This is a genomic window from Streptococcus sp. AS20 (assembly GCF_000524255.1).
In the GTDB taxonomy this organism is placed as follows: domain Bacteria; phylum Bacillota; class Bacilli; order Lactobacillales; family Streptococcaceae; genus Streptococcus; species Streptococcus constellatus.
On record NZ_JANS01000011.1, the window covers coordinates 115,343 to 173,013 of the forward strand.

Sequence of the window (57,671 nt, forward strand, 5' to 3'; positions counted from 1 at the left end):
GCCGCAAAGTACTAAATACACGACCGCATTGGTTCTCCTTGATTTTCACGACGGTGCATAGTAACGAGAATGAGACGACGATTTGGTGCTATTTGTGCTAAAATATCATGATGATAATGCTCTTGAACAGTTAATTTCAAAGCATCAATCGCTGTATTCCCTGTAACAAATATGTTTTTCTCATCATGGTTTTCCTTAATGAGATTGACTTTACTTTGCATCGTTGGAGCAAAATAAAGATCTATTACTGCATCTGTCATTTGGCGATTCATTTCTTCTGGAAATGGAGAATACTTCTCCCAAATCCTCAAACCAGCTTCTACATGCCCAATTCGAACTTGGTTATAAAAGGCTGCCAAGCTTGCAGCAAATGTTGTCGTTGTATCGCCATGAACCAAAATGATGTCCGGCTTCATTTCTTTTAAAAGTTTATCCAACTTAGCCAAAATTTTTACAGTAATATCCGTTAATGTTTGCTGCCTTCTCATGATATTCAAATCAATATCTGGTTCAATATTAAATGTTTGTAATACTTGATCTAACATTTGTTGATGTTGTGCAGTCACAACTGTCATAGTTTCAAATTTCTCTAATTGTTTTTTCAATTGAAGAATAAGTGGAGACATCTTGATAGCTTCAGGTCTTGTACCAAAAACGACCATTACCTTTATTTTTTCACGTTTTCCTCCTTATAACAGAATGACACAAATAAAAACGCCTAGCTAAAATAAGACAGCCACCCCTACTATACACTAATATTGTACCGCTTTAAATTTATACCGTCAATATTTTAGCATATAGTTTTTATGATTTTAATCTATTCTCCATGTAAAATATCACATAGCTATTAAGATTTTCATAACAGTAAAATGCTCATAAGCTAAAAATTGCACATTTGCTATTACATCATAATTAAACTATTTTATCAATCTTTTTGCTTAGCTTTTACGACATCATTTATAAATATCAACTATCTTTCACATTGTATAAGCAGATATTAAATATTTTGATTTTGTATTTATTAAATGCTATAAAATTATTCCAACAATTCCACAGTTTTTTATTGAAATCTTTTTCTATTTTCTTTATACTAAAAAAGAAATAAGAGGTATTTTCATATGGTGAAAGGTAATAAACAAAAAATTTTAGACGCCTTCTACGATTTAGCGATGCTAAATCCTGATGAAACTAATCTTTCGATGAGCGAGCTCGCCAAGAAAGCTGGTATTTCACGTCAAGCAATCTACAAACATCATTTTCACAATATTGATGATATCATTGCATTTATTCATGATAGTATCGATAAACCTGTTTACGAGACATTTTTAGAATATAGTACATTGACAAATAAAGACCCCTTTCTTTTCATTGCAGATAAAATTTTTCCTATCCTTTATGAAAATAGAAAATGGCTAAAGATGCTGTATTCTAGCTCAATGGACCCTCATTGGACCAATTATTTAAAAAAGATTTATACAAAATGGGCGCTTGAAAATATCAAACCGAATCAATCACTTATTGATTTACCAGATGACTTTATCATCTCCCTACTGGTTCATTATGTGATTGCCAACATTGAAGTGTGGATAACCCAAGAAAATCCACTCCCACCACAAATCTTCAAAGAAAAATTTTTAACCCTCGTTCACACCTCAATTGATCAATACATATCGTCAGAGAAAACTGAGAACTAGCTATCACAAAAGAGACTGAGCAAACAGTTCAGTCTCTTCATTTTAGACTAACTCTAATACATTAAAATAATAGTTGAGGTGAGTTTTTCAAAAAATGCACTAAAAAACACCCAATGAGGTAAACATTGGGTGTTTGTAATCGTTGCTGTAAAGCTGTTTTTAACGTTTTGAGAATTGTGATGCTTTACGAGCTTTCTTAAGACCTGGTTTGAACAGAGTTAGTTTTAATAAATTTCAAAACCCTTTAAAATCAGCGCTTTCCCCTATTTACAGAAAGCGAATTTTCATCTAATTTTAACTAATTTGATTTGAATGGTGTGAATTTTACCCCACAAATACACGAATTGAGCTGCTAAATACCAAAATTCACACCATTATTGTTTAAAAAACAAAGCAAGTGACTTTCTAACAGTCACTTGCTTTTTGTATCAATGATTTTCTACAAAATCTAAAATATCTTCATAGGTTAATAAGGAAACAATCTATTCAACAGTTAAATGAAGTGTTTTTTATTTTTGATATACGATAAATCATGTTTTCTAAATATCATAGGGTTTGTTATTTAAAATATATTTGTGATAAGGTTTATGTAATGCAGGATGGAGTTTTAATTAGTGATGATAAATTTGTAGTTAGGGGTGAAAATATTGCTTTTCAAAAAAGAAACTTTTGCCTAAAATTCAAATGAAACATTGGAATTTCTAAATCTTAGTTATTATATAAAGACGCTTAACCTTTCTTTATGGGGAAATATTATATTAGAGCTTGCCTATTTGAGATATTGACAATTTTGGTTAGTTAATGTTAAGATATACCTACCGACATATATATCGGTAAGGAGGATAAATGAAAAGAGAACGGCTAACAGCAAATGAAAGAAAATTAGAAATACAGAATATTGCATTGGAAGTTTTTACAATAAAGGGATATAAAAACACAAGTATGCATGATTTAGTACAAGCTACCGGACTATCCGCAGGAGGATTGTATCATCATTATAAAAGTACATCTGAAATTCTTTACGACATGATGATCCGAGGTTGTAAATATAGGGAAGATATTATTAAAAAAAAGATATCTGAAATTCCAAAACCTTTAGGTATAGAGGTGTTAGCTGAACTAATTGTTGATAAGGCACTTTCCAGCAATACATTTGTTCCAATATATGTTATGTTCTTGCAGTCGATGCAGGAAGATGAAACCTTACAACAACTTTATAAAGATATAAGGGATAGTAATATAAGGGATTTTGAGCAAATGTTAGAGGAAAACGGATGTTTGAAGATTTCTAAAGAATCTTGGAGTCTACTCAATGATTTGGTTAATACTTTCATTTTAGGTTGTGAGACATTAGGAATCAGGGAACATTTAATTTCACAACGTCACATTCTTAAAAAAATGATAATTGACATTCTAATAGAAAACAGAGAAGAGGTGTAATTGTATGAATAAAAATAGTAAAGAGCTGTTAACAGAGCAGCCATTACAAATATTAATTAAGCTATCATTACCTGCGATATTAGGAATGATTGTTATTGGCTTATATCCGCTAATGGATGGTATTTTTGCGGGTCAAATACTTGGTGAAAAAGCCATGACGGCAGTAGGCATTGCTACCCCATTTACCTACATCAATACTGGGATTGCTACTTTGATTGGTGTAGGGTCGGCATCTCTACTTTCCAGAGCAATTGGAGAAGGAAATCAAAGAACCATTGACAAAGTTATGGGGAATCTTTGCTTTTGGGTTTTGTTATTGTCAACAATAGTTACAATATTAGGTATTTTATTTTGCGGACAGCTTCTTATGGTATTTGGAGCTAAGGGAGAACTTTTAGATCTTTCTACTCGTTATTTACGAATTATTTTTCTTGGATCCCTATTTGTGAATTTTGCACAGGCAGCTAATATGGTAATGCGTGGTGAAGGGTTAATGAAACGAGCCATGTTAATTATGTCATTGGGAGCAGGAATAAATATAGTATTAGATCCGGTTTTAATGATAATGTTTAAAGAACATGGAGTCGAGGGAGCTGCTATTGCTACAATAACAGCACAATTTATTCAAGCAGTATTTACGCTTTGGTATTTTAAGAAAAAAAGTGAAACTGTAAAAATTGGTTTGATGAGAAAAGAAAAGGAAATAACAGGAGAGATGTTTTCGGTAGGAGTTTCTGCTATGCTTATGCAGGTGCTTACTATTATTCAACAGAGCTTTCTTTATAGTCAGGCATTTCGATATGGAGGAGAAACATCAGCAGCCATTATGGCAGTATCATTAAGAATACAAGCTTTTTCTTTCATTCCGCTATGGGGAATGAGTCAAGGATTACAACCCGCTATTGGTGCCAATTTCGGAGCGAAGCAATATAATAGGGTGAAAAAAATATTTAATGTTTTTACTATTAGTTCAATCGTATTGGCAGCTTGTTTTTGGATACCAGCAGAAGGATTTGCTAAACAGATTCTTAATTTATTTGGATTGTCTGATGAAACACTACTTTTAGCGGTTCCAAACTTTCGTATAATGTATAGTATTTTCATTGTTTATGGGGTAATGATTATGATTATGACATTTTTCCAAGCGATTGGAGATGGTAAAACAGCTGGTATTCTAGTTATGTTAAGGCAAGTGATTTTATTTATTCCAACTATGATTTTCCTTCCGCACATATTTGGAGCACAAAGTATTTGGTATGTTATACCTATAGTTGATGGCATTGTTATATTATTGGGATTGCAGAGATATTTTACAACAGTTAAGAAAATGAAATAGCTAATAAATTATGTAGAAGAGCAGCAAATCGAAAGGTTTACTGTTTTTTCTTGTTTATTATAAAAAGAAAGGAATCTCTATTCCTTAATGTGAGCATACCGAATTTATGATATAATAATAGTAGCACTATACAAGGAGGTTTACCGTGACTCTTGATGTAAATAAAGATAAATTAACAATTTTAGGGATTCCCTTTGATAACTTTTCAGATTTTGATACCGTCTGGTATGCTATTGGGTCATCAATGATTGAAAATTATGAACCTACCGTTCAAGATGTGATTGATTTAAAAACTTATGTTATCAACAGACGAAAGGAATTGAACATTGGTTAAAAATCAATACGAAGGCTACGAGTACATTGACCCTAATCACCAGTATACCTATCCAAATTCTACAGTCTTAATCAACAAACAAAATATTACAAATATTGAAGAAGCTTACCGGAATGAGCATTTATTCGTTACTAGAAGGCTTGCAGACTTACGCTTGAAAACCATTGAAGTCTATTCTATTAGTGATATTTTAGCCATTCATAAATATTTATTTCAAGATGTCTATGCTTGGGCGGGACAATATCGCGAGGTGAATATCTCAAAAAGTGGGAATCCTTTTATGCCAATACAATCTTTCAGTACTGCCCAAGCATATATAAACCGCCTTATTCATACCTATTATCAAACTGCTAATTCAAAAGATGAGATTATTAAACAATTAGCACAAATTCTTGATAATCTTAATTACTTCCATCCTTTTCGAGAAGGGAATGGACGAACTCAACGAGAAGTTATTCGTTCCTTAGCACTATCAAAAGGGTATTCTGCACAAATACGAGTGGAACAAGATGATGAAGTTTACAACCTTTATATGGATGGAACAGTCTATGGAGATTTAAGAAAATTAGAAGAACTACTTTGTAAAATATTGATAGAAATTTAAGAAATAATTGTTTAACATCATAGGCTACAATGATATATTAAAGATTCTCAACTGCACAAAAATGAATGCGGGCAATTTTTAGTTATTACCATGTAGTTCTGTGGCAACTTCAAAATTTAAAAAAGCAAGAATCAATGACGATTCTTGCTTTTTATCTAGTCTACTTCAACTCCTTTTGTATTAGGAGAGTCCATAACAATAGGATTAGTAGTTCTTGTAATTAAATATCCTCCCAATGTACCACGGTTAGAGTCATATGTATAAAAAGTAGTATATTGGCTATCAAAGATAGTTGCCTTTCCAACACTATTAAAGCTAGTATAATCATATAAAGGTCTTTGGGGTGAAGCATTCCGTCCTTCAAATACTAAATAATTAAATCTTTCACCAATAGTCTCATTACCAGAGGCATCAGTCTTAATGTTTACTTTCAAATCTTGACTCATTACATCTTTACCAACAGATTTCTGCAAGTGCTCAAGTGAAGCTTTCTCTTCAGGATAAGTAGCTTCCTTTAAATATGTAATCCAATCTTGTTTGACTTGCTCATACCATTTTGAAAGCTGTTTTATGATTTCTTTGTCAGACATTTTGCTGATATCTCCAAGCTTTAAACTATCTGGTACAGAGTAAATTTTAACCTTACCTTTATTCACCAACCAAATATCAGATATTTCTTTATTTTTATCTACTTCTGAAACTCTATACCATAATTCATTTTTAGCTGTCTTAAAATGTTCATAAATACCAACTGGTTTTTTAAATTCATTTGTTGCTGATTTTTCTGTCTTTTGAGCAGTTTCTGATTGCTTTTGTATCGTGGAGCAAGCACTCAATATCGTTACTACAGATAAAGCTAAACAGATTACTTTTACAATTTTTTTCATATACTCCTTTATCCGTTTCTTCTCTGTTTTCTACGTACACCAAAGCTAAGACTTGCTAAGATTCCCATACCTATCAATGCCAGCCATGAACCTTTTTCTCCAGTTTGTGGGAGTTGTTTGTCAGCTCGGCTATAAATATAGCCTGAGTGAATGGTTGGGCGAATCTTTTTGCTTGTGGTCATTGGTTTGGCAGCTTGACGCATTGAAAGAGCTTGTGCTTTTTCTTCTGCTGCTTTCTTAGAAGCAACCCACTCCTCATAAGCCTTTTTCACCGCCTCATACTGGCTATTTGCATCCTTTTGGTCTTTTAACAGTTCCGCCAGTTTACTACGCGCTTCTAACGTCTTGGCAACGGCTTCCTTATGTTTCGCACTTGCTTCCAATTGTTTTGATACCGCTTCACCAAGCAACTTATCCGCATTCTTATACATGGCCAGCAAGTTTTGTTGATCGTTCAACTTACTTTCAAGCGCCCTCGCTTCCGCAGCCAATTTAGCTTCCATGTTCTTCGCAGCTGCCACCGCTTGTTCAGCGGCTACCAATTTGGCATCTTCACTCGCTTTGCTTGCTTTCAGGGTTGCTAAGTTGTTTTCAGCTGCCGTCAAGGCTTGTTCTGCGGTACGAAGTGCTGCTTGTTTTTCCTTGATAGATGCGTTCAAGTTGGCAACCGCTTTGTCTGCCGCATCTTTACGAGCTTGTGCATCCTTGCGAGCAGTCGTTGCTTTTTCAAGGGCTTCATTAGCCGCTGGTGTAGCGTCTTTCACCCCGGTGAGTGCTGCCAATTTGGCTTTGGTAGCGTTGAGCATCTGTTGCGCTTCCATTGCTTTGCTTTCTGCTTCACGAAGGGCGGTCGCAGCCTTTTGAGCCGCTTCTTCTTTAGCAGCTAAGACCGCTTGCGCTTTTTGCAATGCAATTTGTTTTTCTTGAATCGATGCGTTGAGGTTGGTAACCGCTTTGTCTGCACTCGCTTTGCGGGTTTCTGCGCTAGTACGCGTTGCAACTGCTGCACGGTGTGCCATTTCAGCGCTAGGTGTTTGGAGCGCTTGGTTGCGTACAGTAGCCAATTCGCTTTGTGTCGTGCTCAGTGCTTGATGAGCTGCATCAAAAGCAGCTTGTTTAGCAGTCAGAACCCCATTGGCTTCATTGAAGGCTGTGAGTGCTGCTTGAAAGTCACTTTCGGCTTGAGCCAAGTCTTTTTCCAATTGCGTCGTGTCATATGGGTCTGGTAGGGCTTGACCGGCATATTTATCACTGAATCCCACATAGTGCATGCGACCAAGTCCGTTTGGGGTCACACTGGATGCGACACCGATGACGTCATCATCTTGTTCATTACCAAGCATGTTAGACATATGACCAAAATCGCTATGATAGTCATTTACCATCATTCCAATAATGGTTCCTGCAATAAAACGATACATTTCGGTCATGGTTGTAGTGCGATTGCGAAGTGTGCTTAGATTTTCACTCATCCATGTCAATTTTGATGAAGGTCTTTCACCAGCAGCCAGTGCGGCATGACTGTGACCAGACGACCATGGTTTGTTTTCTTTGGCATAAGCCTCGGCGACTTTTTGGACATAATCCATCGCTTCTTCGGTGGTATAAGTTTTCACCTTAGTACCCCAGAATTGGCGACGAACCGCTGTAATTAGGTGGGCATAATATTGGGTTAAGGCTTTTGCTTGTTCCCGTGTCATATGAGCTGGATCAACTGTTGATGAATCAATTGGTACATTTCCATAACGTTCAATGTCGTAAGCACCTTCCTCAATCCACTTGTTGAAGACGTCTTGAAGCGCATTTTTATCGGCTTCTTCACGTTCAGAATCTAAATACTTCTTATAAGCATCAATCACATATTGTGGTACGGTGATAGTCGATAACTTCTTCTTAGCATCCAATTCTTTCTGTAAAGCATCACGTTTGGCTTCGGCTGCTTCTTTGGCTGCTTTCTTGGCTTCGGCATTTTTCTTGGCTTCCGCAAGGGCATTTTCGGCGTCCGTTTTAGCTACAGCTTGTTCTGCTTCTTTTGTGGTTAAGTCTTTGATTTTGGCATCACGATCGGCGTCTGCTTTCTTGGCTTCGTCCAATTTTTGAGCGGCTTCCACTTCTTTGGTTTTGGCGTCAGAAAGAGCCTTCTCAGCGGCTTTTTGTTCATCCAAGACCTTTTGGGCACCCGTTCCGTCAAGGGCTGCCTGAGCTGTTTTTACTGCCTTTTTAGCGGTGTTAACGTCCGCTTTAGCTGCGCTATCGGCTGCCTTTTTTGCAGCAGCATCGGTTGCGGTGTCGGTTGCCGTTTTGCTTTGAGTGGTTGCTTGGTCTTTCAAGTCCTTGATTTGGGTATGACGGTCGGCATCTGCCTTTTTAGCGGCTGCCAATTTTTGAGTAGCATCGCTTTCTGCCTTTTTAGCATCTTCTAAGCCTTTGTTGGCGGCTTTTTGTTCATCAAGAGCTTTTTGTTCCCCGGTGCCATTGAGCGCTGCTTTGGCGGTATTGACATCTTTTTTAGCCGTATCAACTGCTTTTTGTCCAGCTTCTACCCCTTTTTGGGCTTGTCAAGTGCCGGACACAACTTAAAACCTAGGTAAGACAAGGGATTTGGTTAATTAGTTGAAAATCAAATTCCTATATTACCGACGGTATAATTAGAATAATAATTAAAAATAAGGAGTCATTTAATTATGACAAAATCATCAAATTTAACGGCAATCATGCTTGTACAACAACTAGAAGACGAACACTGGAGTCTGTGGGATGATAAAACAGCTATTCAAATAGCACGTTCTGGGAATTGTCGTCCATTGCTTGAAGCAATAGTAAATCGCTTAAATTCTGAAAATATCAAAGTTGAAGAAGCCTATGGTATTATTCACAATAAGGACGTAGTCACTGTTTGGAATAGCAAAGAAATGAAAAATATTAACAAACTAAAAGCAAATCACATCCATTTCTTATTCAAATTTGAAAAAGGTGCTTCTTTACAAAAGTTAGCTATAGCTATTGGTGTTGAACCACAATATCTTGAAAAACTAAAATCAGGTAGATATGGTTACGATAATTGTCAAGCATATTTAGTACATGCTAAAGATGAAGCAAAATATCAATACTCAGCGGATGAAGTTGTCACGGTCCTAGGTGAAGATTATATCAGTTTGTATAATCGCAAAATGGAATCATGGATTCGGGGAAGAGCAAAAAAAGAAGCCCAAGATACCAAGCTAAGCATCGATTGGATTATTTCTGAAATTCTTGCAGGTAAATTAAGTAAAAATCAAATCCTATTAACTGATGATTATTACAAAGTTTACGGTCAATACAAACGAAAAATTAATGAAGCACTTGATACAGCTGGGGAACGAAAAAGCTATAAAACAATCGCTGAATTAGAAGCGGGGCAATTCAAAAAAACGATTATCTTTATCAATGCAGAAAGTGGTGTTGGAAAAACAGCGATTAGTAAAAAGCTGATTGGAATTTTACAAACGGTTGCTTTGAAATTTAACCAAAATTGGGATTTTTGCGTAACCGCTTCTACAAATGCCTTTGATGAATATAACGGACAAGACATTCTCTTTTTAGATGATATCAAAGGAGACAGCCTGACTGTATCGGATTGGCTGAAACTCCTAGATCCACACATGATTAGCCCTATATCTGCAAGGTACCATAACAAAATGGGATCTGCAAAAGTTATTATAATTACAAATACTAAAGAACCTATGCAATTTTTTGAGCAAGCAAAAGGTAATATTGGAGAAGATCTAGGACAATTTGTAAGACGTATTGATTATTTACTAACAATTGATGAAACTTTTAATTTGTCAACGCCTAAAAAGTCAAATCAATTAGTTTCCTCTTACAATCTTCCTTGTTATGAACCTAAAATCTATTCCTATTCGTTCTCAGAACCGAACCAATATTCAAAAAATGAAGCTCTTGACCTTTTGGTCAAAACAGTTATCCGCAATATGCAATGGAACAAAAAAGAACGTATCACTCACACCGACCAAAGTACGAAAGATACGCTCACTCAACCGAAATAGCAACAAATCTACTATCTCTGTTGCTATTATCTCAAAATACTAAAAAATAAACAAGAGGTGACAGCATGCAAGTCATTTTACCAGACGAGCAAATACATCAAATACAGCTTTTAATATCCGATTTAATCAAACAAGAAATTGAAAACAGACTAAACAATAGCAACCTCGAAAGTCCATTCTTGAATAAGCAGCAAGCCTGTGACTATCTAGGAATTTCCAACAATACACTTGATTCTTGGATAAAAAAGGGATTACCGGTTATTCGAATTGGAAAAACAGTCCGATTTGATAAAACTGAACTCAATCGCTGGTTGCAAAATCAGTAGCATTTTTACCGTAGTTTGTTATAATGAAGCTACGGTATTTTTCTAGCTCAATTCACAAGGAGAATACTATGTCAATTAAAAAAACCAAAAATGGAACTTATCGCTTACGAATCTATATTCCTGAAGAAGTCAAAACTTCTCTTGGAATTGATAAAAAAGTGATAGAAAAACGCTTCAAGTTAAGGAGTGAGGCTAAAAAATATGAACTCGAACTACAAAATAAAATAGATAAAATTCTAAGTGGCGATTCTACTTCACAACTTGAAAGAACTGGTTCTATACAATTCAAAGAGTTTTATCATCAAGTGTGGTGGGAATCCTACAAGGTAGGGCAGACAACCTCAACCTTAAAACCACCGTCACAAGCAACAATTGACGGAACAGAAATTGTCTTTAGAAAACATATCTTACCTATACTTGGAAATTATTCTATTGATTTTCTCAACCAGAACAAGCAAGTTGTTTTGAATCTATTAACCCAAAAAGCAGAAGAATATGCAAACTTCAAGGCCATTAGAAGCTATGTTAATTCTATCTTTGATTGGGCTGAAGAATTGGAATATATCGAAACCAACCGTATTTCTAAAACTATTAAACGTATCAAAGCTACTAAAAAAATTAAGTTACAAGAAGCCAAGAACGAGGAAGAATTATATCTTTCACAATCTGAACTCCAGGCTTGGTTTACTGCTTTTGAAGAAGATCTTAAGACAGATAAAATATCATTTAAAGATTATGTATTATTTTATACCACTTTCTTTCTAGGTGATAGAAAATCCGAAAGCTATGCCTTGCAGTGGAAACATATCAACACCAAGCAACAAGAAATTAAATTAGTTCAAGCTTTGGATAAGTACAAAAATGCAAAATCAACTAAAGGAAATAAAAAGACGACTTTCCACATTCCTAATGAATTATCAGAATTACTTAAAGTATGGAAAAAACAACAAAAAATTGAACTAGCAAAATTTGGTATTATCCAATCTGATGAACAATATGTCTTTACTTATATAGATATGAAAGGCAATGTAAATAGCCCCTTACACGCTGATTATCTCAATAATAAAATGAAATCAGTCAAACGCCGTCACAAGGAGCTGACACACGCTACACCTCACAAATTACGCCACACTGGAGCAACACTAGCTAAACAAGCAGGAACATCACTTGAAGCTATTTCAGAAGCTCTAACACATAGCGACACCATAACAACCAAGACCTATGTCAATACTTCAAATGTTGTTCCGATGGCTGTTGGGGAAATTGCTTATCGTAACCTAAAAAAATAATGGTGGCAATTTGGTGGCAATTTTGGTGGCAATTCTTCAAAAAATGCATCAAAAAACACCCCATGGTGGCAACCATGAAGTGTTGTAAATGCTGTATTGTAGCTGGTTCTTAACGTTTTGAGAATTGTGATGCTTTACGAGCTTTTTTAAGACCTGGTTTCTTACGTTCAACCATACGGGCATCACGAGTAAGGAGACCAGCGCGTTTGAGTGAATCGCGGAAGTCTGGATCTACTTGAAGAAGGGCACGAGAGATACCGTGACGGATAGCTCCTGCTTGACCAGCGTAACCACCACCGATAACGTTTACAAGAACGTCGTATTGACCAACAGTTGAAGTAACTGCAAATGGTTGGTTGATGACAAGGCGAAGGTCAGCGTGTGGGATGTACTCTTCAACATCTTTTTTGTTTACAGTGATTTTACCAGTTCCTGGAACAAGGCGAACGCGTGCAACAGCGTTTTTACGACGTCCAGTACCTGCATATTGTGCTTGTGACATAGCTTATTTGTTCCTTTCCTTAGATAAGTCCTGAAATATCAAGAACTTCTGGTTGTTGTGCAGCATGAGTGTGCTCAGCGCCTACAAATACTTTCAATTTCATACCTTGAGCACGGCCAAGAGTATTATGTGGAAGCATACCTTTAACTGATTTTTCGATCAAACGAACAGCGTTCTTAGAACGGAGTTCACCAGCAGTAATAGATTTCAATCCACCTGGGTACATTGAGTGAGTGTAGTAAACTTTATCAGTTGCCTTTTTACCAGTTAATTTTACTTTTTCAGCATTGATAACAATTACGAAGTCACCTGTATCAGTATGAGGTGTAAAAGTTGGTTTATTTTTTCCACGAAGCACGCTTGCTACAACAGCAGAAAGGCGTCCAAGAGGTACATCAGTAGCGTCTACTACGTACCATTTCCGTTCAACTTCACCTGGCTTAGCCATGTATGTTGTTTTGTTCATGATTTCTCCTATATGAATATCGTTTTTGTTTACAGAGCGGATGTTCCGGTCCGCAAGTTATTTGGAAGGTTCCGGGGCCTTACAAATGGGGTAAACAATACCGCCTACTATCATACCAAATTTTAGGGGTAAAAGTCAATATATTTGGTAAATTATTTATGAAAGAACGGTTTCATTCCGTTTAATCTTGATTTTCATGGGCAATACTAAATAATCCCAAAGTTCCAGGACCAGTATGGGTGGCAATAACGGGCCCTAATGGTAGGATTAAAACTTCATTAACCTGATCTGACAGAAGAAGTTGCTCTTTTAATACTTGAGCCACATCCTGACTGTTTGACCCTGCATAAGCAATTACCACACGTGGATCAGAAATACCTTCCAAAGTCATGCGCACTACTTCAGCATGAGCTTTTTTCTTGCCACGAACTTTAGCCACAGAATCTAGCCTACCATCTGCTTTAACGGCAATAATCGGCTTGATATTGACCAAATTCCCCATGAGAGCTGCCGTTTTTGAAATCCGTCCGCCTCGCATGAGATGGTTCAAATCATCCACGAGGAAATAAGTACGCACTTTTGGCAGTAAGGATTCTATCAAGGTTACTACCTGTTCTAAACTTTGCCCAGCAGTTTTTGCCTCTACCGCTTTCATCACTAAAAGACCTTCTCCCATAGATGCAGCCTTGGTATCTATCATTTGGATGACAGCTTCTGGAAAATCTTCTAAAACTATATCCCGTGCCATGACTGCACTCTGATAAGTTCCTGATAAAAGAGATGCAAAAGCAATATAAAGGACTGGCATGCCGATCTCAGCATAGTGACGAAAGATAGCTTCAAACTGACCAACATTGATTTGACTAGTTGTCGGCTGGCTACCGGCTTCCATTTTAGAAAGAAGCTGCTCACTCGTTAGTTTCTTATCTCCGACTGTTTCATACGTCTCTCCATCCAGCTGAATAGTCAGACCGAGAATTTGAACATCATTTTCTAAAGCCCAGCTTTCTGGAAGATCTGCTGTTGAATCCGTTAAAATCTTAAAAGTCATCTTTCTTTTTTCTCCATCATTTTCTATAAATTGCGTAAGGTTGGATTGTCCATAGGACATAAAGGTGGTTTTCCCATTTGAAGCTGTTGGCTCATTTGATTCAGATCCGACTTTGTAATAGCTATTTTCTTTTCTAGTTCACAAGCCGAAACACGCAAAGTTCCTTGGGCAAAGACAGTCCACTGCTCATTACCACAGATGATTGAGCTCGTGGTTTGCTACTTCATATCAATGCCATCATCTACCATTTCGTTCTCATCAATCAAAACGACTGTCACACTGAATAAGTTCTGATGAACACTAAGCATCTCTTGGAGCATTGAAGTCACAAATTCTTTCCAAATCTTAAAAATCAGCCTCATTCCTCAATTTATCAGGAAAAAATTTCGTTCTACACTCCGTTCGCTCTGGTTTAAAAATGGACCAGTTTCCTTTCAAAAGGCAGTCATCCGGCAAGCATAAACTAGTAAAATTTGTCTTTTCATAAGCGATTTCTAAACACTTCATACATGAGAATGGCTGCAGCCACACTAGCATTAAGGCTCTGCACATGTCCATTCATAGGAATGGTAATCATTTCATCTACATGCTTTTTAATATTAGCAGAAAGGCCTTTACCTTCGTTGCCGATAATCAGAGCGAGTTTGCCTGCTGTATTCCACTTAGTAGACGGAGTTCCATTCATATCCGTTCCAAAAATCCAAAAACCTGCATTTTTCAGCTTGTCCAAAGTTTGGCTGAGGTTGGTCACCCGAGCGATCGGAACGTGCTCTACGGCACCAGTAGAGGTCTTGGCAACAACTGGCGTGACACCAACTGCTCGATGCTTTGGAATAATGACACCTGTAACATTTGTCGCATCAGCCGTCCGTAAAATAGAGCCTAAATTATGCGGATCTGTTAGACCATCTAAAATGAGCAAGAGAGGATTGTTTTCCTGAGTTGCTATTTTCAACATCGCCTCAAAATCCATATAAGCAAATTCTGAAACACGCAAGACAAAACCTTGATGAACGGCACCATCTGTCATTTCTTGTAATGTTTTTTTGGTAGTCCAAGAAATGGAAACCTTTTTTTCTGCTGCCAAATCTTTCATCTTAGCAACATTTTTCCCACGTAGATCATCTTGAATATAGAGTTTATTTCCAGTATTGGCCATGAGAGCTTCCGTCACAGCATGTACACCGTAGACAATATCGTTATTTTCCATGACTTTAGTATAACATAAAATTTAAAATGCTTCTTCTTATTTATAAATCACTTTACTGTTAAATCCAAATTTTCTTCTACAAAAAACGCAGGAGTCTTGTATTAAAAACAAGGCATCCTGCATTCTCTTATTAATTATTCTAAAGGTATTGTAAATTAATAAACTGTCTTTTCTGTTTCTGGATCAAAGAAGTGTGCTTTGTTCAAGTCGAAACCAAGGTCAATACCTGCTCCAGCTTTGAGGTAATCACGAGCATCTACTTTAGCAATAAATTCATTGTCAGCCACTTGGCAATACAAATGAGATTCCGAACCAAGTAATTCGGATACAGAGATTTTAGCATGTACTACTGAATCTGGGAAGGTTTCAAGGAAAGCAGCTTCTGTATTGATGTCTTCTGGACGAATACCAAAAATGAGTTTCTTGCCTTCATAGCCTTTTTCACGAAGTACCTTCAAGGCACCTTCTGGTACTTTCAGAGAAAGGTCTTGTGCTACAATTTCATCACCTTTCAAAGTTACATTGATGAAGTTCATCGCTGGGCTTCCGATAAAGCCTGCAACAAATTTATTAACTGGGTTTTTGTAAACTTCTTGTGGGGTACCGATTTGTTCTATACGTCCAATTGTACCCGTTCCTGAAGGATTCTTTGTTGCAGACATGATAACGATACGATCAGCCAAAGTCATTGCTTCTGTTTGGTCATGGGTAACATAGATAGTGGTTGCCCCAATACGACGGTGGATTTTAGCAATTTCTGCCCGCATAGATACCCGCAATTTAGCATCCAAGTTAGAAAGCGGTTCATCCATAAGAAATACTTTTGCATCACGAACAATAGCACGTCCCATCGCTACACGTTGACGTTGCCCACCAGAAAGGTCTGCAGGTTTACGATCTAAAAATTCTTTCAAGCCAAGAATCTCTGCTGCTTCATTTACACGTTTTTCAATATCATCCTTGCTGTATTTACGAAGTTTCAAACCAAAAGCCATATTATCATGCACAGTCATGTGTGGATACAAAGCGTAGTTTTGGAAAACCATGGCAATGTCACGATCTTTTGGCGCAACATCATTGACCACGCGGCCATCAATTGAACATTCACCTTCCGTGATATCTTCAAGTCCAGCAATCATACGAAGTGTAGTAGATTTCCCACATCCTGAAGGACCAACGAAAACGATAAATTCCTTATCTTTTATATTCAAGTTGAAGTCTTCTACAGAGTAATGTTCGCTGTTTGGATATTTTTTGTAAATATTTTTTAAATTTAATTCTACCATAAAATAGAACTCCTTTGTTGTTATGATTTTATTCTATATGAAAACGCTTTATTTTTCTATGGCAATGTGAACAAATTTAAAAGAAAATGTCTTGTGCAGGGTGCACAAAACATTAGAATAAATCAGTTAAAATAACATGATAACATAGCGTCAAATCTGTTAGGTCTTTTAGCTGTAAACCCGTCAATTCTTCCCATTTATCGATGTGATATTGTAACGTGTTCCGATGAATATACAACTGCTGAGCAGCTTTTGTCACAACCGCTGTATTTTCCCACAAAGCGGCAATAATATCAACGAGCTGATCCTGACTTTCAATCAATTGATGAAGTTTCTTCGTTAAGATTGGCAATATGAAATCCTTTTGGCTAATCCCCCATAAAAAGAGTTGGGAAAAAGAATGGACATTAGAATGCTGAGCTTGTTCCCACCATTTAGCAAAAAGGGTATTCTCTGCTCGAAATAGCTCAGAGTAGCTTTCTTCAAACATTCTAGTCCAAATCTGTCCTATTTGAATTGTGAGAGCTAGGCTAAAGTCATATTCGATGGCTGATAAAGTATCATGAAGGACAGCTTTTACAGGGATAAGTTGCGTTTGATCTAGTACAAAGATATAATCCTGAGAAGACAGCTGAAAATCTGCTATTCTATTGGGCAGTATGGTCCGCATCATTTCTAACCAAGATCCGATTGTTTCATTTTCATAATGGAATAAATGACAATGAACAAATTGTATCTTTTGTACACTTTTTGGCAATTTGCCACGACTATGAACCAGATAATCGTACCAAGGTCCACCATCAAACGCTGACTCTTCTCCAGTCAGTAAAGAAACAAGCTGTTGTTCTCTTTCTGTCAAGCTACTCATTTTTAATAACAGCCATTGATTTTTTGATAAGGGAATTGCCACTTCATCTTCTTTTACGCTCGGATTGGATTGAAGTCTCCCTTGAGGAAACCATTCTAACAAATTACTTTTTATCATGATTTGTGCTCTCCACTCTGACAATGCACCAGTCAATTAACTCTTCTAAGCGCTCAATAGCTCCCGTCATATGTAGGTAGCCCATAATAGCCTCAAAGCCTGTAGACATGCGATAAGTAATGATATCGGCATTTTTAGCTTTTGTATGACTATTGGCATTGCGTCCACGCTTGTAGATTTCTTCTTCCTTTTCTGTCAGGATTCCCTCTTCTAGCATGAGAGAGATGAGATTGGCTTGCGCTTTAGCCGAAACATACTTGGTCGCTTCTCTATGCAGCTGGTTGGGCTTGGTTAAGCCTTGGAAAATTAAATGACGACGGATATAAGTTGAGTAGACAGCATCCCCTTCAAAAGCCAGAGCAATACCGTTTATGAGATTGACATCAATCACGAATCCACCTCACTCCATCCTTACCATCTAATAGCTTGATCCCTTGTGCTGCCAATTCATCACGGATCTTATCAGCTGTCGCAAAATCCTTGGCAGCACGCGCTGTTTGGCGCTCCTCAATCAAGCGTTCAATGTCCGCATCCAAGACTTCTTCTACAAAGACGATGCCAAAAACTTCTAAAAGCTTAGCAAAGGCTTCCTTGACTTCAGCGGTGTAGTTGCCAGAGTTGATCCACTTGGCTAGCTCGAAGACAACCGTGATGCCATTAGCTGCATTGAAATCTTCGTCCATAGCGGCAGTGAACTTATCCAGCAAGACTTGAAGCTGAGCTGAATCTGCCTGATCAGTGAAAGGCTGCTCATAGGTATTCTTCAAATATTTGAGATTAATCGCTGCATCATGGACAGCTTTTTCCGTGAAATTAATCGGCTTGCGATAATGCTGGGTAGCAAAGAAGAAACGCAGTACCTGACCGTCAATGGTCTTAAGAGCATCATGAACAGTGATAAAATTGCCTAGAGATTTGGACATCTTAACGTCGTCGATATTGACAAAGCCATTGTGCATCCAGTAGTTGGCAAAAGTCTGACCGGTCTTGGCCTCTGACTGGGCGATTTCATTGGTATGGTGAGGAAACTCTAAGTCTGCCCCACCACCGTGGATATCAATGGTATCGCCCAAAATCTCCGTTGACATGACCGAGCACTCGATGTGCCAGCCCGGACGACCGGCTCCCCAAGGGCTATCCCAGAAAATCTCGCCCGGTTTAGCCGCCTTCCAGAGGGCAAAGTCCACTGGATTTTCCTTGCGGTCGGTCTCCTCATCTGTCCGACCAGAAGCGCCTAACTCTAAGTCAGCCAAGGTTTTGTTAGCTAGTTTGGCATAATTGTGAGACTTTTCCACTCGGAAATAGACATCGCCTTCTGACTCATAGGCGTAGCCCTTATCCACCAAAGTCTGCACAAAGTCAATGATAGCCTCCATAAAGTCAATCACGCGCGGATGCTGAGTAGCTGGCTTAACACCTAGTTGCTCAACGTCAGCACGAAAAGCTGCGATATACTTATCGGCCACTTCTTTTGGTGTGATACCTTCTTCCTTGGCTCGATTGATAATCTTATCATCTACATCTGTAAAATTGGAAATATAATTGACCTCAAAGCCTCGATACTCAAAATAGCGACGAACCGTGTCAAAAGCTACTGTTGAGCGGGCATTACCGACATGGATATAGTTATAAACAGTCGGACCGCAGACATACATGCGAACCTTGTCCTCCTCAATGGGCACAAATTCACGTAGGCTGCGAGTCATAGTATCATAGATTTTGATCATATTTACGATGCTGAGAGTCCTTAGAAAGCAGATAAAATCAACTACAGAAACAGTCGTCTAGTGTCAAACTTTCTATTCCTACTCAGTTCCTTTCTAGTTCCTTTGCTATTGTCAAAGCGATCGTGAAAAAAGTCATGGCATCAACCTTCCGTTCGTTATGGCGGGCATCCCAGGTTCGGTTATGATGATCCACATAGTCAGCTGTGTAGAAGAACTGATAGACTTTGGTCTTGCGAAATTGGCTCCAAGCCATGATAGCCGAAGCTTCCATATCCACCACTTGGGCTCCAGCAGCTAAGCGACGCTTGACCTTATCAGGCGTTTCCCGATAAAAGGCATCAGTCGTCCAAGACTTGGCGCGGATATGCTCAATATCGTGCTTGTCAAAGATAGCTTCCAGCTGAATCAACAGGGGCTCGTCATAAGCGATTTCATCACCCGGTGGGGCATAGTGATAGCTAGTGCCTTCATCTCGCAAAGCAGCAGCAGGCAGGATAATCTTGTCCGCCTCAATCGAGCGATCCAAAACGCCACAAGATCCTAGAATGATGAAATTCTTGAAACCTCTGGCTGCCAATTCCTCCAATTGACCAATCATTGATGGAGCTCCAATAAGCGCTGTCATGACCGCAACTTGATTTCCATCACATTTATATATATACCAAAGAAATTGACCGTTCAGATTTTTTAAACAGCCTCCTGGATAAACTTCTTCTGACTCAATCAAACGTTTCAAAATTTCTCCGTTAAAAGACAAGATGATAGTTTTACAAATCTCTCCCTTAGCAATAACCTGCCTGTCTGTTGGTTCAATAACCCCAGCTACATCTTCAAATTCCTCTAATAGCACGCTATATACACTTTCTTTTGAGCCTACATTCAACCATTTCTCACTACAATTTAGATGAGTAATAACTTTCTTCGCGGATTTCTTCTAAATTCTTGATAGTTGGAGTATCTTTTTGACCATGCACACGGACGATTTTAGCCGGTATACCAACAACTGTCACATCACTTGGTACATCTGCCACCACTACTGCACCCGCTCCTACCCTGGCATTTTCACCGATTTCAATCGGACCAATGAGCTGCGCATGAGCGGAAATGAGTGCGCCTTGGCGAACCGTTGGGTGACGTTTCCCAGCATCTTTGCCAGTTCCTCCAAGAGTAACACCATGATAAAGCATCACTCCTTTTTCCACAACAGCCGTCTCACCAATCACTAAGCCACTCCCGTGATCAATGAAAACACCCGAAGCAATCTTTGCTCCCGGATGAATCTCAATCTGGGTCCAAAAACGCCAAAATTGACTATGCATCCGAGCTAAGAGTTTACAACCATGATTCCAAAGAAAGTGAGAAATCCGATGAGCTGCTAAAGCCTTAATACCAGGATAAGTCAACAGCACCTCGAGCAAGGAGCGAGCTGCTGGATCATTTTCTTTTACAATCGCTATTGTCTCTTTCCACCAACCCATGATGACTCCTTTCTAGCTTTAGACTGAAAGTAAACACTTAGCTACCTTTCTAGTCTTGTGCCTTTTCTTCTCGAACAACTTTATGCTCTTTATGTGTTTTATGATGATGTTTTTTCTCCTTATCCTCTTTAGGAGGGCGCGGAAGCAATGCTTTCATAGAAGCATCCACACGACCTTTTTCATCAATCTTGATGATTTTGACATCTACTTCATCACCAAGTTGTACCAAATCTTCAACCTTATTAGTACGCGTCCAAGCCATTTCAGAGATATGCACTAAGGCATCTGTCTTGTCAAATAGATTGACAAAAGCACCGAATTTCTCAATTCGAACCACTTTGGCATGATACACTTCATCTACTTTTGCTTCACGCACAAGTGCTATAATGATTTCCTTAGCACGATTAATCGCATCTTGATCGCTAGAGTAAATAGAAACATTTCCTTCCTCGTCTATATCAATCTTGACACCTGTTTCTGCGATAATCTTGTCAATCGTTTCACCGCCCTTACCAATGACAATCTTAATCTTATCAACATCAATCTTAATGGTGTCAATCTTCGGAGCAGTTGGAGCGAGTTCTGTGCGGGGAGCTGGAATCGTACGTTCAATCAAATCTAAAATTTCAAAACGTGCTTTTTTAGCTTGAGCCAATGCTTCTTGCAAGATTTCAGCAGTAATTCCTTCAATCTTGATATCCATTTGAAGAGCAGTAATTCCTTCACGTGTACCAGCCACCTTGAAATCCATATCTCCGAAATGATCTTCTAAGCCTTGAATATCTGTTAAAATCGTGTAGTTGCTACCATCTGAAATGAGCCCCATGGCGATCCCAGCTACAGGTGCTTTAATTGGTACCCCACCGGCCATAAGAGCAAGTGTCCCAGCACAAATCGAGGCTTGTGAAGATGAACCATTTGACTCAAGAACTTCTGCTACCAAACGGATCGCATAAGGAAAATCTTCTAGGCTAGGAAGTACTTGCGCTAGTGCACGTTCACCAAGAGCTCCATGACCGATTTCACGGCGTCCAGGTGCACCATAACGTCCCGTTTCTCCTACGGAATATTGTGGGAAATTATAGTGGTGCATAAAGCGTTTCTTGTATTCTGGATCCAAGCCATCAACGATTTGTGTTTCGCCCATCGGTGCCAATGTCAAGACAGACAAAGCCTGAGTTTGTCCACGAGTAAAGAGACCAGAGCCATGCACGCGTGGCAGGTAGTCGATTTCAGCATCTAGTGGACGAATTTCATCTACTTTTCGACCATCTGGACGAATCTTGTCCTCAGTAATTAAACGCCGTACTTCTGCATGCTCCATTTGCTCTAAAATTTCAGCCACATCACGCATGATGCGGTCAAATTCTTCGTGGTCAGCATATTTTTCTTCGTAAAGGGCTATTACTTCGTCTTTGACTGCTTGCGTTGCGGCTTCACGAGCTAATTTTTCTTCTACCTGAACGGCTTTTTGAAGATCAGCATTATAGCCGGCTACAATTTCTGTTTGCAATTCTTCATCAACACGAAGAAGCTCAACTTCTGCTTTTTCTTTTCCAACTACTGCCACGATTTCTTCTTGGAAAGCAATCAATTCCTTCACTGCTTCATGACCTTTCAAAAGGGCTTCCAGCATCACTTCTTCTGATAATTCTTTGGCACCAGATTCCACCATGTTAATCGCTTCTTTAGTTCCTGCAACGGTTAATTCCAATAACGAAGCTTCTTTTTGTTCTTGACTTGGATTGATGACCAATTCTCCATTGACATAGCCAACTTGCACACCAGCAATTGGACCATTAAAAGGAATATCTGAGATTGATAACGCAAGAGATGAACCAAACATAGCTGCCATAGGTGCTGAAGCATCCGCATCATAAGAAAGAACGGTATTGATAACCTGAACTTCATTGCGGAAACCTTCCGCAAACATGGGACGAATGGGACGGTCGATTAAGCGAGCGGTCAAAGTCGCGTCCGTCGAAGGGCGTCCTTCGCGCTTGTTAAAGCCACCAGGGTATTTCCCAGCTGCGTACATCTTTTCTTCATAATTGACTTGAAGCGGGAAGAAATCGCCAGTCGCCATTTTCTTTGACATAACGGCTGCTGTCAGAACGGTACTTTCACCATAGCGCACCACTACGCTACCATTCGCTTGCTTCGCCACTTGTCCAGTTTCAACCACTAATTCTTTGCCAGCAAAAGTGGTTTTAAATATTTGTTTTACCATAATTATTCCTCTTTGAGTCTATGCTCAATTTCTAATTTTTTATACGTCTTGCCTACAAAGATCAAGATAGATTTAGGATATTAAAAATGAATCCTGAGTTCCACTCCAAAAATTTCTGATTGCATAATTAAGCACAAGCTTTGTTTCAATAAAATAACTCATTATCCTGTTCAACACACCTTTTTCCATAGCCACGACTGTTGATAGAAAGTTTAAGTGTTTTTTATACTTTGTCTATCCTCATCTTTGTATCAAGCACGTATAAACTTTATTTTATCATATTTTACACCAAAAGAAAAAGCCTTAAAATAGCTTTTTAGCAAGAATTTTTGAAATGTTATCTATTATTCTTATTTTTTGCTATACTAGAAAGAAAGCTAGTAACAAGGAGAATAGATATGGTTGAACAAAAACAACGTTCTGAGTTTCCAGAAAAGGAACTGTGGGACTTAACAGCTCTCTATCAAGACCGTGAAGATTTCCTACGGGCGATTGAAAAAACTCGTGAAGACATTAACCAGTTCATACAGGATTATAAGGACAACCTTCATACTTTTGAGGATTTTGAAAAGGCCTTTGCTGAATTGGAACAAATCTATATTCAAAGAAGTCATATCGGCAACTACAGTTTTATGCCACAAACAACGGACTACGGTGATGAAAACTTTGCACAGATTGCGCAAGCTGGTACAGATTTCGAAACAGAAGCTAGCGTTGCTCTCAGCTTCTTTGATGCAGCCTTGGTCAATGCTGACGAAGAAATTCTTAATCGTCTCGAACAACTACCACATTTGACTGCCGCAATTCGCCAAGCTAAAATCAAAAAAGCCCACTATCTGGGAGCGGATATTGAAAAAGCCTTGACCAATCTAGGTGAAGTCTTTTACAGTCCACAGGATATTTACACTAAGATGCGGGCTGGCGACTTTGCCATGGCTGACTTCGAAGTAAACGGCAAAGTTTATAAAAACAGCTTTGTCACCTATGAGAATTTCTATCAAAACCACGAAAATGCTCAAATCCGTGAAAAAGCTTTCCGCTCTTTCTCAGAAGGCCTTCGTCAGCACCAAAATGCTGCTGCTGCTGCCTATCTGGCTCAGGTCAAATCTGAAAAGCTTCTAGCAGATATGAAAGGCTATGACTCTGTCTTTGACTATCTTTTGGCTGAGCAAGAGGTAGATCGCTCTATGTTCGATCGGCAAATTGACCTCATCATGACTGAATTTGCACCTGTTGCACAAAAGTTCCTCAAGCACGTTGCTAAGATCAACGGCCTCGAAAAAATGACCTTTGCAGATTGGAAGCTGGACTTGGACAGTGCACTCAATCCTGATGTCACTATTGAGGACGCTTATGACTTAGTGATGAAATCCGTTGCTCCACTCGGAGAAGAATATACACGCGAAATTGCCAATTACCAAAAAGAGCGCTGGGTGGATTTTGCAGCGAATGCTGGCAAGGACTCTGGCGGCTATGCCACTGATCCTTATCGCGTGCATCCTTATGTTCTTATGAGCTGGACAGGCCGTATGAGTGATGTGTATACTCTGATTCATGAAATTGGTCACTCTGGTCAGTTCATCTTCTCTGACAATAGTCAAAGCTATTTCAATACCCACATGTCGACCTATTACGTAGAAGCTCCTTCTACCTTCAACGAACTCTTACTTAGCGACTATTTGGAACATCAATTTGACAATCCACGTCAAAAGCGATTTGCACTCGCTCACCGTCTAACGGACACTTACTTCCATAACTTTATCACCCATCTCTTGGAAGCAGCCTTCCAACGCCGGGTTTATAATCTCGTTGAAGCAGGCGAAACTTTTGGAGCAACGAAGCTTAACAGTATTATGAAAGAAGTTCTGACCGAGTTTTGGGGGGATGCAGTCGAAATCGACGATGATGCTGCGCTCACTTGGATGCGGCAAAGTCACTATTATATGGGGCTATACAGCTATACCTACTCTGCTGGACTTGTCATCTCTACTACCGGCTATCTTCATTTGAAAAATGACAAAAATGGAGCTCACGATTGGCTCACCTTCCTCAAATCTGGTGGAAGTAAAACGCCACTTGAGACTGCTCGTATCATCGGAGCCGACATTTCCACAGACAAACCACTCCGCGACACAATTCAGTTCTTGTCTGATACAGTTGATCAGATTATTACCTACAGCGAGGAATTAGGAGAATAGATTATCTACACAGCTTCAGATTTCAATTTGAAGCTGTTTTATATGAATTGATTTAAAACAAAATTTTTAAGTTTGTGGTAATTTGAAAAATTTCACTTCCTAGTTATTGAAAGCGATAACAAGTTGTGATATGATATTTTCGAAAACCAATTTATGTGAGGGAAATATGAAAAAGTGGAAAAATAATTCTAGGCTCAACATCGTTCTTGCTATCATGAGTGTTGTTCTAATCATCTTATTGGCTCCAATTACAATGCCATTAATGTTTCTAGGTGGTGTTTTTGGTATTTGGTATTTCGCAAAGCGAAATCCAAGTGTTTTCAAAAGAAATATAGCAATTGCTGCAGCGATAATAGGAATACTAGGAAGCTATACAGTAAGTAAATTCAATATTGAATCCTCTGAAAGCCAACAAAGTCAAACCCAAGTAGTGCCATCTACATCTAGAACTTCATCTTCAAACTCTTCAAAAGCAAGCAGTTCCTCCTCAAACTCCGATTCTAGTAGAGAAAAAGAAGAAAAACTCGAAAAAGAAAAGAAAGAGAAGAAAGCGGAGGAAGAGCGAAAACAAAAAGAGGCGGCAGAGAGAAAAGCTAAAGAAGAACAGGCTCAAAAAGAAGCTCAAATTCAGCGCATCACCCAGCAAGGTGAACAGGCTGTTAAACAACTTGAGGATAATCAAGTAGCCGAGAACATTGCTCCAGCTCAAGCTGCCGTTGAGCAAATTACCGATCCAAATAAAAAAGGAGCTCTTCAACATCGAATTAATCTTGTACAAAATGCAATTCAGCAACGAGCTGAGCAAGCTCGACAAGAGGCAGAGAGACAAGCAGCATCTCAACAACAAGAGGCTATAGCTGCTAGTGGCTATTTTAGAGATAAGAGGGGCAGATGGCATCGCCCAAATGGTCAATATGCTTCAAAGAAGGAAATTGCAGAAGCGGGATTGCCTTGGTAAAATACATCCCTACAATATATTAAAAAGAGAAATGAGATCTTGTAACAAGGGACATTGTTTTCCATCATGATTCCCATCAAACAGGTAGTTTACAAGCACACATGATTGGAGACTGGGACGAGAAAGTTTCTAGCTTCAAAGGAGACCGTTTAATAAATTAACGATGCTACAGCTGACCACTCTAATAGTCTACTGGATTATTGGATGTCGGAAATAAAACATCCGTAAGGATGTGTCAAAAACACGACTTTGAATTGGTGGATTTTGCAAAGCAAGTCCTCAAGTCTATTGCTTTTCAAGCTCGGAAGAGCGCCTAATCATCCTCGTAGGAGTAAGACAACGGACTAGATTTTTTTCAAAATGGGTTCTGTCTCACTCCCTTTTATTTTGTATAAGATAAACTATATACCTTTTTACGTCATATTTTCCCCTTTCGCTTTATCGTAATCCTGAATATCTTTATTGTATCGCATTTGGAGTTTTTGGATATAACCAACATTGCGCACTCGCATAGCAAGTGGTTTAACCTTACGGAGCGAGACGGATTAAAAAGTCACAAAATAAAAACTCTCTGAAATCAGAGAGCTAATTTGAACTTGGGCTAAAATCCATACAAAACAAAAAGGCTACCCAATTTAGAGTAGCCTCATTTTCAAGATATGCTCAATTGAACACGGCCTAAGCATGCTGATAAAAACAAAAAGCCCTCTGAAGTCAGAGAGCTGATTTGAGCTCGGGCTAAAATCCTAGTGAAAAAGATGAAACTCCTTGTGTTCATCGAACACTATATCGTTTCCCTATTTCATACGGATTTTTGGCGCCCTTAGCATCATGATTCTTGCTGGATAAAACGTTTATAGACAAGCCGAAGATTGTACAAAAATTTTAGTGAAACAAAAAAATCTCCCCGAAGGGAGAAGATCTGGTTTATTTTACCTTACAGTGCTAGGAACCGTAACCGAAGATTATACTTGAGTATATCGAGGTAAGGTGACAACGCAATGTAAGTGGAAAATAAAGCAGATTAACGACGAAGTCCAAGAGAGTTGATTAACTCACGGTAACGGTTAACGTCGTTCTTACGCAAGTATGCAAGAAGGTTACGACGGCGACCGATTTTTTTCATCAAACCACGGTAAGTAGCGTGGTCTTTTTTGTGTTGTTTGATGTGTTCGTTAAGGTGGTTGATTTCCCAAGTAAGGACAGCTACTTGTACCTCTACTGAACCAGTGTCACCTTCGTGACGTGCATATTGTGCAATGATTTCATTTTTTTTCTCTTTTGAGATTGCCATGATAAGCTCCTTTTCTTTACGCTTCATCCGAGTGACAGGTTTGGCATGGCCTGCAACCAAGAAGAAGTTATTTGTCTCCACGACATTCTTATTTTACCAAGAAGGAAAATTTTTGTCAACTGATACAAATTATAAGAGTTCTACGCCAAATCGTTTGAGACTTTTTATTTCTTCCTGTGTCAAACGACGAAAAGTTCCTGTTGCCAACTCTTTATCCAAACTTAATGGTCCCATAGCAAGGCGCTCTAAGTCTGCTACTTTTTTACCACAAGCTGCAACCATTCGCTTCACTTGATGAAATTTTCCTTCAGAAATTGTAATCTCTACAAGAGAAGTCTGCTGCTCTTCATTTACTTTTACTATGGTCAACTTTGCAGGCTGACAGGTAAAGTCCTTAAGCTCTATTCCTGCTTCAAAGCGTGTCCTATCTTCTTCAGTCATGATGCCATCTACTTTTGCACGGTAAACTTTTGCTACATGTTTTTTAGGAGACAACATCGCATGTGCCAAAGCACCATTATTGGTTAATAACAAAAGTCCGTGAGTGTCAATATCAAGTCGTCCAACTGGAAAAACTTCTTTCTGGCGTGCACTTTCATCTAACAAATCCAAAACTGTTTGATGGTTAGCATCTTCAGTAGCTGAAATAACACCTTTCGGCTTATTTAAAAGATAATAGACAAATTTTTCATAGTCCAATACTCGCTTATTGACTGAAATTTCATCTTGATATTCATCTACTTGTACTTTCGCTGATGTGACAGCCTTCCCGTTGACCAAAACTTGTTTCTTCTTTAAAAGTTGCTTGACTTCTGTTCGTGAGCCAAGACCCATTTCTACTAAAAACTTATCTAATCGCATCTTTTTCCTCGTTTTGTTTATGAGTGACAAAAGCCGCTAAAGTTGACGTTGCCATCATGAAAACTCCTAATACACTAAAAATAAAGATTGGGGCAGAAGAAATGATTCCAATCAAAGATAAGACGAATGTTGATACCGAAGCACCGCTACTGCAACCCAAAACGACAATCGCTGTTGCACGATTTACCAAATGAGTAGGGATTTTCTCCGATACAATGTGAAACACCGCTGTTAGAGATACACTATAAGCAAAGCCAGCCAAAAGAGCACTCAAACTTAAGAGCCAAATCTGACTTGACAAGCCAATCATTATTTGGCTTAGACCAAAAACTATTCCTGTTATCGTTAATAAGCGATTTTTCAATACGCTCACTAGACTGGCAAAACTAACACCAGCCAAAATTCCCACTAGTTGCATACAGCTAAGAATCCAGCTGGCTGTTTCAGCGTTTCCGATCTCTGCCTGTAAGACTAGACTAGGGATCCGTAAAGTGATAGCGACATTAGCACAAACAATCATACCAGCTATGAAAGCTAAAAAGATACTCAAATTTATTTGTTTTCTAGTCATTTTACGAACAGATTTGAGATGTTTATGCTTATCGGATTCATTCTTTTCATAAGGAACAAACATAAGATACAGTGCCAAAACGATGAAACCAACTGTATAAACCAAAAATGTAGTTGTCCAACCAAAGTGTAAGAGTTGTCCGACCGCTAAAGTCAACAAGGCCATCCCAACAACTTCCGCTGATCCCCGATACCCCAACATTTGCACACGCTCTCTCCCTTGAAAGCGCTCGCTAATAATGGCAATTGCTCGAGGATTCATCATACCTAGACCTAACCCAAAAACAAAGCGCGAAGCAAAAACGAGATTATAAGATTGATTGAAAAATGGGATAAGACCACAAATAGAATACAGGATTAGCCCTAGTATAATCATGAACCGCTCAGATACAAAGCGTTCCAAAACACTATTAAACATCAACAAAGACATGATCCCAATGGACGGTAAGGAGACTAATAATTCTACTTGGCTGGAAGAGTAATTCTTATAATACTGGAACATAGCCGGCAAGCTACTAGAAATTGAAAATGCCGTTGTTAAAACCAATGATAAAGCCAAAATGCTAGCTTTTTCCATGAATCTTTTCATCTTATCTTCTTTCTAAAATCACACTACCACTATCATACAGTTTTTTACGAAAAGACGCAATCTAGCAACGTATGAAAACAAAAAAGAAATCAAGACTGCGCATAAGATACAACATTGATTTCATTTTACATTTGTCATACACTCAAAGTAAAACTCACGACATAAGGCATGAGGACTATGAAGCAGAAATGCATAGTCTCCTTGAATAATTTTCTCTGTTTCCTCGCGTGTTAGAGAATCTGTTTCTTTATATAATTTTCAAATTTTCTCTTTCTTTCCAGCTTGATACTACGTTCACGGAAATTATACACTCGGATGCGGTATTTTTTGCGATTATAAGCTGCATCCTCATATGAGATAGATAACAATTCATTTCTTTCATTTAGCAACTGATTTTCTTTTTCTAACATTTCCTTCTCATCTTGGTATTTCATCTGGATAATCCCACAAATAAGAGCGACAAACATATAAGCCGCAAAGGAAATCCATCTATCTGTGTTATAGACGATTGATTGCCAATTTCTCCCAGAAAAAATAGTTGCTACAAATAATCCGATTATAGAAAGACTTCCTGCAAAAATTCCATAGATTGTTTCAAAAATAATATTAATCAAAGTAACAAAAAGCAAACAGATGTCAATCATTTTGAATTAATTAAAACCGTTCAACATTGCGCTCAATACCCTAGGCAAGAAAAAAGCAAGTAAAATCTCAGCTATCTTTTGATAAGTCTTATTCGATTTTTTACTTTCTTTAATAAAATTTTTATACAAATCGGCTAGATCATCTAAAAGTGAATAATGAATAAACCATCCATAACTTGTCTTAAATTATCTTCATCTTGTGGAGTGGTAAAGACAAGGCTAAGGCGATTTGGAATCAATCACTATTTTACTGTTAGAGAATGCCAGCTCTTCTAACTTTTCTGCAACATGCTGAAAAGTAATTTCAAACGGATTATAAATGTTTAAAATTTCTGTTTGCTCATTCCAACTATCAAAAATTTTGCTGATCAGCTCTACTAAATCTTCTGAATTGATAAAATTCGCAATTTCATTGGGGTGCTTTTCGACATGAGCGGTTGTGCCTTTTTGAACCTTATCAAATAAACGATAGAAATAATCTTCCAGCAGTCTGGAAGAATACAAATAAGGACTACAGACTATTTTAAGAGATTGTCTGTTCACTTTAGCCCAGTGTTTACAAAGGCTTTCTGCTGCTATTTCTAACTCTTGAGGATAGTTAAGCACCTCTGGACCTGTTACATAAAGAATCTCAGAATGAGATAATTCCTCGGTACAATTTAAAAAGTTTGCAGTCGTTCTGGTTCCCCTACTTAAAAAGTAATCTTATTTTTTACTAATTTATTTGTACACACATTCTTTACATTGCTATTTACTTGTATTTCTTTCTCCTTTCTTTCTCCTCTATTTTATGTTATATTTATCATATACAAAGAATTTAATTTGGAATAGAAATCCATTTTTAGAACGAAGGAGAAAACATGTCTGTTATTGAAAAATTAACAAAACCAGCTCACTTGATTGATATGAATGACATCATTCGTGAAGGGAATCCAACGCTTCGGGCAGTCGCCAAGGATGTCACCTTTCCACTTACAGAGCAAGAAGTTATCTTGGGTGAAAAAATGCTCCAATTTTTGAGAAATTCACAAGACCCTGCAACTGCTGAAAAAATGGGGCTTCGTGGCGGCGTTGGTCTAGCTGCACCTCAGCTAGATCTGTCAAAGCGGATTATTGCTGTATTGGTGCCAAACCTGCCAGACAAAGAGGGCAATCCACCAAAGGAAGCCTATGCTTTGCAAACGGTTATGTACAACGCTAAAGTAGTGGCACATTCTGTTCAAGATGCCGCACTCGCTGAAGGGGAGGGCTGCTTGTCAGTTGACCGTGAAGTTCCTGGTTATGTCGTGCGCCATGCGCGTGTCACTGTTGACTATTTTGACAAAGAAGGCGAAAAACACCGCATCAAACTAAAAGGGTATAATGCTATCGTTGTGCAACACGAAATTGATCATACAAATGGTATTATGTTTTATGACCGTATCAATGAAAAAGATCCTTTCGCTATCAAAGAAGGAATGTTAGTGATCGAATAGAAAAAGTAGGGTGAGAATGATTCTCACCCTACTTTTTCTATATTAACTCCCTCTCTTCCAAAAAATAGCAAGGAGAATAATGGCTCCTAATACAGATGGAATAATGGCTGTTTCTGATAAATGAGGTCCCCAATTTCCAAATAGAGCTTGACCAACCCATGCCCCAAACCAGCCTAATAAGATCTTTCCAATGCAGCCCATTTTCTCTCCACGGTTAGTGATTGCTGCTGCAATCAGACCAATAATAAAGCCAACAAACATACTTCCAATCATTTATTTCTCCTTCCTGATATTCTGCAACGTCAAACATCTTTTCTTAACATCTCTTCAAATAACAAGGGGGGTTACTTTTTTGAAAGACAACCAAACTTAAAAGTACTACCGATGCAAGCATTGTCTTTAGGAAAAATTCACGTGCATGATGAAAATTTCTTTGAATTTTTTTAGCTTCTGCTGAAATAGTTAATTGTATAACAAAACCTTTTTATTGGCAAATGTCATACAAAGAACAACCGTAATCTATAAATTTTGTAAAAAGCTTTACAAGCAGTAAAAATTTTCACTTAAACATGTATATTTTAGTCTAGTTTTTGGAAAAATACCTAGCTGTTCGTGGAAAATTAATACTATTTCGCGAATAAACCAGCGAGAATTCTCGGTTGGAAACAGCCGTATCAGTTAAAAATCCCGCATTCATCAAAAGAAGACGTCTTAAAACAAATCATCAAACAAACTTAGCTGATTGTCTTCTGGCATATTGCCCAGGATGCCCATATCGTCCATTTTTTCGACTAAAGTAGCTGATAACCCACCACGTTTTCGCAACTCAGTCTTGGAGAGGAATTCTCCCTCTGCCCGCGCTTTAACCAATTGATTTGCAACGTTGTCACCCAGACCGTCCATGGCAGAAAATGGAGGAATCAACATATCTCCATCAATCAGAAATTCTGTCGCGTCACTCTTATAAAGATCGAGTTTTCCAAATTTAAAGCCTCTCTCCAACATTTCATTGACGATTTCCAAGGTTGTATACAGGTCAATTTCTACATTAGACGCTTCATTATTTTTACGTTTTTCAGAGATTTCATTCATTTTGCGCTTAACTGAATCTAATCCGCTACTCATGACTTTAATATCAAAGGCTTTGGCACGGATAGAAAAGTAAGCACAATAGTAATAAATCGGATGATGTACTTTGAAATAAGCTACCCGTAGAGCCATCATTACGTAGGCAGCTGCATGGGCTTTAGGAAACATGTACTTGATTTTTCCACAAGATTCAATATACCATTCAGGGACATTGTTTTCTTTCATAGCGGCAATATAACCATTACGCTCTTCGTCAGAAATTTTCAACCATGCACCTTTCCGCACACGCTCCATAATGGTAAAAGCCATTTTTGGTTCTAAGCCCTTGTGCATGAGATAGACCATGATGTCGTCCCGACAACCGATAACGGTAGATAAGTCCGCAATTCCCTGCTTAATTAAATCTTGTGCATTTCCAAGCCATACGTCGGTACCGTGAGACAAGCCTGATAATTGAAGTAATTCTGCGAAAGTTGTTGGGTGAGTTTCATCCACCATGCCCCGTACAAAATTGGTTCCAAACTCAGGAATCCCCAGCATACCAGTTGCCGTACCTATTTGCTCTTGTGTCACTCCCAGAACATCTGTTCCTGAAAAGAGTGCCATAACTTCCTTATCATCCATAGGAATATCATTAGGGTCAATACCTGATAAATCCTGCAATTTCCGAATCATAGTCGGATCATCATGACCGAGCACATCAAGTTTCAGGACATTTTCATCAATATCATGAAAATTAAAATGGGTCGTTTGCCATTCGGCAGTCAGGTCATCTGCTGGATATTGAACCGGCGTGAAATCGTAAACGTCCATGTAGTTTGGAATAACCACAATCCCACCAGGGTGCTGTCCAGTCGTTCGTTTAACACCTGATGCACCTTGCGCCAATCGCTCGACTTCTGCATCGCGATAAAATTTATTGTAATCTCGCTCATAACCTTTCACGAAACCATAGGCTGTCTTAGCTGCAACTGTACCAACAGTACCAGCCCGAAAAGCATATTCCTCCCCAAAAATGTCTCGAACATCTAAGTGGGCACTAGGCTGATCCTCTCCAGAGAAATTCAAGTCAATATCAGGGACTTTGTCTCCGTCAAATCCAAGGAAGGTCTCGAAAGGAATATCCTGGCCATTCTTGCTCAGCTTGTGGCCGCATTTTGGACAGTCCTTATCCGGCATATCAAAGCCAGAACCATAGGAGCCATCCGTGATGAACTCGCTGTATTGACATTTGCCACAGACATAGTGGGGTGACAAAGGATTGACCTCAGTAATCCCAATCATGGTCGCCACAAAGCTGGAGCCAACCGAACCACGCGAACCAACTAAATAGCCTCGTTTATTAGAACGCTGTACGAGCATTTGTGAAGCCAGATAAATCACGGCAAAACCATTCCCCAAAATAGAGGATAATTCCCGTTCAATTCGATGATCTACAATATCTGGTAGTGGATTACCATAGATTTCAAAAGCCTTTGCGTAAGTCAGCTCAGCGACTTTTTCTTCAGATTTATCAATAAATGGTGTATAGAGGTCCCCTTTTACCACTTCAATTGGTTCAAAGCTTGACGCCAACTGATTGGGATTCTCAATGACCACTTGTCGAGCTAGTTCATCACCTAAAAAAGCGAATTCATCCAGCATTTCATTGGTCGTGCGGAAGTGAGCCTTAGGAAGCGGAGCCGGCTGGGCGTTTTCACCGTGACCTATGGTCCGGTTAATCATGGCACCTTGTCCCAAACTCCTAACGATAATCTCCCGATAAATTTCTTCCTCAGGCTCAATATAATGAACATCTCCCGTAGCCAGAACTGGTTTTTCTAAGCGTTCACCCACTTCAATCAAATTCTTGATAATCGTGTGCAGCTCCTCCATATCCTTAACCTGCTCTTTGGCAATCAATGGAGCATAAATCGCTGGAGGCATGATTTCGATAAAGTCGTAATATTTCGCTACTTCGACAGCTGCATCCAGACCCTGTGAAACAACCGCATCAAACACTTCTCCTTCTGAACAAGCAGTTCCTAGAATCAAGCCTTCTCGATGCGCATCCAAAACCGTTCGCGGAATCCGTGGTACACCTTCAAAATATTTAGTATTGGACAGGCTGACCAATTTGAAAAGATTCTTCAGCCCTGTTTGATTTTTCACATAAATCGTAGCGTGTTTCACTCGTGCTTTTTTATAGGAATTTTCATCCACCAAATCCGTATTTAACTTATTAAGATTGGTAATTCCACGCTTTTCTGCTACATCTCTGATGAAGATAAATAGCAGTCGTCCTGTCGCTTCCGCATCGTAATTGGCCATGTGGTGATGGTCAAGCGATACTTGAAAACGCTTGGTTAGAGGCCCCAAACCATGCCGCTTGTATTCTGGATAGAGATTGCGGGCAAATTCCAGCGTGTCAATGACTGGTTGGGTAATTTTTTGCAGGCCATGACGCTCATAGTTGACATTCATAAAGCCCACATCAAAGGTAGCATTATGGGCGACAAGTACCGTATCTTTGCAAAATTCCTGAAATTCCTGTAAAACTTGCTCAAGTGGTTTCGCATTTTTAACATGTTCATCTGTAATTCCCGTCAAATCTGTTGTAAACGCACTCAAAGGGTGTCCTGGATTAATAAATTCGTCAAATTCCGCGATGACATTGCCCTTGTACATCTTGCTGGCTGCCACCTGAATCAAATCATTATAAATAGCAGACAAACCAGTCGTTTCTACGTCAAAGACAACATAAGTGGCTTCTCTCAACTCCATATCTATTTCATTGTAAGTAATGGGCACACGATCTTCAACAATATTGGCTTCCATACCATAAATCAACTGAATCCCGGCTTTTTTAGCAGCTTTATAACCATGAGGAAAGCTCTGCACATTGCCGTGGTCAGTAATCGCAACTGCTTTATGCCCCCACTTCGCAGCTGTCGCAATCAAGTCTTCGACTTCTGGTAGGGCATCCATAGTTGACATATTGGTATGCGCGTGAAATTCAATCCGTTTCTCACCTTCAGGCATGAGATCTTTACGGTCATAATGCACCACTTCCTGTACATCTTGTACATTCATAGTCAAATCATGCGTGAAGTTATTCATTTCAATATTTCCACGTACACGCAACCATGAATTTTTCTTAATCATGTCATATTTCTTAGCTTCTTCTTCATTTTTAAACCATTTCTGAAGCGCAAAGCTAGAAGTATAATCGGTCATCTTAAAGTTAATGAGTACGCGCCCTGTGCGAGTAACCTTTTTTTCAAGATCGAAAACCATTCCTTCAAAGACAATCCGATTTTCCTCAGTCTGAATGGCATTCATCTGCGTGATTTCAGCTTTATCCAATTTTGGTCGTGCAATAGCTTTTTTCGCTTGAAAACCAGAGTAACTTGTCTTTTCTTCAACAGGTGGAGCTGCCATTTTCTGCAGCGCTTCTATGGCTTTTAGAGCTTCATCATTCGCTGCTTGTACAATCTTTTCTTTCTCAGCTTGGAAAGTTTCGACTTGCTGCTGTGTTAAAGCATCGCTTGCCTTAACCTGACATTGAAACTGTGGAAAACCAAACTTGACCAACTGTTTTGCCAAATTTGGCAAATGAATCTTCCGAAAATGATCCGTATCAATGCTTGAAGGACCTTCAATCACTAGCTGATTCTCCTCAGCATGCACCTTCAACCGGTGATATATACTGCGAAATCCCTGACTAGTACAAGGACCTTCTGTAAAAGCTTCTTGATAATAAGCCTGCAATAACTCATCTGTGAAATCTTTGTTTATTGTCCTTATCTCAAAAACTGCTTGATTCCCCGTTTTAGAAAATTCTTCCTTCAAGCACTTTTTCAATTCTTGAAATATGTCAATCGGCAAAATTTCTGCAAAAGCAAAATGAAATTCCCAGATATGGCTGACTTTATGCACCAGAACTTGCTCAATTTCTGCATGTAAAAAGGCACTTGATTGTCTCATATCAAGTGGCATATTAATCTGATTCATTAAAATTTCAAACGTTGATGACATCTTTTTCCCTCGCCTTGTAATGACACTATTCTACCATAAAACAAAGGATTTATCGATTAAAAAATAAAGAATCCCCTTTGCCTTGCCATTAGTATAAACCATTTTTATTTTAAGTCACATCTTGCTAGCTTGCTTAAGAGTGAGTATCTGGAAAATATAAGCATCTTTACTATAATAAAATTAGCAAATCTTAGTCCACTTTTTTAAACATTCACAAAGCACAAGCTAAAAGACAAAGAAAAAACAGAATCCCCCAAAATAAGGGCGTTCTGTTTTTCCTTCTTATTATTTATAACCTTGTAACGCTTTTTGGCGTTCTTCAGTTTGGCCTTTCGCATCTAATTTTTTACCTTTGTAAACTGTGCTTTCCCATGAACCATACATTGGATTTGGGAAGATAATGAATTTTTCGCCAAATTCTTTCTTTAATTCTTCCAATTTCTTGCCACGTTCATCAGCTGATGTCTTTGAGAAATCTGCAAAGTCAACCAGATTATCTCCTAGCAACATAACTAGATTCGTTTTTTCCTGAACTTTTTGACGGCGACCTTCTTTTGATTTCACGCCTTTTTCTAAAAACATCAAATGATCTTTCCCTTGTACAGGAATACCTTCTTTTTCTAAGTTCTTAATCGTTGCATCTACTTGATTTGCCGCACGGTCAGAAATATAGTAGATTTGAACACCATTTTGATGAGCATATTGGAGAAATTCTTTCGCACCAGGAACAGCTTTAGCTGAAGCTTTCTGTACCCAAGCATCCCAATTTTTAGGATTAAAAGCTGTGCCGTCTTTGACATTCTGTACTTGGTAAGGGCTATTGTCTAAGACCGTTTCATCCAAGTCAAGAACGATTGAATAGGGCTTATCTGTCGGCTTTTGCAGTAATTCTTTCAATCGGTTCGTGGCGACATTATAACCTTGTAGATACAGAGCCTTCGCTTCATCAGACTTTTGATACCAAAGTGTGCCCATGGTATTTTCTCTTGAGCGCACTTGATCATAAGTCATCGTAACTTTATTGTCAGATGTGTTGCTTTGCGCAGCCTTATTATCAGTTGCTTTTGTCCCACAACTAGTCAATAAAATAACTGAAGCAAGAGCTGAAAAAATTGTGATTGTGGCTTTAGATGATTTCATAAAACCAATTCCTCCTAATATTAATCTATCAAAATTATAGCGTTTTCATAAAAACATTTCAAGTTATCTGACCAATTATACAGACGAAAAACAGATTGGCAGAAAAATGTCCAATAAATCCATCAAAAAATCGAGTAGGAGCTAATTTCTAGTTACTCTCACACTACCCGTACGTGCCGTTCAGCATACGGCGATTCAACTAACTTTTAACGCATGTCGTTCAAGATAATAATCTAAACAGCTAACCAGTCCTCGTTTTGCGAGGGCTGGTTTTGATATAGCTTGCTTGAATACCGGCTTAGTCGCAACCAATTGATAGTGCTCACCCCAACCTGAGAATTTATCCGCTATCCATTTAGGAACGCCTAATTTTAGTAATCCCCATAGTCGTCTCGATTTCTTCTTCTATTGTTTCCAGATAATCACTTGGATACGAGTTCTCAAACGCTCATCTATTTGAGTTACTACCTTTTTCATGTCGCCAAGAGAAAAATAGTTTATCCACCCTCGTATAACCCAGTTTAATCGCTCAATATGTGTTGTTAGGTCCATACTCCACTTTCTAGTCGCCAGTCGTTTCAACTTTCGTTTAAAACTCTGAACACTATCCTGATGAGGACGACTCTTCCAACCTTGCGGAGACTTCCAAAAACCAAAACTTAGGTACTTGAGTTGGCTAGGTTTCACGATTTTAGTTTTTGTCATGTTCACTTTCAGCTCCAATCGCTTCTCAATAAAGCGACTGACTGAGTACATAACTCACTTGCTAACTGCTTCTCTCCTAACCGTAATTACGCAATCATCTGCGTACCGAATGCAATGAAGACCTCGTTTCTCTAGCTCCTTATCCAACTCATTAAGCATGATATTTGATAACAGCGGAGATAAGTTACCCCCTTGAGGTATCCCTACAAGAGTCTTGTGACGTTGATCATTGATAATTACCCTCGATGAAGGTATTTCCGAATCAGTAATTCTGTATCTCCATCATGAATAATATTCTGCACTAGAGACATGAGTCTATCTTGCGGTACTGTGTCGGAGAATTTCTCTAGGTCAATATCCACAATCCACTCATAACCATCATTAAGGCACTCAAGTAACTTGACAATGGCTGTCTCACAAGAATGATTTGGTCTGAAACCATAGCTGTATTCTGAGAAACGAACTTCACAGATTGGACTCAGGACTTGAACGATAGCCTATTGTATCATTCTGTCCGTGACAGTTGGGATTCCTAGGTTGCGGATGTCTCCATTGGGTTTCGGAATTTCAACTCTGAGTACGGGCTGAGGTTTATCCTTCCTCTCCTTGATAAGCTGTTTTGTTTCTCGCCAGTTTTGACGGAGATAGCCGTCCATCTGTTCGATAGTAATTCCAGCAATACCAGCAGATCCTTTATTAGTTTTCACCTGTTTATAAGCTTCAAGCATATTGTTACGAGATAATATCATACTTAGCAATTCTGACATGTGTGGATTCCCTTTCTGTTTTGTTGCCTGTAGGCTATCTTATATTGGTAAGCTGTCCACTATCAATACGTACTAACTTTCAGCTCTATCAGACTGTTCGTTTTACAGACACAAGTGTCTAGGATTACTTCGATTAGTTATTCACCCCTTCACTCCATCTCCATTACAGAAACTTCTTCACTACTATGGATTCGACTGACTTCTTGTCGTTCGCTGTTACTAGGTTTTACCCTCGACAAGACCTCACGGGATAAGTCATACATCTTTCCTCGTTTACTCTCGTGATTTACGCATATAGGTTACGACTGCCTATTTGGATTTTAGGGTTATAAGCCCCCTCATCCACTATATGTGCCTTCATATCACGTTTCTATTCGTACAGTCACGATTTCGCTATCCCTTCCTCTCCTTGCTACCTCACGATAGTCAGGCTTGGGAGTCACTATTGGGTTCACCGGTAGCGGATGCCCCAGATGACTTGCACCTCAGATGTATGACATGCCCATCGTACACAAAAAATCTCTGTTTTTTCACAGAGATTTCAATTATTTTTATTTCATTTATAAAAAACAGTAATAATGCTCGCTACAATAATTAGCAGCAAACCTACAATTAAAAATCAATATCTGTCAGCCATTTGATAGCATCTGTTGTGCTAGACAATGCATGCCCTTGAGCACTATTTTTCATTATTTGATCAATGACAATTTGTGCCTCACTATAAGTCGAACCACCTGAAGTTGCAAAAGTTGCGACTCGTTTACCAGCTAAATCCAGACTTTCCATTACTGTTTGGATAAGGCGTGGCGGACGTCCCCACCAAATCGGATAACGCAGACCAATCATCTGTGAATGTGTTGGACAGACCTAATACCATAACCATCCGAACCATCATAAAGGAAATGTTCACAAAGGAATTCTCCCCATAGCGGTTCGTATACCGTCTGAATCATCCAAGTGTTACCAGCACGATGAGACAAGCTATAAAGGACATAAAACTCGTATAACTAATCATCCTATGATGCAAATGATGGATTAGCTCCATCATTTTAGAAATAGCATAAACAAAAGACTAAGTCATAGAAAAGCTCAATAAACTCTACTTTTTTGCTTGTATGATAACTCCTTAAAAATAATATTCATAAAGAAAGAGAATGAATTGTTCTTATAAACTAGTCATCATTTTCTTACTTTTTACCATAATTTTCAAAAGCAAGTGCAGCAAGTTTTTCTTCGAGGTATAGTGTTTATAAACAGAAAAAGGCTTCAGCTAACATACGCTTTTCTAAGCTTATAAAAAATTCTAGCAGAAATTAACTTCTGCTAGAATTTTTTATTTCACAACAATATTAACCAATTTGTTAGGTACGACAATGACTTTGATGACTTGCTTGCCAGCAATTTCTACTTGAATTCTTTCGTTGGCAAGAGCAAGTTTTTCAAGTTCCTCACGGCTTGAGTCTTTTGGTACAACAAGTTTCGCACGAACTTTACCTTTGATTTGAACAACGATTTCTACATCGTTTTCAACCAACTTGGCTTCGTCCCATGTTGGCCAAAGAACATATGAAATTGATTCACCAGATTGTGTCAATGTTTGCCACAATTCTTCTGAAAGGTGTGGTGCAAATGGTGCTAACAATTGTATAAAACCTTTAGCGTAATCAGCAAAAAGTTTGTCTTCTTTGTTTGCAGCATTAATGAAAACCATTAATTGAGCGATAGCTGTGTTGAATTTCATGGCTTCAAGTTGTTCTGTAACGGCTTTGACAGTTTCATTATAAACTTTATCCAAGTTACCATTATTTTCAGCCACAATTTCTTTTGTTGTCAACAAACGATAAACACGGTCGAGGAATTTACGTGAGCCTTCAAGTCCTTCTTCAGACCAAGCAATAGATGCATCCAGTGGCCCCATAAACATTTCGTAAACGCGAAGAGTATCTGCACCATACTGCTCCACTACATCATCTGGATTAACAACATTCTTCAAAGATTTAGACATCTTAGCTGGAGCTTGTTCCAATTCTTCACCTGTTTCGATACTGAAGAAAGAACCGTCACGTTTTTCAACTTTATCTGTCGCTACAAGGGCGCCACGGTGGTCACGATAGCTTGTTCCCAGAATCATCCCTTGGTTAAAGAGTTTTTGGAAGGGTTCTTTAGTTGGAACAACACCAAGGTCATATAGAACTTTGTGCCAAAAGCGTGCATAGAGCAGGTGAAGCACGGCATGTTCAGCACCACCAATGTAAATATCAACTGGTAGCCATGCCTTAAGCAGTTCTTCATCAGCTAATTTTTCCGTATTGTGTGGGTCAATGTAGCGCAGATAATACCAGCTTGAACCTGCCCATTGCGGCATGGTGTTCGTTTCGCGACGGCCTTTGACACCATCTTCACGCGTAACTTCCAGCCAGTCTGTCAAGTTAGCAAGTGGACTTTCACCTGTTCCTGAAGGTTTGATATCTTTTGTTACTGGCAATACAAGTGGTAGTTGATCTTCTGGAACAGCTGTTGTTATGCCATCTTCCCAATGAATGATTGGGATTGGTTCCCCCCAATAACGTTGACGTGAGAAAAGCCAGTCACGCAAACGGTAAGTGACTTTCTTGTTGCCAACACTTTCTGCTTCAAGCCATTCAACCATTTTATCAATAGCTTGCGCTTTATCAAGACCATCTAGGAAACCAGAGTTGATGTGAAGACCGTCTTCTGTATAGGCTGCTTCCTCAACATTTCCACCTTCGAGAACTGGAATAATTTCTAAATCGAATTGCTTTGCAAATTCCCAGTCGCGGTCATCATGCGCAGGAACTGCCATAATAGCTCCCGTCCCATAGCTAGCAAGCACATAATCGGCAATCCAGATTGGAATTTCCTTACCATTAACTGGGTTCATGGCATAGCTACCAGTCCAGACACCTGTTTTTTCTTTGGCAAGATCTGTACGAGCAAGGTCAGATTTAAGGCTTGCTTGGTGTTTGTAGTCAGTAACGGCTTGAGCTTGTTCAGGACTGGTAATAGCATCAACAAGAGCATGTTCTGGCGCTAAAACAGCGTAAGTCGCACCAAATAATGTATCTGGACGAGTTGTAAATACGGTGAAATCTTTGTCTGTATCTTTTACTTTGAACGTTACATTTGCACCAGTTGATTTACCAATCCAGTTCCGCTGCATATCTTTGATAGATTCTGGCCAATCAAGGTCATCTAGATCTTCCAAGAGGCGTTCAGCATAAGCTGTGATTTTAAGCATCCATTGACGCATTGGTTTACGAACAACTGGATAACCACCACGTTCAGATGTACCATCGGGAAGGACTTCTTCGTTGGCAATGGCCGTTCCTAGTTCTTCAACCCAGTTAACTGGTACTTCAGCTTCGTATGCCAAACCTTTTTCATACAATTTTGTAAAAATCCACTGTGTCCACTTATAGTAGTTAGGGTCAGTTGTATTGACTTCACGATCCCAGTCATATGAGAAACCAAGGCTATTGATTTGACGTTTGAAGTTGGCAATATTTTCTGCCGTAAACTCAGCAGGATCATTTCCCGTATCCATTGCGTATTGTTCTGCTGGAAGTCCAAAAGCATCCCACCCCATTGGATGAAGGACATTATAGCCTTGCGCACGTTTGAAACGGCTAAGAATATCAGTTGCTGTATAGCCTTCTGGGTGTCCTACGTGAAGACCAGCGCCAGATGGGTAGGGGAACATATCCAACGCATAAAAGTTTGGTTTTGCACTATCTGTTCCTGTTTTGAACGTATGATTATCAGCCCAATAGGTCTGCCATTTTCTTTCAATTGATTTGTGATTATAAAAAGTCATTGATTCACTCCAATTTTGTGATGTTATTATTATACCATTTTTAAGCGATTTTAAAAGGCATAATTAGGGAAAAGCGTGCTTTGACTAACTGAATTTATTGTGTGACTAATCTCAATTAACTTTTGCTGGAGATTTTATTTTAAATTTTTTAAACTTCCCCCTTGACATGGAACGCGTTTCATCATTTATAATGAAGCCAAGCTAGCGAATTAACAGAAAAAGAGGATAAAATCATGACTATTAAACGTATTTTTACAGACATGGATGGCACATTGCTTAATTCCAAGGGGCAGCTTTCGAAAGATAACGCAAAAGCGATTCGCAAAGCAAATATTCCTCTTACTCTGGTTTCCGCGCGTGCTCCTATGGAGATGATGGAAGTCATTGAAACACTTAAACTGCAAGGCCCACAAGTTGCTTTTAACGGTGGCTTGATTTTCCAAATGAAAAACAAGATAATCCAACCACTTCATGTAAACATTATCCCCAAAAGAACTGTCCAGCAATTACTAACCACCATTCGGCAGTCCTTTCCTAAAGTCAGCCTCAGTTACTATGACATCAGCCATTGGTATTGTGATAAAATAGATAAAGGAATCCGTTTTGAATATGAGCTAACCCAGCAAGCTCCGACTCTTATCACTGATGCCAATCGATTTCTTCTGGGACAGGAGAACACTTTTAAACTAATGATGATTTCTTTCGAAGAAATAGAAATACAAACTTTAGAAAAAATGCTTCATTCTCTCAATTTAACGACTATTTCTATTCAGCGTTCTGGTAAATTCTACCTTGAAATTACCAGTAAACATGCTCAAAAGTCAAAGGGGATCCATTATATCTTAAAACGGGAAAATCTTGCAAAAATGGAAACCGCAGCTTTTGGAGACGGACACAATGATATTCCTATGTTAAAAACCGTAGGCTATCCCATTGTGATGGAAAACGCTTTCGATGAGATTAAATCATTAGCTTACAAAATTACCAAATCAAACGAACAAGATGGCGTTGGATATGGTATTCAAAAATTTATAAAGAAGGTCAATCATGGTCAACATTCGTCAAATCGCAAAAATAAGCGGTTATTCAGTTTCTAGCGTATCACGAGTTATCAATAATCATCCTTATGTTTCTAGTGAAACACGGGAAAAAATTCTGAAAGTCATGAAAGACTTGGATTATGCTCCAAGCATCGTAGCACAAGAACTCAGTTCTGGCAACACTTATAAAATTGGAGTAGTTATTCCGCACACTCGACACCCTTATTTTACGCAGCTACTAAATGGAATGATGGATGCTGCACAAGAAAGTCGATACAATTTACTGCTTTTACCTTCTCAATATGATATAGATCTAGAAATGTCTTACCTAGAACAATTGCGAGGGCATGGCTTTGACCATCTAATTTTTACTTCCAGAAGCGTTTCTTTAGAAACAATTATGTCCTATACAAAATATGGCAATATTCTTTGTTGTGAAGAAACGAACCAGTCCCAATTGAGTAGCGTCTATGTTGATCGAACAGCCGCTTCTATTGAAGCTTTCCGATGGCTACAAGAAAGAAATTTAGACAAGATAGCGTTACTCTTTACTCGGGCTGACAAAAAAAGCTTGACTTATCGCTCCATTCTTTCTGCATATAAAGAAGTCTTTCAAGAAAAGCAACCCCCCTTGATACTAGACGGAATTGCTTGCGAACAAGATGGATATGAAGCAGCACAACAATTGCAAAAACGACCAGAACTAACTTGCATTTTTACAAATGGGGATGATGTAGCAGCCGGTATTTCTCGCTACTACCAAGAGAAAAAATTAAAATTACCTTGTATCATTGGTCAAGAAAATCTTTTAGTTGGTCGATTGATGGGAATCCCTACCATTGACAATAAATCTTATCTCTTAGGACGCAAATGCTTCCAGCAAGCTATTTCTACTGAGAAGCGCACAATCGTTTTACAATCAGAATTTATTCCGCGATAAAATTTCAATCGTCAACAACAGATACAAAAATAAATATCACCGTTCTTAATATAAAAAGTTCTCAAATGAAAATTTGAGAACTTTTTATATTCTTATGCTACTAACAAACGTTGAAATTACCAAATAATCACGCGATCTTCTGGTTTACGCCACATGCCGTCGCCTTCTTTAACATCAAAAGTTGTAAAGAAATCATCAAAGTTTGGCAATTGAACATTCGTCCGAAGTTTTCCGGGAGCATGCACATCTACACTTGCTAGCATTTGCATATATTCTGGACGAGCTTTCATGCGCCAGATACGAGCAAAGTTGGTAAAAAATTCTTCCGCAGAGAAGTCAGCTTCTTTCTTAGCTGCTTCCAGCGCTGCCGCAATCCCACCGAGGTCTGCAATATTTTCTGAAACAGTCAGCTTCCCATTGACTTTAGCTCCGTAAGAATCTTGTCCGTCAAATTGCTCAATCACCTTCTGAGTCCGAGCTGTGAAAGCTTCGTAGTCTTCTGGCTTCCACCAATTTTTAAGGCTACCATGCTCGTCAAAGGAAGCACCGTTTGAGTCAAAAGCATGAGAGATTTCATGCGCAATTACTGCACCGATTCCGCCATAGTTTGCTGATGAAGATTGATGCAAATCATAAAAAGGTGCTTGAAGAATAGCGGCTGGAAAAACAATCTGATTTTGTTGTGGATCATAGTAGGCATTTACCAGATGAGCTGGCATGTGCCATTCACTGCGATCCACTTCTTTGTTCCATTTACTCCAAGTGTGTGCAATGGCTACTTTCGCTAAATTTTGAGCATTTTCAATTAAACCGAGCTGTTCATCAATCACTTTTTTCGCATAAGTTTCTGGCAATTTCTCTGGATAACCAATATGTGGAGTGATAACATTGAGTTTGACAATGGCCTTGTCCCGTGTCTCCTTAGCAAGCCAATCAGCTGTTTCTAAGCGTGATTTATAGACATCAATCATCGTCTTGACCTTATGTTCCACATCTGCTTTGGCTTCTGGTGAGAATTTCTCTTTTGCATACCAAAGACCGAGGGCTTGGTTATAAGGTGCTTGTGCTAGTTGATAAGCTGCTTTTTCTTTTGGACGAGCTTCTGGAACGCCTGAAATAGCACGCACATAGGTGCCTGAAAGGACGCGAATTTCTTCTGTTAGCAAGGAAGTCCATGCTCCAGTAGAGAATAATTTCAATGCTGCATGCAAATACTCCCAATTTTCTTCTGAATAATATTCCGCTGCAAACTCTTTCCAAAAACGCTCTTGAGGAACAATCACCTTGTCTGGGCTTTGTCCCAAAATCTCTGTAAAAATTGCATCAAGTGGCAATTCTGGAGCGAGCTTCGTGAAATCTGCCCAATCATAAGGGTGATATAACTTCACATATTCTGAAGTTTCTTCATTGGAAAGGACATACTTAGCTAATTTAGCATCTAATTCCAGATATTTATCCAAAATATCTTTTGTTTCTTCTGCTGAAAAGCCAAATTTAGGTAATAATTCTTCCTGCATCTTGCGCCAGATTGTCAGCAATTCCTTGCCTTTTTCATTTCCTTCTTCATAATAGGTCGTATCTGGTAAAATGATTCCAGGTGCATCGGCCCAGAGAACATTCATTTTAGCATTCATAAAGTCTGGCGCGACGTCAAAAGTAAAAGCATTCGGCTTTCCAGCCATTTCATACTCAGCAATCTTCGCTGCAAACTCCTTGAAAGAACTTAAAGCTTTATATTCTTCCACAAGCGGCATTGCAGGGGTCACTCCTGCTCGTTCCCGTCCGTCAAAATCTGCTACCAAACGGTGGTATTTCACAAAATTTTGCAAAATTGGATCTTCTGGAACATCTTGACCTGCTAACCATTTATCAGTTGTTGCTAGCATCAATTTTTCAATATCTTGATCCAAATCCATAAATCCACCTGTCACAGGCTTGTCCTCAGGAATCACAGCAGTTTTTTCCCATTCACCATTGACATAATTAAAAAAGTCATCTTGTAAACGTGTCATCTTGTTCTCGCTTTCATTGTTTTATCTTAATCCTATCAAAAAAGTTCTGAATAATCAAACTTTTATCAAAAGAGATTTTTATGCCAAACCTTACTTCTGATTTTTCTTAAAAATTCTAAAAATTAACTTGACTTAATTTTTATTTTAATGTATATTAACTGTAGGGGTGTATAAAATGATACGTATCGAAAATTTAAGTGTTTCTTATCAGGAAACACTTGCTCTCAATCAGATTTCTTTGGAAATCCAAGGCCCAACTATCATGGGAGTTATTGGTCCCAACGGAGCTGGTAAATCAACCCTTTTAAAAGGAATGTTGGGTATCATTGATCATGTTGGACAAACTTACCTTGATGATAAAGAATTCTCAAAAGTACTTAGCCATGTAGCTTATGTGGAACAAAAAATTCACATTGACTACAACTTTCCTATCAAAGTGAAAGAATGTGTGTCTCTTGGACTGTATCCAAAAGTGAAACTTTTCCACAGGTTAACAAATAAAGAATGGGAGAAGGTGACAAATGCACTATGCATTGTCGGCTTAGAGGATTATGCTGAACGCCAAATCAGCCAATTGTCAGGAGGGCAATTTCAACGGGTCTTGATTGCGCGCTGTCTAGTACAAGAAGCTGACTGTATCTTTCTGGATGAACCATTCGTTGGAATTGATTCAATCAGTGAAGAAATCATCATGACAACGCTACGCAGTCTAAAAGAACAAGGAAAAACGATTCTCATTGTTCACCATGACTTAGGAAAAGTCCCACATTACTTTGATCAAGTTTTAATTTTGAATAAAGAACTCATTGCCATTGGAGAAACTTCATCAACTTTCACAGAAGAAAACTTGAAAAAAGCCTATGGCTCTCAGCTTTTTGTGAATGGAGGTCTCTAATATGTTTTCAGAATTTATTGATGGACTACAAAATTTCCATTTTCTACAAAATGCACTGATTACGGCCATTGTCATCGGGATTGTTGCTGGAGCAGTTGGTTGCTTCATTATCCTAAGAGGCATGTCCTTGATGGGCGATGCCATTTCACACGCAGTCTTGCCAGGAGTTGCACTCTCCTTTATTTTAGGAATCAACTTCTTTATCGGAGCCATTGTTTTTGGACTTTTAGCTTCGGTCATTATTACTTATATTAAAGGAAATTCAATTATCAAAAGTGATACTGCCATTGGAATAACTTTTAGTTCCTTTTTAGCTCTTGGAGTCATTTTGATTGGAGTTGCTAATAGTTCAACCGACCTTTTCCATATTCTTTTTGGAAATATCTTAGCTGTGCAAGACATTGATATGTGGATTACAATTGGTGTAGGAATCGCTGTTCTAATTATTATTGGACTATTCTTCAAAGAATTATTGATTACATCTTTCGATCCACTTCTGGCAAAAGCGATGGGGATGCCAGTCAACTTTTATCATTATCTCTTAATGATTCTCTTGACGCTGGTTGCAGTTACAGCTATGCAAAGCGTGGGAACAATTTTGATTGTTGCTATGCTGATTACACCTGCTGCTACTGCTTATCTTTACGCTAACAGTCTTAAAACGATGATTATCTTGTCTTCTAGCTTGGGGGCAATTGCATCTGTCTTAGGACTTTTCATTGGCTATACCTTTAATGTTGCGGCTGGCTCAAGCATTGTACTGACATCCGCCATTATCTTTGCCATTAGTTTCTTTATCGCTCCAAAACAACGATTTAACAAACTAAAAAATAAACCCAAGCTAAAATAAAATTAGTATTTCATTTATTAAAGGAGAACCTTATATGAAAAAATTAGGTTTTATCGCCGTTCTGTTTTTAGCCATCGTCGGGCTTTCTGCCTGCGCTGGTCAAAAAGGAACTTCTACCAACAAATCTTCAAAATTGAATGTTGTTGCTACCAACTCGATTATCGCTGATATTACCAAAAATATCGCTGGTGATAAAATCAATCTGCACAGTATCGTTCCTGTTGGAAAAGATCCACATGAATACGAACCATTACCAGAAGATGTGAAAAAAACATCAAAAGCTGATTTGATTTTCTACAATGGTATCAATTTGGAAACCGGCGGAAATGCTTGGTTTACAAAATTGGTCAAAAATGCGAAAAAGACTGAGAACAAAGATTACTATGCTGTAAGTAACGGAGTGGATGTTATCTATCTGGAAGGTCAAAATGAAAAAGGGAAAGAAGATCCTCATGCTTGGCTCAATCTTGAAAACGGAATTATTTATGCTAAAAACATTGCAAAACGTTTGATTGAAAAAGATCCTAAAAACAAAGAAACTTATGAAAAGAATCTGAAAGCTTATACTGCAAAACTCGAATCATTAGACAAGGAAGCAAAAGCAAAATTTAAGAATATTCCTGCTGAAAAGAAAATGATTGTTACCAGCGAAGGCTGCTTCAAATACTTCTCTAAAGCCTACGGCGTACCTTCTGCTTACATCTGGGAAATTAACACAGAAGAAGAAGGAACTCCAGATCAAATCAAAACATTGGTTGAAAAACTTCGTAAAACAAAAGTGCCATCACTCTTTGTTGAAAGTAGTGTTGATGACCGTCCAATGAAGACTGTTTCAAAAGATACAAAAATTCCAATTTATGCCAAGATTTTCACTGATTCAATCGCTGAAAAAGGTGAAAAAGGTGATAGTTATTACGACATGATGAAATGGAATTTGGATAAAATTGCTGAAGGTCTTAGCAAATAAGAAATGGAAAAAGGAGCCGGAATTGATTGCCAGTTCCTTTTTACTTGAATTTTCCTTAAATAGCCAATACTTCATTCTACTAAGCAAATGGCTAACGGCTGTATTCTTCAGGTATTTTTGGTATACTTAATACGATAAGGAGTAAACAACATGACCCCAAACAAAGAAGATTACCTCAAATGTATTTACGAGATTGGTACGCATAGTCAAAAAATTACAAATAAAGAAATTGCTGCTCAAATGCAAGTATCTCCTCCAGCTGTCACAGAAATGATTAAAAAGATGATTGCTGAAAAATTAATTATCAAAGACAAGATTAAGGGCTATTTATTAACCAATCTTGGTCTTCACCTTGTCTCTGAACTATATCGCAAACATCGTTTAATTGAATACTTTCTAGTGCATAATTTACAATACACTACAACAGATCAAATCCATGAAGAAGCGGAAGTCTTAGAACACACTGTTTCAGAATTATTTGTCGAGCGATTGGAAAAAATGTTGGATTACCCAGAAACTTGTCCTCATGGCGGGACCATTCCCCAAAAAGGTGAATTACTGGTTGAAAAATACCAGTTAACGTTAAACCAAGTCCAAAATGCTGGAGTCTATCGCTTAGCAAGAGTTCATGATGAGTTTGAATTATTAAAATATTTGGAAAAACACGATTTACATCTGGGAGATACGCTGATTCTGGAGCAATACGATCCTTATGCTCAACTATATTTGCTCAAAGTAAATGAAAAAGAGCTGCAAATCAATTCAACGATTGCCCAACAACTTTATGTGGAAACGCTCTAAAAGGAAGCGGGACTGTCAAAGCTTCTAACATCAGTACATTAGAGGTCACTCAACTACTTCGTATTGAGTTTTATTCTAGAAAGTAACCGAGTCTGGAACACTTTTGTTCCAGACTCGGTTTTATTTATCATTTTCTCAACGATTCTTCGTATCTAACACAATCGTCACCGGTCCGTCATTGATTAACTCAACCTGCATATCAGCTGCGAAAACACCTGTTTTAACAGGTATTTCTCGACCTAGCAATTCGTTAAAATCATCATACAATTGACTAGCCAAGTCTGGTTGAGCAGCGCCTGTAAAAGCTGGACGATTCCCTTTTTTTGTATCTGCGTAAAGGGTAAATTGAGAAATAGAGAGAATTTCTCCTTTCACATCTTTGACAGATAAATTCATTTTATCTTCTTTATCTGAAAAAATCCGCATATTGGTAATTTTTCTTGCTGCATATGCTACATCTTCTTGAGCATCATCTGGTGCTACACCGACTAGTAACAGCAGTCCTTGCTGAATCTGATTGTAAAGTTCGCTATCAATTGATACCGAAGCTCGCTTCACACGCTGAATCACTATTTTCATTTTGAACTTCCTATTTTTATATTGAGAAAAAATCACAAGAGATTGCTTGAGTAGAATCTTTCTGCTCTGCTGTTCTCACTTAGCCATTTGTCCGTTTAACCGAATAGACTTCCGGCACACTCTTAATCTTATCAACTACTGTTGTCAGCATAGATAGATTAGCAATTCCGAAAGAAACATGGATATTGGCAAATTTCATATCTTTGGTTGGCTGTGCATTGACGGTGGAAATATTTTTGGTTGTGTTGGACAAGACTTGCAAGACATCATTCAAAAGGCCAGTGCGATTGAGACCATATATATCAATGTGAGCAGTGTATTCCTTAACAGAACTATTGTCTTCCCATTCGACATCAATCAAGCGCTGCTCATAATTTTCCTGCGCTCGTAGATTCATACAGTCCTTACGATGAATGGCAACCCCGCGCCCCTTTGTAATGTACCCGACAATCTCATCACCAGGAACTGGATTACAACATTTGGCAATCCGTATCAAAAGCCCTGACGCACCTTGGATAATGACGCCGCCCTCATGTTTGACCTTGAGGGTGTCCTTGTTTTCAACCTTGACTTCACCGCCCTTAACAAGCTCTTCTGCTTCAGCTCTTGCTTTAGCACGCTCTTCTTCACGGCGTTCTCTTTCTGTCAAACGATTAAAAATCGAAACAGCACTAACTTCACCAAAACCAATCGCCGCAAAAAGAGTTTCTTCTGTTTTGTAACTCGTTTTTTGCAGGACTTCTTCCATGTGTCTTTTGTCCATGTATTTGTTAGCCACATAGCCATTTTCTTGAAATTGTGCTTGCAGAAGTTCTCGACCTTTAGAAATGGATAATTCCTTGTCTTGATTTTTGAAAAATTGACGAATTTTATTGCGTGCCTTGCTAGTCTTAACAAGGTTAATCCAGTCACGACTCGGTCCAAAGGAATTGGAACTGGTAATAATCTCAACTTGGTCCCCTGTTTTTAACTTCGTAGTCAAGGGCACCATGCGACCATTTACCTTTGCACCAACCGCTTTTTCACCCACTTTTGTATGGATTTCATAGGCAAAATCAATCGGTCCTGAGTCTTTTGGCAGCGAACGAACAGCACCATCCGGCGTGAAGACATAGATTTCTTCAGCAAGGTAATTTTCCTTGACGGAATCCACAAAATCCTGTGCATCATTGGACTGGTCTTGGAGTTCCATCATCTCCTTAATCCAATTCATCCCAATCGCCGATTCTTTGCTATCAACCTGCCCTTTAATACCTTTTTTATAGGCCCAGTGTGCAGCAACTCCGTATTCTGCCACTTCGTGCATTTCTTTGGTCCGAATTTGAAACTCAATCGGTCCCTTAGGCCCATAGACGGTCGTATGGATTGACTGGTAACCATTTGCCTTGCGATTAGCAATATAATCTTTAAAACGTCCGGGCATTGGTCGCCAGAGTTCATGAATGTAGCCCAACATAGCATACACATCACTTTGCGTATCTAAAATGCAACGAATAGCGATCAAGTCATAAATCTCATCAAAACGCTTTTTCTTGTCCTGCATTTTCCGATAAATGGAGTAAATATGTTTAGGACGACCATAGATTTGCCCATGAAGATTACGATCAGATGCATAGGTTTCAATCTTGCGAACCACTTCGTCAACTAAATCCTCACGTTCCCGACGTTTTTCCTTCATCAGGTGGGAAATCTTATAAAACTCTGTCGGATTCAAATATCGAAAAGCCAAATCTTCTAGTTCCCATTTGACGCTCGAAATCCCCAAACGATGAGCTAATGGAGCATAAATTTCCATGGTTTCGCGTGAGATGCGTTCCTGTTTGTCTTTGCGCAGGTGCTTAAGTGTTCTCATATTGTGCAAACGGTCTGCTAGTTTCACCAAAATGACACGGATATCCTTGGACATCGCCATTAGCATTTTGCGGTGGTTTTCAGCCAACTGTTCCTCGTGAGACATATACTTGACTTTACCAAGTTTGGTCACACCATCGACAATCACGCGCACATCATGTCCAAATTCGCCTTCCAAATCGTCCAAAGTTGCAGCTGTGTCTTCTACAACATCATGTAAAAAACCGCAAGCGACACTGACCGCATCCAACTTTAGCTTAGCTAAAATCCCTGCCACTTGAATCGGATGGATGATATATGGCTCACCTGATTGGCGAAATTGCCCCCGATGCCGATCTACCGCATAAAAAAGAGCTTTTTGAATCAAGGTGACGTCTTCTGATGATAAATATTTTCTAGTAAGAGCGACCACTTGATCGCCCGTCAAATTCACTTCTTTTGGCATTTTCTCTCTCCAGTTCTTCCTACCATTTTATCATTTTTAGACCGATATGAAAACAAGGAAATACAGAAGAAAGCAATAGAATCATAAGAAATACCTAAAAGCTGCAGATTCAATACCATTTCCCCAATACTAGGAAAAAGAACAGGGCACCATTTCAGGTAAAAAGCCCGCCTTTAAATAGGCGGGTTGTGATGGAAGAAGTGATGTTTTTCAGTATGCAACATATCTCCGATAAATTCAACATAAGCATAAATGAGATAGCAAGCTGATACAATACCTAGCATAGCAATCAACAACTCAAATAAGGTAGATAAAGACATGATGAACCTCCTCTCCTTATCAAGCAAAAGCATTTTTCGTCATCTAGCTAGCAAATTTGTTCCTGTACTTCCATCCTTTCTAGCTAAGCTAGATATTTCACTTATATTATACCAAAGTTAGGAGTTAAGAACAATAAAGACCAGCCCTATTAATGAAACTTTCCGACTACATCAACTCTGTCAGTACACTGACTGCACTGAGTGCGTAAAGTGGAGCTGTCTCTGTCCGCAGGATACGTGGGCCTAGCCCTGTAAGTATAGCTCCTACCTCTTCCAATGTAGCAATTTCTGCTGGAGACAGGCCACCTTCTGGACCAAAAATAAATAAAATCCGACTTCCTTTTTTGAGTTCTGTCACAGCCTTGACCAAAGCAGCAGACTCTCCCTCTTTAGCAGATTCCTCATAAGCTACAATAATACGGTCAAACTGGCTTAAACAATCTAAAAAATCAATTTTCTTCTCGAAAAGTCGAACTTCTGGTACCCAATTGCGTTTGCTCTGCTCTGCTGCTCCCAAAACAATCTTCTCTAGTTTGTCTGCTTTTTTAGCAAGTTTCTTACCGTCCCACTTGGTAACAGACCAGTCGGCCGGAAAGGACCAGATAGCAGCTGCACCCAGTTCCGTCGTTTTCTGAGCTACCCATTCCAGCTTGTCTCCTTTGGGAAAGCCAGAAGCAATCGTCACATGAATCGGCAGCTCCGCGTTGTCTGGTAAATCTTCTACCAGATTCAGCACATGGCGCTCTCTATCTGCAACTCTTGCTAGGCGTTTAATACCATCCTCAAAAACCAGTACTACCTCATCATCTTCTACCAAACGCATAACAGAAAACATATGCTTCACTGTATCCTTGTCCCTCACAGTCAGTGGGGATTGGACGACTCCCTCGATAAAATACTGCTGCATTTAGCCTCCTATCACGCCGGAAATATCCTGTGTTTTCTTAAATACACAAGCATTCCATTCGCCCTGAATCATATGTGTTTCCATGAAAAATCCTGCCGCTTCCGCTGACTCGCGCACCATTTCCCACTTCTCAGAAATAATCCCACTCATAATCAGATAGCCTTCATTCTTGAGCAAGTGGTATGCATCATCAGTCAGATTTACCAGAATATCCGCTAAAATATTGGCTACAATGACATTCGCTTTAATATCCACACCCCGCAAGAGATCGCCAGTAGCTACCTGAATATTCTCCATATTTGCATTCAGTTCAATATTTTCCTGCGCCACACGTACAGCTATTTCGTCTAAATCATATGCATAAATCTTTTTTGCACCCAAGAGTGAGCTCGCTATAGAAAGGACTCCACTACCCGTCCCTACATCCAGCACCGTCTCACCACCTCGTAGTACTTGTTCTAAGGCAAAGAGACTCATCTTGGTCGTTGGATGAGTCCCTGTGCCAAAGGCCATGCCGGGATCTAGCTTGATAATCTTCTCACCAGCTGTCGCCTCGTAGTCCGTCCAAGATGGCACGATAGTCAAATCATGGGTAATTCGAGCTGGTTCAAAATATTTTTTCCAATTGTCCACCCAATCTTGCTCTGCCAATTCTTGCTGAGTCAAACAGACCTGACCCGTTTCTAAGCCAAAGTCTGTCAGCTCTTTCAGCCGGGCGTGGACCTGGGCCTTGACCACCTCCATATCTACCGTATCAGGATAGTAGCCAGTGATTCGGACCTGTTTCTCTTGCTTAACCTCTGGGAAAATCTCCCCATAGATACCCACCTGCCCCAGATAATCTGCGCTGTCATCGATAGCCACACCCTGACTGCCCAGCTCAATCAGAATATTGGCTGTCGCTTCCTCGGATTCCCTATCTACCTCAATCGTTAACTCCTGCCATGTATCCATTATTCACTCCTTATTTCACTCAATTGTTTTGGTCATATAAACCATATCCATATCCTCTTTTTCCGGCTTGATATGGGTTTTCCGGTAGCCATTTTTCTCATAAAAGACCACCATACCCTCATCCTGCAAGACAGTGCACAAATCCCATTGTTTGGCAGCTGAGAACTGTTCCTCTACAAGTTTCAAACCTGCTGAACCAATTCCCCGGCCTTGATAATCGGGCAGAATCGCCGCTGTTCCCAGCCAACACTCTGTCTGCTCATCGTTGGTCTGGATACGGATAAACCCACACACTTCCTCATCATCCTTGACAAAATAATAAAAGCTATTAGGACGTTCTGCCAGCTTCCACTGGATGCGCTCCCGCTCTTCCAGATAAGGATCATACTCATCCTGATATTTGTCATAAACTGCCTTAAAAGCAGCTCGCTGAATACTGACAATGGTTTCTAAATCTGTAGCTTCTGCTTGTTCTATATAAATCATCTTTGAACCTCCTCCAAATAATCTCTCAATCTACTTTTCAACTGTGGAATGACGTTTTCGTCTGCTAATAATTCTTCTATATTTACCAATTTGTAGCCCTGTCCTTCATTACCAAAGACAATCTGATCAATCTCCTTCTGGCTAATCACTCCCACTATAAACACAGAGGTCTTAGCCGGATTGACAATGCCTTGGTAGGCTTTGACCCAAAGAATTGAGCTTTCCTTAATCGTAATGCCTAATTCCTCAAAAACTTCTCGCTTGATACACTCAAAAGGCGTTTCTTCCTTTTCTCTCCCACCGCCAGGAAAATCCCACATATTGGGCCAAGGAATGGTTGGAATATCGTCTCGCAAGATAGTCAGCAGCTTATCATCACATATCAAAGCAATCTTGCAGCCAGAAAATTCCATCTGTTTTTGCAGTAAATCTAGTCCTTCTGCATTTTCCATAAGCACCTCCTAGTACCTCGGATATGAATAAAATTCTGTCTCTTTCAAATCTGCTCTGGCTTTTTCAAAAGCTTTATTATTCCAAACAATTTCAAATTCCTCTGCCGCTGGATCTGCCAGAAAATCCATGAGAGCATCTAATCCCTCTTCGGCTGTCTGCTTCAAAAAATCCACAAAGTAGGTCAAGAATTCACGAGACAAACCTTTTTTGGGCTCGTAAGGGACAACTGTTAGATAATCCTCTGTTTCAAAGTGAGACTTAGCAGGATTATAAAAAAGAACGCTTTCTTCAAAGAAAATGTCTTCTGTGCTACTTTCTCCATCCACATCTAACAGTTCGATGCCATTTGCATTTTGTACTTCTAAGAGAAAGGACACTTTTACGGCATGATTCTTCTTATCCCAGTTTATCTCATAGTCAAATGGAAAGCATTGCCCCATTTCTTCATTTAATATATCCAAAAATCCATATTTAACCATAGCCAGCCTCTCTCCAATCCTTTAAAATGTGTTAAAATAGATACAACTATAGTAACATAAATCAGAACAGTTGAAAAGAATACCAGTAAGGAGGAAAACGTATGCCAGAAAATTTAGCTATCCGCATGCGACCTAAAAATATTGATCAGGTCATCGGTCAGAAACATCTGGTCGGCGAAGGAAAAATTATTCGTCGCATGGTGGAAGCCAATCGTCTGTCTTCTATGATTCTCTACGGACCGCCCGGCATCGGTAAGACTTCCATTGCTTCTGCCATCGCTGGTACTACAAAATTTGCTTTTCGGACCTTTAATGCTACCGTTGATAGTAAGAAGCGTCTGCAAGAGATTGCGGAAGAAGCCAAGTTCTCTGGTGGTTTGGTGCTACTTTTAGATGAGATTCACCGCTTGGATAAGACCAAGCAGGACTTCCTCCTCCCTCTGTTAGAAAACGGTCTAATCATCATGATTGGTGCCACAACAGAAAATCCTTTTTTCTCCGTCACTCCCGCTATTCGCAGCCGGGTACAGATTTTCGAGCTGGAGCCTCTGACAAATGACGATATTAAACAAGCTATTCAAACAGCCTTGGCAGACACCGAACGAGGTTTTGATTTTCCTGTCCAATTAGATGATGACGCACTGGACTTCATTGCCACT

The 57,671-nt window shown here is 39.0% G+C and carries 49 protein-coding genes and 4 pseudogenes (2 of these 53 running past the window's edge); 18 read left to right on the forward strand and 35 right to left on the reverse strand.

All coding sequences use genetic code 11. The features are described from left to right. A pseudogene (gene wecB / locus HMPREF1514_RS06065) lies at positions 1–662 on the reverse strand (non-hydrolyzing UDP-N-acetylglucosamine 2-epimerase); it reaches 470 nt to the left of the window's first position. Between the two features lie 456 nt (positions 663–1,118). Here wecB and HMPREF1514_RS06070 point away from each other — a divergent pair. The 5 genes from HMPREF1514_RS06070 to HMPREF1514_RS06090 all read left to right on the forward strand — a co-directional run bounded on the left by HMPREF1514_RS06070 (position 1,119) and on the right by HMPREF1514_RS06090 (position 5,408). Then, positions 1,119–1,694, forward strand: coding sequence for a TetR/AcrR family transcriptional regulator (locus HMPREF1514_RS06070; protein WP_003070620.1), 576 nt, complete (start codon positions 1,119–1,121; stop codon positions 1,692–1,694). Positions 1,695–2,540: 846 nt separating this feature from the next. Then, complete coding sequence (locus HMPREF1514_RS06075) at positions 2,541–3,134, forward strand: TetR/AcrR family transcriptional regulator (RefSeq protein ID WP_037598011.1); 594 nt, start codon at positions 2,541–2,543, stop codon at positions 3,132–3,134. 4 nt (positions 3,135–3,138) lie between these two features. Next, positions 3,139–4,470 (forward strand): MATE family efflux transporter, encoded by a 1,332-nt coding sequence (locus HMPREF1514_RS06080; protein ID WP_037598013.1) that lies wholly within the window; start codon positions 3,139–3,141, stop codon positions 4,468–4,470. A 145-nt stretch (positions 4,471–4,615) separates the two neighbouring features. After that, positions 4,616–4,804 (forward strand): hypothetical protein, encoded by a 189-nt coding sequence (locus HMPREF1514_RS06085; protein WP_037598016.1) that lies wholly within the window; start codon positions 4,616–4,618, stop codon positions 4,802–4,804. Further along, positions 4,797–5,408: a Fic/DOC family protein gene (locus HMPREF1514_RS06090; protein WP_037598019.1), complete on the forward strand. Its 612-nt coding sequence runs from the start codon at positions 4,797–4,799 to the stop codon at positions 5,406–5,408. Before HMPREF1514_RS06085 ends, HMPREF1514_RS06090 begins: the two co-directional genes overlap by 8 nt. A 155-nt stretch (positions 5,409–5,563) precedes the next feature. Here the strand turns inward: HMPREF1514_RS06090 and HMPREF1514_RS06095 are convergent, their stop codons facing one another. Further along, entirely contained in the window at positions 5,564–6,295 is a 732-nt protein-coding gene (locus HMPREF1514_RS06095) for a hypothetical protein (RefSeq protein ID WP_037598021.1), read from the reverse strand. 8 nt (positions 6,296–6,303) lie between these two features. Further along, positions 6,304–8,853 (reverse strand): annotated as a pseudogene (locus tag HMPREF1514_RS06100) (SEC10/PgrA surface exclusion domain-containing protein); the annotation flags it as partial. Positions 8,854–8,979: 126 nt separating this feature from the next. Between HMPREF1514_RS06100 and HMPREF1514_RS06105 the strand changes: the two are divergent. The 3 genes from HMPREF1514_RS06105 (at position 8,980) to HMPREF1514_RS06115 (ending at position 11,956) form a co-directional block, all read left to right on the forward strand. After that, positions 8,980–10,341 (forward strand): Rep family protein, encoded by a 1,362-nt coding sequence (locus tag HMPREF1514_RS06105; RefSeq protein WP_037598023.1) that lies wholly within the window; start codon positions 8,980–8,982, stop codon positions 10,339–10,341. Between the two features lie 65 nt (positions 10,342–10,406). After that, positions 10,407–10,667 carry a helix-turn-helix domain-containing protein gene (locus HMPREF1514_RS06110; protein ID WP_037598026.1) on the forward strand — a complete coding sequence of 87 codons (261 nt, stop codon included), beginning with the start codon at positions 10,407–10,409 and terminating at the stop codon, positions 10,665–10,667. 68 nt (positions 10,668–10,735) lie between these two features. Then, positions 10,736–11,956, forward strand: coding sequence for a site-specific integrase (locus HMPREF1514_RS06115; protein WP_037598029.1), 1,221 nt, complete (start codon positions 10,736–10,738; stop codon positions 11,954–11,956). A 109-nt stretch (positions 11,957–12,065) separates the two neighbouring features. On the opposite strand, the gene rpsI is transcribed toward HMPREF1514_RS06115, so the two are convergent. The 12 genes from rpsI to pnp all read right to left on the reverse strand — a co-directional run bounded on the left by rpsI (position 12,066) and on the right by pnp (position 22,891). After that, complete coding sequence (rpsI, locus tag HMPREF1514_RS06120; RefSeq protein WP_003026228.1) at positions 12,066–12,458, reverse strand: 30S ribosomal protein S9; 393 nt, start codon at positions 12,456–12,458, stop codon at positions 12,066–12,068. A 19-nt stretch (positions 12,459–12,477) separates the two neighbouring features. Beyond that, on the reverse strand, positions 12,478–12,924 hold the full coding sequence (gene rplM / locus HMPREF1514_RS06125) for a 50S ribosomal protein L13 (protein WP_003026230.1): 447 nt from the start codon (positions 12,922–12,924) through the stop codon (positions 12,478–12,480). A 181-nt stretch (positions 12,925–13,105) separates the two neighbouring features. Next, complete coding sequence (locus HMPREF1514_RS06130) at positions 13,106–13,975, reverse strand: DegV family protein (protein ID WP_037598210.1); 870 nt, start codon at positions 13,973–13,975, stop codon at positions 13,106–13,108. A gap of 218 nt (positions 13,976–14,193) precedes the next feature. After that, positions 14,194–14,337: a hypothetical protein gene (locus HMPREF1514_RS09690; RefSeq protein ID WP_156921874.1), complete on the reverse strand. Its 144-nt coding sequence runs from the start codon at positions 14,335–14,337 to the stop codon at positions 14,194–14,196. A 119-nt stretch (positions 14,338–14,456) separates the two neighbouring features. Beyond that, a complete protein-coding gene (rlmB, locus tag HMPREF1514_RS06135; protein ID WP_037598031.1) occupies positions 14,457–15,185 on the reverse strand; it encodes a 23S rRNA (guanosine(2251)-2'-O)-methyltransferase RlmB in 729 nt (242 codons plus the stop codon). A gap of 155 nt (positions 15,186–15,340) precedes the next feature. Continuing rightward, complete coding sequence (locus HMPREF1514_RS06140; RefSeq protein ID WP_003035146.1) at positions 15,341–16,471, reverse strand: ABC transporter ATP-binding protein; 1,131 nt, start codon at positions 16,469–16,471, stop codon at positions 15,341–15,343. Positions 16,472–16,583: 112 nt separating this feature from the next. Continuing rightward, complete coding sequence (locus HMPREF1514_RS06145) at positions 16,584–17,456, reverse strand: helix-turn-helix domain-containing protein (RefSeq protein ID WP_037598034.1); 873 nt, start codon at positions 17,454–17,456, stop codon at positions 16,584–16,586. Continuing rightward, positions 17,443–17,847, reverse strand: a complete 405-nt coding sequence (locus HMPREF1514_RS06150) for a Mini-ribonuclease 3 (protein ID WP_037598038.1) — start codon at positions 17,845–17,847, stop codon at positions 17,443–17,445. Before HMPREF1514_RS06150 ends, HMPREF1514_RS06145 begins: the two co-directional genes overlap by 14 nt. After that, a complete protein-coding gene (cysS, locus tag HMPREF1514_RS06155) occupies positions 17,840–19,183 on the reverse strand; it encodes a cysteine--tRNA ligase (RefSeq protein WP_037598040.1) in 1,344 nt (447 codons plus the stop codon). Before cysS ends, HMPREF1514_RS06150 begins: the two co-directional genes overlap by 8 nt. 82 nt (positions 19,184–19,265) lie before the next feature. Beyond that, positions 19,266–20,033, reverse strand: coding sequence for a nucleoside phosphorylase (locus tag HMPREF1514_RS06160; protein ID WP_037598211.1), 768 nt, complete (start codon positions 20,031–20,033; stop codon positions 19,266–19,268). 43 nt (positions 20,034–20,076) lie between these two features. Beyond that, the gene (gene cysE, locus HMPREF1514_RS06165) at positions 20,077–20,661 is read right to left on the reverse strand and encodes a serine O-acetyltransferase (RefSeq protein WP_003070672.1); all 585 of its coding nucleotides are present in this window, start codon (positions 20,659–20,661) and stop codon (positions 20,077–20,079) included. Between the two features lie 49 nt (positions 20,662–20,710). Beyond that, entirely contained in the window at positions 20,711–22,891 is a 2,181-nt protein-coding gene (gene pnp, locus HMPREF1514_RS06170) for a polyribonucleotide nucleotidyltransferase (RefSeq protein WP_037598042.1), read from the reverse strand. 398 nt (positions 22,892–23,289) lie between these two features. Here pnp and pepF point away from each other — a divergent pair, with 398 nt between their 5' ends. Continuing rightward, entirely contained in the window at positions 23,290–25,089 is a 1,800-nt protein-coding gene (gene pepF, locus HMPREF1514_RS06175) for an oligoendopeptidase F (protein WP_037598044.1), read from the forward strand. 166 nt (positions 25,090–25,255) lie between these two features. Further along, a complete protein-coding gene (locus HMPREF1514_RS06180; RefSeq protein WP_037598045.1) occupies positions 25,256–26,047 on the forward strand; it encodes a mitofilin family membrane protein in 792 nt (263 codons plus the stop codon). Between the two features lie 1,024 nt (positions 26,048–27,071). Here HMPREF1514_RS06180 and rpsO read toward each other — a convergent pair. The 5 genes and pseudogenes from rpsO to HMPREF1514_RS06205 form a co-directional block, all read right to left on the reverse strand. Next, positions 27,072–27,341 carry a 30S ribosomal protein S15 gene (rpsO, locus tag HMPREF1514_RS06185; protein ID WP_001018251.1) on the reverse strand — a complete coding sequence of 90 codons (270 nt, stop codon included), beginning with the start codon at positions 27,339–27,341 and terminating at the stop codon, positions 27,072–27,074. A 129-nt stretch (positions 27,342–27,470) separates the two neighbouring features. Continuing rightward, the gene (locus HMPREF1514_RS06190) at positions 27,471–28,202 is read right to left on the reverse strand and encodes a pseudouridine synthase (RefSeq protein ID WP_037598047.1); all 732 of its coding nucleotides are present in this window, start codon (positions 28,200–28,202) and stop codon (positions 27,471–27,473) included. Continuing rightward, a complete protein-coding gene (locus HMPREF1514_RS06195) occupies positions 28,189–29,361 on the reverse strand; it encodes an MFS transporter (protein ID WP_037598050.1) in 1,173 nt (390 codons plus the stop codon). Before HMPREF1514_RS06195 ends, HMPREF1514_RS06190 begins: the two co-directional genes overlap by 14 nt. Positions 29,362–29,487: 126 nt before the next feature. Further along, positions 29,488–29,693 (reverse strand): annotated as a pseudogene (locus HMPREF1514_RS09795) (polyphosphate polymerase domain-containing protein); the annotation flags it as partial. A 531-nt stretch (positions 29,694–30,224) separates the two neighbouring features. Next, entirely contained in the window at positions 30,225–30,611 is a 387-nt protein-coding gene (locus HMPREF1514_RS06205; RefSeq protein WP_037598052.1) for a hypothetical protein, read from the reverse strand. A 254-nt stretch (positions 30,612–30,865) separates the two neighbouring features. Between HMPREF1514_RS06205 and def the strand changes: the two genes are divergently transcribed. Further along, complete coding sequence (def, locus tag HMPREF1514_RS06210) at positions 30,866–31,480, forward strand: peptide deformylase (protein WP_037598054.1); 615 nt, start codon at positions 30,866–30,868, stop codon at positions 31,478–31,480. A gap of 42 nt (positions 31,481–31,522) precedes the next feature. On the opposite strand, the gene HMPREF1514_RS06215 is transcribed toward def, so the two are convergent. The 6 genes and pseudogenes from HMPREF1514_RS06215 to leuS all read right to left on the reverse strand — a co-directional run bounded on the left by HMPREF1514_RS06215 (position 31,523) and on the right by leuS (position 43,033). Continuing rightward, positions 31,523–31,753, reverse strand: a complete 231-nt coding sequence (locus HMPREF1514_RS06215) for a GlsB/YeaQ/YmgE family stress response membrane protein (RefSeq protein ID WP_037598057.1) — start codon at positions 31,751–31,753, stop codon at positions 31,523–31,525. Between the two features lie 438 nt (positions 31,754–32,191). Further along, a complete protein-coding gene (locus HMPREF1514_RS06220) occupies positions 32,192–36,586 on the reverse strand; it encodes a PolC-type DNA polymerase III (protein ID WP_037598059.1) in 4,395 nt (1,464 codons plus the stop codon). A 285-nt stretch (positions 36,587–36,871) separates the two neighbouring features. Further along, on the reverse strand, positions 36,872–37,726 hold the full coding sequence (locus tag HMPREF1514_RS06225; protein WP_037598061.1) for a 5'-nucleotidase, lipoprotein e(P4) family: 855 nt from the start codon (positions 37,724–37,726) through the stop codon (positions 36,872–36,874). Between the two features lie 195 nt (positions 37,727–37,921). Next, positions 37,922–39,198: pseudogene (ltrA, locus tag HMPREF1514_RS09490) on the reverse strand (group II intron reverse transcriptase/maturase). 612 nt (positions 39,199–39,810) lie between these two features. Then, positions 39,811–40,044, reverse strand: a complete 234-nt coding sequence (locus tag HMPREF1514_RS06240; RefSeq protein WP_051426773.1) for a flavodoxin — start codon at positions 40,042–40,044, stop codon at positions 39,811–39,813. A 487-nt stretch (positions 40,045–40,531) separates the two neighbouring features. Beyond that, complete coding sequence (gene leuS / locus HMPREF1514_RS06245) at positions 40,532–43,033, reverse strand: leucine--tRNA ligase (RefSeq protein WP_037598067.1); 2,502 nt, start codon at positions 43,031–43,033, stop codon at positions 40,532–40,534. A 233-nt stretch (positions 43,034–43,266) separates the two neighbouring features. On the opposite strand from leuS, the gene HMPREF1514_RS06250 reads away from it, so the two are divergent. After that, positions 43,267–44,130 (forward strand): Cof-type HAD-IIB family hydrolase, encoded by an 864-nt coding sequence (locus HMPREF1514_RS06250; RefSeq protein WP_037598070.1) that lies wholly within the window; start codon positions 43,267–43,269, stop codon positions 44,128–44,130. Continuing rightward, positions 44,081–45,013 (forward strand): LacI family DNA-binding transcriptional regulator, encoded by a 933-nt coding sequence (locus HMPREF1514_RS06255; protein WP_037598072.1) that lies wholly within the window; start codon positions 44,081–44,083, stop codon positions 45,011–45,013. Before HMPREF1514_RS06250 ends, HMPREF1514_RS06255 begins: the two co-directional genes overlap by 50 nt. Before the next feature lie 116 nt (positions 45,014–45,129). Here the strand turns inward: HMPREF1514_RS06255 and HMPREF1514_RS06260 are convergent, their stop codons facing one another. After that, complete coding sequence (locus HMPREF1514_RS06260; protein ID WP_037598074.1) at positions 45,130–47,025, reverse strand: M13 family metallopeptidase; 1,896 nt, start codon at positions 47,023–47,025, stop codon at positions 45,130–45,132. Between the two features lie 175 nt (positions 47,026–47,200). Here HMPREF1514_RS06260 and HMPREF1514_RS06265 point away from each other — a divergent pair, with 175 nt between their 5' ends. From HMPREF1514_RS06265 to HMPREF1514_RS06280, 4 genes are all read left to right on the forward strand, one after another. Next, a complete protein-coding gene (locus tag HMPREF1514_RS06265; RefSeq protein WP_037598076.1) occupies positions 47,201–47,920 on the forward strand; it encodes a metal ABC transporter ATP-binding protein in 720 nt (239 codons plus the stop codon). Position 47,921: 1 nt separating this feature from the next. Beyond that, positions 47,922–48,770 (forward strand): metal ABC transporter permease, encoded by an 849-nt coding sequence (locus tag HMPREF1514_RS06270; protein WP_003037625.1) that lies wholly within the window; start codon positions 47,922–47,924, stop codon positions 48,768–48,770. Positions 48,771–48,804: 34 nt separating this feature from the next. Next, positions 48,805–49,737 carry a metal ABC transporter substrate-binding protein gene (locus HMPREF1514_RS06275; RefSeq protein ID WP_037598080.1) on the forward strand — a complete coding sequence of 311 codons (933 nt, stop codon included), beginning with the start codon at positions 48,805–48,807 and terminating at the stop codon, positions 49,735–49,737. Positions 49,738–49,887: 150 nt separating this feature from the next. After that, positions 49,888–50,538, forward strand: coding sequence for a metal-dependent transcriptional regulator (locus HMPREF1514_RS06280; protein WP_003070703.1), 651 nt, complete (start codon positions 49,888–49,890; stop codon positions 50,536–50,538). A gap of 135 nt (positions 50,539–50,673) precedes the next feature. On the opposite strand, the gene dtd is transcribed toward HMPREF1514_RS06280, so the two are convergent. The 8 genes from dtd to HMPREF1514_RS06315 all read right to left on the reverse strand — a co-directional run bounded on the left by dtd (position 50,674) and on the right by HMPREF1514_RS06315 (position 57,012). Beyond that, positions 50,674–51,117, reverse strand: a complete 444-nt coding sequence (dtd, locus tag HMPREF1514_RS06285; protein WP_037598083.1) for a D-aminoacyl-tRNA deacylase — start codon at positions 51,115–51,117, stop codon at positions 50,674–50,676. 79 nt (positions 51,118–51,196) lie between these two features. Continuing rightward, positions 51,197–53,413, reverse strand: a complete 2,217-nt coding sequence (locus tag HMPREF1514_RS06290; protein ID WP_037598086.1) for a RelA/SpoT family protein — start codon at positions 53,411–53,413, stop codon at positions 51,197–51,199. A gap of 173 nt (positions 53,414–53,586) precedes the next feature. After that, positions 53,587–53,733 carry a hypothetical protein gene (locus tag HMPREF1514_RS09580; RefSeq protein WP_198014307.1) on the reverse strand — a complete coding sequence of 49 codons (147 nt, stop codon included), beginning with the start codon at positions 53,731–53,733 and terminating at the stop codon, positions 53,587–53,589. Between the two features lie 166 nt (positions 53,734–53,899). Then, positions 53,900–54,640, reverse strand: coding sequence for a 16S rRNA (uracil(1498)-N(3))-methyltransferase (locus HMPREF1514_RS06295; protein ID WP_037598089.1), 741 nt, complete (start codon positions 54,638–54,640; stop codon positions 53,900–53,902). Further along, entirely contained in the window at positions 54,641–55,594 is a 954-nt protein-coding gene (gene prmA, locus HMPREF1514_RS06300; RefSeq protein WP_037598092.1) for a 50S ribosomal protein L11 methyltransferase, read from the reverse strand. A gap of 15 nt (positions 55,595–55,609) precedes the next feature. After that, a complete protein-coding gene (locus HMPREF1514_RS06305) occupies positions 55,610–56,080 on the reverse strand; it encodes a GNAT family N-acetyltransferase (RefSeq protein WP_037598095.1) in 471 nt (156 codons plus the stop codon). After that, positions 56,077–56,532 carry an NUDIX hydrolase gene (locus HMPREF1514_RS06310; RefSeq protein WP_037598098.1) on the reverse strand — a complete coding sequence of 152 codons (456 nt, stop codon included), beginning with the start codon at positions 56,530–56,532 and terminating at the stop codon, positions 56,077–56,079. The genes HMPREF1514_RS06305 and HMPREF1514_RS06310 overlap by 4 nt, the downstream gene beginning before the upstream one ends. Positions 56,533–56,541: 9 nt before the next feature. Continuing rightward, positions 56,542–57,012, reverse strand: coding sequence for a DUF3013 family protein (locus HMPREF1514_RS06315; protein ID WP_037598101.1), 471 nt, complete (start codon positions 57,010–57,012; stop codon positions 56,542–56,544). A gap of 101 nt (positions 57,013–57,113) precedes the next feature. Here HMPREF1514_RS06315 and HMPREF1514_RS06320 point away from each other — a divergent pair, with 101 nt between their 5' ends. Next, positions 57,114–57,671 carry the start of a replication-associated recombination protein A gene (locus HMPREF1514_RS06320; RefSeq protein ID WP_037598104.1) on the forward strand. It continues 714 nt past the right edge of the window, so the window shows 558 of its 1,272 coding nt (coding positions 1–558); its start codon is at positions 57,114–57,116; its stop codon lies beyond the right edge, outside the window.

What these genes read in the sequence shown, in the direction of transcription:
- HMPREF1514_RS06070 (WP_003070620.1), top strand. Translation starts at nt 1,119, where the DNA reads ATGGTGAAAGGTAATAAACAAAAAATTTTAGACGCCTTCTACGATTTA.
- HMPREF1514_RS06075 (WP_037598011.1), top strand. Translation starts at nt 2,541, where the DNA reads ATGAAAAGAGAACGGCTAACAGCAAATGAAAGAAAATTAGAAATACAG.
- HMPREF1514_RS06080 (WP_037598013.1), top strand. Translation starts at nt 3,139, where the DNA reads ATGAATAAAAATAGTAAAGAGCTGTTAACAGAGCAGCCATTACAAATA.
- HMPREF1514_RS06095 (WP_037598021.1), bottom strand. Translation starts at nt 6,295, where the DNA reads ATGAAAAAAATTGTAAAAGTAATCTGTTTAGCTTTATCTGTAGTAACG.
- HMPREF1514_RS06105 (WP_037598023.1), top strand. Translation starts at nt 8,980, where the DNA reads ATGACAAAATCATCAAATTTAACGGCAATCATGCTTGTACAACAACTA.
- HMPREF1514_RS06110 (WP_037598026.1), top strand. Translation starts at nt 10,407, where the DNA reads ATGCAAGTCATTTTACCAGACGAGCAAATACATCAAATACAGCTTTTA.
- HMPREF1514_RS06115 (WP_037598029.1), top strand. Translation starts at nt 10,736, where the DNA reads ATGTCAATTAAAAAAACCAAAAATGGAACTTATCGCTTACGAATCTAT.
- rpsI (WP_003026228.1), bottom strand. Translation starts at nt 12,458, where the DNA reads ATGTCACAAGCACAATATGCAGGTACTGGACGTCGTAAAAACGCTGTT.
- rplM (WP_003026230.1), bottom strand. Translation starts at nt 12,924, where the DNA reads ATGAACAAAACAACATACATGGCTAAGCCAGGTGAAGTTGAACGGAAA.
- HMPREF1514_RS06130 (WP_037598210.1), bottom strand. Translation starts at nt 13,975, where the DNA reads ATGACTTTTAAGATTTTAACGGATTCAACAGCAGATCTTCCAGAAAGC.
- HMPREF1514_RS09690 (WP_156921874.1), bottom strand. Translation starts at nt 14,337, where the DNA reads ATGAGGCTGATTTTTAAGATTTGGAAAGAATTTGTGACTTCAATGCTC.
- rlmB (WP_037598031.1), bottom strand. Translation starts at nt 15,185, where the DNA reads ATGGAAAATAACGATATTGTCTACGGTGTACATGCTGTGACGGAAGCT.
- HMPREF1514_RS06140 (WP_003035146.1), bottom strand. Translation starts at nt 16,471, where the DNA reads ATGGTAGAATTAAATTTAAAAAATATTTACAAAAAATATCCAAACAGC.
- HMPREF1514_RS06145 (WP_037598034.1), bottom strand. Translation starts at nt 17,456, where the DNA reads ATGATAAAAAGTAATTTGTTAGAATGGTTTCCTCAAGGGAGACTTCAA.
- cysS (WP_037598040.1), bottom strand. Translation starts at nt 19,183, where the DNA reads ATGATCAAAATCTATGATACTATGACTCGCAGCCTACGTGAATTTGTG.
- cysE (WP_003070672.1), bottom strand. Translation starts at nt 20,661, where the DNA reads ATGGGTTGGTGGAAAGAGACAATAGCGATTGTAAAAGAAAATGATCCA.
- pnp (WP_037598042.1), bottom strand. Translation starts at nt 22,891, where the DNA reads ATGGTAAAACAAATATTTAAAACCACTTTTGCTGGCAAAGAATTAGTG.
- pepF (WP_037598044.1), top strand. Translation starts at nt 23,290, where the DNA reads ATGGTTGAACAAAAACAACGTTCTGAGTTTCCAGAAAAGGAACTGTGG.
- HMPREF1514_RS06180 (WP_037598045.1), top strand. Translation starts at nt 25,256, where the DNA reads ATGAAAAAGTGGAAAAATAATTCTAGGCTCAACATCGTTCTTGCTATC.
- rpsO (WP_001018251.1), bottom strand. Translation starts at nt 27,341, where the DNA reads ATGGCAATCTCAAAAGAGAAAAAAAATGAAATCATTGCACAATATGCA.
- HMPREF1514_RS06190 (WP_037598047.1), bottom strand. Translation starts at nt 28,202, where the DNA reads ATGCGATTAGATAAGTTTTTAGTAGAAATGGGTCTTGGCTCACGAACA.
- HMPREF1514_RS06195 (WP_037598050.1), bottom strand. Translation starts at nt 29,361, where the DNA reads ATGAAAAGATTCATGGAAAAAGCTAGCATTTTGGCTTTATCATTGGTT.
- def (WP_037598054.1), top strand. Translation starts at nt 30,866, where the DNA reads ATGTCTGTTATTGAAAAATTAACAAAACCAGCTCACTTGATTGATATG.
- HMPREF1514_RS06215 (WP_037598057.1), bottom strand. Translation starts at nt 31,753, where the DNA reads ATGATTGGAAGTATGTTTGTTGGCTTTATTATTGGTCTGATTGCAGCA.
- HMPREF1514_RS06220 (WP_037598059.1), bottom strand. Translation starts at nt 36,586, where the DNA reads ATGTCATCAACGTTTGAAATTTTAATGAATCAGATTAATATGCCACTT.
- HMPREF1514_RS06225 (WP_037598061.1), bottom strand. Translation starts at nt 37,726, where the DNA reads ATGAAATCATCTAAAGCCACAATCACAATTTTTTCAGCTCTTGCTTCA.
- HMPREF1514_RS06240 (WP_051426773.1), bottom strand. Translation starts at nt 40,044, where the DNA reads ATGATTGGTCTGCGTTATCCGATTTGGTGGGGACGTCCGCCACGCCTT.
- leuS (WP_037598067.1), bottom strand. Translation starts at nt 43,033, where the DNA reads ATGACTTTTTATAATCACAAATCAATTGAAAGAAAATGGCAGACCTAT.
- HMPREF1514_RS06250 (WP_037598070.1), top strand. Translation starts at nt 43,267, where the DNA reads ATGACTATTAAACGTATTTTTACAGACATGGATGGCACATTGCTTAAT.
- HMPREF1514_RS06255 (WP_037598072.1), top strand. Translation starts at nt 44,081, where the DNA reads ATGGTCAACATTCGTCAAATCGCAAAAATAAGCGGTTATTCAGTTTCT.
- HMPREF1514_RS06260 (WP_037598074.1), bottom strand. Translation starts at nt 47,025, where the DNA reads ATGACACGTTTACAAGATGACTTTTTTAATTATGTCAATGGTGAATGG.
- HMPREF1514_RS06265 (WP_037598076.1), top strand. Translation starts at nt 47,201, where the DNA reads ATGATACGTATCGAAAATTTAAGTGTTTCTTATCAGGAAACACTTGCT.
- HMPREF1514_RS06270 (WP_003037625.1), top strand. Translation starts at nt 47,922, where the DNA reads ATGTTTTCAGAATTTATTGATGGACTACAAAATTTCCATTTTCTACAA.
- HMPREF1514_RS06275 (WP_037598080.1), top strand. Translation starts at nt 48,805, where the DNA reads ATGAAAAAATTAGGTTTTATCGCCGTTCTGTTTTTAGCCATCGTCGGG.
- HMPREF1514_RS06280 (WP_003070703.1), top strand. Translation starts at nt 49,888, where the DNA reads ATGACCCCAAACAAAGAAGATTACCTCAAATGTATTTACGAGATTGGT.
- dtd (WP_037598083.1), bottom strand. Translation starts at nt 51,117, where the DNA reads ATGAAAATAGTGATTCAGCGTGTGAAGCGAGCTTCGGTATCAATTGAT.
- HMPREF1514_RS06290 (WP_037598086.1), bottom strand. Translation starts at nt 53,413, where the DNA reads ATGCCAAAAGAAGTGAATTTGACGGGCGATCAAGTGGTCGCTCTTACT.
- HMPREF1514_RS09580 (WP_198014307.1), bottom strand. Translation starts at nt 53,733, where the DNA reads ATGTCTTTATCTACCTTATTTGAGTTGTTGATTGCTATGCTAGGTATT.
- HMPREF1514_RS06295 (WP_037598089.1), bottom strand. Translation starts at nt 54,640, where the DNA reads ATGCAGCAGTATTTTATCGAGGGAGTCGTCCAATCCCCACTGACTGTG.
- prmA (WP_037598092.1), bottom strand. Translation starts at nt 55,594, where the DNA reads ATGGATACATGGCAGGAGTTAACGATTGAGGTAGATAGGGAATCCGAG.
- HMPREF1514_RS06305 (WP_037598095.1), bottom strand. Translation starts at nt 56,080, where the DNA reads ATGATTTATATAGAACAAGCAGAAGCTACAGATTTAGAAACCATTGTC.
- HMPREF1514_RS06310 (WP_037598098.1), bottom strand. Translation starts at nt 56,532, where the DNA reads ATGGAAAATGCAGAAGGACTAGATTTACTGCAAAAACAGATGGAATTT.
- HMPREF1514_RS06315 (WP_037598101.1), bottom strand. Translation starts at nt 57,012, where the DNA reads ATGGTTAAATATGGATTTTTGGATATATTAAATGAAGAAATGGGGCAA.